A 57,671-nucleotide genomic window follows, 5' to 3' on the forward strand; every position below is an offset into this window, starting at 1 on the left:
AAAAGTTTCAGGGGCAGATTTGACTTATACGAGTCAAATCTGCCCCTGTTTGGAACTATCTATTTCCCGACAGCCCCTTTCAGAATTGAATTGTAAATAAAACACCTCTTTCAGTGTTTATTATACTATATTCTGCTTGATGTTGTTCTAAAATGGTTTTGACAATGTATAATCCCAAACCACTCCCACCAGTTTTCTTATTGCGAGAATGTTCTACTCTGTAAAATGCATCAAATAGTTTTGGAATTTCTGAATCAGGAATATGAACACCTGTGTTTTCCAACAAAAATTGAACCGCTCCATCTTCCGCAAAGGCAGTCAAATAGATAGTGCTACCCTCCGGTGAGTAGGAAATAGCATTGGAAATCAAGTTATTGATTACTTTTTGTATCAGTGCCTTATCCCCAATAACACTCAAATCGGAAGAAATATTTTCATTCCAATCTATATCTTTTTGGATAATCAAATCTTCAAACAGCGCGTATTCCTGTTTGAGAATATCCGAAAACTGAATAGTTTCTTTTTTAAGTCCAACTTTTGACGATTTCATACGGGAAACCGTGAGAATTTCCTGTACCATATTTTCCATTGTATTGATGATTTCCAGAGAGCGCACCAAGTATTTATTACGATCTTGATAATCCCCAACATTCAAAATCATGCCCTCGGTCTGCCCCTTGATAACTGTAATAGGTGTTTTCAGTTCATGAGAAACTGCGGAAAAAAAGTCTAATTGTGCCTGTTCCAATGCACGTTCACGCTCAATGTCTGCTTGTAGTTTCTCATTGGCACATTTCAAATCTGTTATAGAAGCAGACAGCTTTTGTGACATTTCATTTAAGCTATGAGCCAATGTTCCGAGTTCATCTGTTCGATTTTCCTCACATCTCCAACTAAAATCCAATTCCGCCATTCGTTTTGATACACGACTGATACGCAGAACTGGTCTGGTTACATAATGAGAATATACGATAGAGGCCAGTACAGCAACCAACAGAATTACAAAAAGCAGAATAATAAAAATACTACCCAAAGTATCCTTTAACAAATTAACTTCTTGTGCGCTACCCGCGACTGTTAATGTGTAGACATCATCTGAATCTGCAAATGTAAAGATATAACTGTGCGTTGCCCGATATGCCGCTGAATCGTCACTTTCAATCGCTACACCACCTGTGACGAAAGCAGGGAATGTCGTACTGTTTTGTGACGGAAGTTCAATTTCACGATTTGAGGAATCAAATAATTGAATTAACACACCATTTTGATTTATTACAAATTCATCAATAAGCTTTCCACTTTCCATTGGAGTGAGATTTTCAACTTCTGTGAGAAGTGAATTGACTGCACTATCTAAACTTGCATCAAGTGTTGTGCTATAAGTTTTTGGGATAAGCCATGAGATAACCCCGTAAGTTATCATGCAACAAAGGCTTGTCAACAAAAAAGTGACAATGAATATCTTTGTAAACAAACTGCTCTTATTTTTCTTTATCAATTTTATATCCCACCCCTCTGATTGTCTGGATAAAGTCGATACCAAGTTTTTTTCTCAAATTTTTGATATGTGTATCAACAACACGTTCGTCCCCGTAGAAATCATATTTCCAAAGGCGATCGAGCAAATTTTGGCGGGTAAGAACGCGCCCTTGATTCAAAAGCAATTCCCGCAAGACTTCAAATTCCCGCTGCGTCAATTCGTGAGATTCTCCATTTACCGAAGCGGAGTAGCTGTCTAAATCCATAGTCAGTTTTTTATAGGATATTGTCTGATGTTCCTGATCTGGAATCATCGTACTCCGCCGTAGAACCGCAGCAATTTTACGAATCAAGATTGGCATGGAAAACGGCTTCGTAATATAATCGTCTACTTGCAAATCTAACCCTCTGATTTGTTCTTCCTCTCCGTTTAGAGCAGTCAGCATAATGATGGGAACCTGTGATTGCTTACGGATTAGCTCGCATACTGTAAACCCATCAATTTTAGGTAACATTATATCCAATAATATCAAATCAAAATGAGCGGATGAAAACAGTGCAATAGCCTCCATACCGTCACTTGCAATCGTAATTTCATATCCGACTTCTTGTAAAAAATTTCTTAAAAGATCTTGAATATCTAAATCGTCCTCAACAATTAAAATATGCGACATAAAAACACCTCCACTGGTATAGTAGCATAAAATTTTGTGATTTGTGTGTAGTTCCTGTTTAAATTATAATTGAAGCCATCAAATCTTTCAAATTTCAAATAGTGAAATCACATTCGCAAGACCTTTACCAAGCTAGAAGTTTGATACATCATTTTTATCGAAAAGATAACACTATTTATAATACAAGTATTGTGAAACCAAAACGCTTATACTATAATTTACTTATGCCAAAGTGGAGGAATATGACAATGTCAGAATACGGATTTACTAAAAAGGATTGGGCTTTGTTCAGAGAAAAAATTTCAGATTGGCAAGAAGCCTATATGAATAAATTGAATAAAGAATATATTGAGTTACTGAGTGGCGAAGGAAGACCTTCTGAAAAATTCTGGACTTTAGAAGAGCGAATTCGCAACGATAAAAAAGATACAGGTGTACAGTTAAAAATGAGTCGTTCTAATTGCATTCCTAACATTATTTCGCTTCTAAATGAAGAAGTTATCACGATGGAAGATTTAGATGAATTTAGCGATGAATTGAAGGAAACTATTCTTATGTATTGTTGATAATAAAATTGATGTATAATATTTATAGATTGTAACAAAGTTAAGGAGGGAGCGAATGAATTTAGAAATATATCAGAAATTGTGTTCAGAATCAAAAATTCTTTGGACACAGCATTGTCTGCAACGAATGCAGGAAAGAGATATCAGTCGTGCCGATGTAAAAAATGGAATTGCAACTGGTGAAATTATAGAAGATTACCCTGACGATTATCCTAATCCAAGCTGTCTGATTTTTGGATATAACGTAAATGGACGAATTTTGCATATTGTTGCCGGGTGTGATAATATAAATGTATATATCATAACGGCATATTATCCAGATACAAAGAAATTTGAAGATGATTTAAAAACTCGAAGAAAGAGGTGATGAATATGTGTATGTATTGTAAAAATAGTACAACTATCAATAGTACAACAACACACGTCGTAAATTATAAAAATTGTATTATTGTAATTAAAAATGTTCCATGCCTTGAATGTGATCAGTGTGGAGAAAAATATTATACAGATGAAGTTGCTGAACACCTTGAATTGATTGTTGATATGGCAAAAAAATTAATGCAGGAAATTGCAGTTATCGACTATCCACAGGTAGCTTAATAATTTCGGCGGAAATATCATTGCTGGTATTTCCGCCACTTCTTTTTATATATTCTTCGCACTATTCATCCCATCCACCCAGTTACATAAAATTACAATACTCTCCAAATTTACATTAATATATGTACGCCACCTTTTCGCCCACCAAGTACTTTCTTTCCTTTTAGATCATCCCATGAGAAATCCGGCATTTCTTCCCGTGCGACAAGGAAGTTGCCTGCGCGCTGTGTCAGCTGTGCAAAGTTGACGACATAATCATTTGCCCCTTCGTTGTAAGTGTAGATGGAAGCCTCTGATCCCATAAAGCCGATATCTGCCTCGCCGGAGAGAACGGCGGTCATTGTCTTATCGGCACCAAATCCAGTAATGACAGTGATATCAAGACCCTCATCCTCAAAGTATCCGTTTTCGATTGCCGCATACATCGGTGCATAGAAAATAGAGTGTGCGACTTCGTTTAAAATGACTTTAGTAGGCTCTTTTTCTGTCGGTTGCTTTGTTTGCTTTTCTGTTTTTTCGCTGCCACATCCACTGACGGTAAGTGTGAGAAGGGCAGCGGTAATTAAATACACAATTGGTCGCTTTTTCATAATCTTTTCCTCCAAAAGATTTGTGTGATTTCTATTAGTATATGAAATGGTAGAAAAATGTGTTTCCAAAATAGAACAATCGAAGATTGACTGCCATGTTGCTTTTTTTAGGAAAGTTATGGTATAGTGAATAACCGAAACAGGAAGAGTTTATGAAAATAAAATATTTGGGAGAGATGTTATGGGAGAAATATTGATGCAGGCGTTTTCGTTTGTTGCAATTATTATTCTCGGCTATGTGTTGCGCAGTCGAGGATTTTTTAAGGAAGAGGATTTTTATGTCATTTCAAGGATCGTGCTGAAGATCACACTTCCTGCGGCAATCGTTTCTAACTTTTCGGGGATGAGTTTGGAACCATCCATGCTTCTGATCAGCCTTCTCGGACTTGGGGGTGGTGTGATCCTGATTGGGACTGCATGGTTGATCAGTGCGGGGAAGTCAAAGGAAGAGCGTGCATTTTCTATTTTAAATATGAGTGGGTATAATATTGGAAATTTTACAATGCCGTTTGTGCAGAGTTTTCTTGGACCAGCGGGGATTGTGGCAACAAGTCTGTTTGATTCGGGGAATTCCTTTATCTGTCTTGGAGGTGCATACAGCATTGCTTCTATGGCAAAGGGGGAAGGCGGTGGATTTAAGATCAGGACGATTTTTAAGACACTGTTAAAGTCTGTGCCGTTTGATGCATATCTTCTGATGACTGTGTTATCGTTACTGCATCTTAGCCTTCCGGCTCCGGTTGTATCGTTTACAAAAATCATTGCAAATGGAAATGCCTTTATGGCGATGCTGATGATCGGTGTTGGATTTAAATTGTCCGGAAACCGGGAACAGATTGGGAAAATTGTAAAAATCTTGAGTGCCCGGTATGCGGTATCAATCGTATTGGCGCTTGCCTTTTACTTTTTGCTTCCGTTTCCGTTGGAATATCGCCAGGCGCTTGTGATTCTCTGTTTTAGTCCGATTGCCTCGGCAGCACCGGCATTTACCGGAGATTTGAAAGGAGATGTGGGGTTAGCAAGTGCGGTGAATTCCATCTCAATTGTAGTCAGCATTGTGCTGATCGTGGCAGTATTACTTTTGATTTTGTAAAAATAGAAGATTTTTGAAAGAGAAAAGAAGTGTGGACACTGTTTATAGAAGAAAACTATAAATAGTGTCCATTTATTATAAATAATGATTGGACGAAGACAATATAGAAACCTATACTGATAGTAGAGCGTGTTTCTTGAAATTTGTTGGTAAAATGCAAGAACAGACTCACAGAGAAAAAACCTGTCGGAGAGACAGATTTTGAAGAAACAGAAGAAACTAGGAGGGAATGAGATGAATTTAACAGATTCAAAAGCAAAGCTGGCAGTAGGAGGTGCTATTTGTGGAGTGGTAGCAGTACTGCTAGCAATTTTGGGAAATCCCGGAAATATGGCGATCTGTATCGCATGTTTCATCCGTGATACGGCGGGGGCACTTGGGATGCATCAAGCGGCGGTCGTACAGTATGCAAGACCGGAGATTATAGGGATTGTATTGGGAGCATTTATTATTTCGGTTGTGACAAAAGAGTACCGTTCAACAGCTGGATCTTCTCCGATGATCCGGTTTGTCCTTGGTATTATCATCATGATCGGTGCGTTATTGTTTCTTGGCTGTCCGCTCCGTATGGTACTTCGTATGGCAGCAGGAGATCTGAATGCTTACGTAGGATTGATTGGATTTGTAGCAGGAATCGCAACAGGAATTGTAGCATTAAAGCAGGGATTCAGTCTTGGAAGAGCACACGAGACAAATAAGATGAATGGTGCCGTGCTTCCGGTATTAATGCTTGGCATTCTTGTGATGATTCTGATGGGATCTTCTCTTTTGATCGCAAGTGAGAAAGGACCTGGAAGTATGCATGCACCGGTGTGGTTAGCGCTGATCGGAGGAATTGTATTTGGAGCACTTGCGCAGAAAACGAGAATGTGTTTTGCAGGAAGTATCCGTGATATTATGTTAATGAAAAACTTTGACTTGTTCTCAGTGATTGCAGCTCTGTTTGGAGTGATGCTGATCTACAACATTGCAACTGGAAATTTCCATCTGAGCTTTTCAGGACAGCCGGTTGCACATGCACAACATTTGTGGAATATTCTTGGAATGTATATTGTAGGGCTGGCAGCAACACTTGCAGGCGGATGTCCGCTCCGTCAGCTTGTATTGGCTGGACAGGGATCTTCGGATGCAGCAGTGACAGTTGCAGGAATGTTTGTAGGTTCTGCACTCTGCCATAATCTGAAGCTTGCTTCTGCAGCAGCAGCGGCTGCCACAGCAGAGACGGAGGCAGTTGTCGGAGGACCTGCGATCCAGGGAAAAATTGCAGGGGTAATCTGCATTGTTGTTCTGCTGATTATTGCATTTGCAGGAAATAAGCGAAAATAAAGCAGAAGAAATATCAGAACGAAGAGAGGTCGACAGTATGAAAGAAGTAGATGCAAGAGGACTTTCTTGTCCGGAACCGCTGATGATGACAGCAGATGCATTAAAAAATGAAAAAGGTCCGGTGAAAGTGCTTGTCAGTGAAGTGAATCAGAAGATGAATGTGGAAAAGTATGCAAAGAGCCATGGGAAAACTTACAAATCCAGAGAAATTGGATCAGAATTTGAGATCATTATCGAGTAAGGCGACGGAAGATACATACTAATTAGACAGTACAGAAAAAATATGCTCTGCCTGATGAAATATCATCATTGGGCAGGGCATTTTTTGTACTGGTTTTTGAAAAAGTTTTTCGGTTACATCTATACTTTGAATGACATATCATGTATAATAAATTTATTGTGGTGCAAAAAGAAAGGGAACTTTCCAAGGACACAAAGTGCGGAAGATTCCGCTTTAGGATAGTATCGTTAGCCGTTGATTTGATGGCAAGAGGCGGTTGACAGGAAGGAACGGGGTTGAAGAATGAGTGAAAAAGAACTGAGCGCGGAGGAAATCAAAAGAAATACATTGCCACTTTTACGGCATGCGGAAACCATTTATGTGTTGATGTCTGTATGCACAAAGATGCCGTATGTTGTCTGTGATCCGGAGACATATGACGATGAGGTAATTGTATTTGTCAATGAGCAGGCAGCAAAGCAGGAGGCAGTCCGTCTTCTGCAGCAGGGAGAACCGGTTCAGGTTGTATCAGTAAAGAATGAGTCCTTGCTGGCATTTTACATCAGCCTGCTTCCAATTGGGGCAAATTGTCTGAGGGTGAATAAAGGAACACAGATCGAGACGGTGGTTCAGTTAGATGAACTGATCCGAAGACCAGATGGAGACCATCTTCCAGAGGGACAGATCCGTATTGAGAATCCGGAGTTACATTTGACGGCGCTGTATTTTGCACAGGAATTTCGCAAGAAGAGAGAGGGCGGGATTACTGAAGAAATTAAAGAGTTAAATGAAGAGATGCTGGCACATTTCCGTAGGGGGAAATATATTGTTGCAGTACAGAAAGAAGGGCAGCAGATTCCGATTCTGAGAGAAAAGGATGGACAAATGTATCAGCCATTATTTACAGATATTCAAGAATTTAACAAGTTTAACAAAGAGAAAAACTTAAAGGCAGCGATCATAGAGTTTTCAAATCTGCCAAAATTTCTGGCGCCGGAGGCAAAAGGCGTGATCATTAATCCAAATGCAGTGAATATCAAATTGGATATGGCACGTCCAAAACAACCGTCAGAAGAGCAGAATCAGGCACAGGCAACGGAACAAAAACAGGCAGAAGTGTAGCAGACAGAGTGGTCAGTAAATCAGGAAGCAGTAGAAAATAGAAACAGATATATGGAAAAGAAAAGTACCTTTGGCGGACACAAAATACAGAGTGTCTTCCGAAGGTATTTTTATTGCATGGAAAATCTTCCGACAGACAGAAACAAAAGTGGAGGGTTTGTTTCTTTTTTAGAAAGGGATGTTGATTTTTGAGTCAAATATGCTATATTTGTTACATTCAAAGGAGGAGAAGCGTATGAAAGAACGCGTGTTAAAGGAATATTTTTCCATTCCGAACTTAATGGGATATTTTCGGATTTTGTTGATCCCGGTATATTTATTCCTTTATATTCGGGCGGAGACAACGGAAGAATATTATATGGCTGCAGTTGTGCTGCTTGTTTCTTTCCTGACAGATCTTTTTGATGGAAAGATTGCAAGAAGATTCGATATGGTGACGGAATTTGGGAAGATTTTGGACCCTGTGGCAGATAAGTTGACACAAGGGGCGATGGCGATCAGTTTTTCCTATAAATATCCGGTGATGGGGATTTTGCTGTTCGTGTTTTTAGGAAAAGAGTGCCTGATGGCAATACTTGGCTTATATATGATGAAAAAAAATTACCGGATGGATGGAGCACAGAAGCATGGAAAGGTATGTACAGCGGTACTTGATCTTGTGATGATCCTTGTATTGATTCTTCCGGGCATGTCGATTTTGATCGTCAATGTTCTTGCTGGAATTGCAATCATAGTCATGCTTAGTTCCTTGGCATTATATTTGAAGATGTACTGGAAGGTATGGAAGAGTATTGCAGGAGGAAACCAAAAAAAGGAAATAGAGAATGTTTCTGAGAAAGAGAAGGAGGATAAGAAAAAGCAGGAAGCAAACATTCAGGAGAGAGAGGAAGGGGAATCGAAGAAGAAAGGCAGGAGAGGTCGTATGTGGAAAATCATACTGACAGTATGTATCATTGTTGTAATTATTGCAGTTGTTCTGATTCCTTATTTAAAACAGCCTAAAATTACAGAAGAAACAAAGAAAAATTTCAGTGTAGAAAAATTTTATGGAGAAAGCGCATCGGGAGAGCGGGCGAAAATCATACCGGAAAATGAGGAAGCTTTGGAGGAGCGGATCCGCATGATTTCGCAGGCGAAGGAAGAGATTATTTTATCTACCTATGATATAAAGGCAGATATCAGTGGAAAGCAGGTGCTTGCTGCATTATTGGATGCGGCAGATCGAGGAGTGAAAGTATCCATCGTAACGGATGGGGTTCCTTATGTGACTTCCATCTGGGGAAATCCTTATTTTCTTGCACTTGCAGGACAGGAAAATGTAGAGATCAAAATCTATAATCCACTTCGTTTCTGGCAGCCGTGGAAACTCATGGGACGTCTTCATGACAAATATCTGATCGTAGACCGGTCAATGTACATTTTAGGAGGAAGAAATACATATGACTTCTTCCTCGGAGACCAGCAGGGCTATCAAAACTATGACTGGGATATACTTGTCTGTGTACCAGAAGGAAAGAAAGACACATCTTTAGGGCAGGTAAGAGATTATTTTTCATCTGTGTGGAAGATTTCAGACTGCAAGCTGTATGGAAAGAGCCCGATCTGGAAGTGGAATCCGTCGGTGAAAACGGCAGAAGGAGAATTGCGCAGACGTTACAAGGAGATTGCAAAAGAGCATCCGGACTGGATCATGGAAAAAGATTACACAGAAGAGACAGTAGAAGTGAAAAAGATGACATTGCTTTCAAATCCGACGCATGTCTATGCAAAAGAGCCGGTTGTTTTTTATGAGATGACGGAACTGATGAAGCAGGCAGATCATGAAGTGCTTTTTCATACACCTTATATTATCTGTAATGACTGGATGATGAGACAGCTTGTAGAGGTATGTGAAGGTGAAAAAGAAATCCGGATGATGACGAACTCTGTAGCGAACAATGGGAATCCATTTGGTGCGATGGATTATCGGAGAAATCGGGGGAAAATCATTGACACTGGTGTACAGATCATGGAGTATGACGATGGCGTTTCTTACCATGGAAAATGTTTTACGATCGATGGGCGTCTGACCGGAATCGGCTCCTTTAACTGGGATATGCGAAGTGCCTATCTAGATACAGAACTGATGCTTGTAGCTGACAGTGAGGAACTGACCAGACAGATGAATCAGGCCATGGCAAAGTATGAAGAAAAGGCATTGAAAGTTGTAGATGAGAGTCAGTATGATCTGAAAGAAGGACAAAAGCCAAGGAAACTTAGCGACAAGAAAGCATTTCGGATCAAAGTACTCGATATATTTGGCTCCTGGGCAAGATTTTTAATGTGAATTAATTGACAATAGCAGAAAAATTATGTATACTGGACAAGACATGGAAGAACAGAGCAATCGGGTTCCATGCAAATATTTATTGACCACCCACAGATGTGGGGAAAGGCCATACGGACAGCCGGGTCAACTGCCGATAGGTGATATTATTACCGTTATTGATTGAGTTAGAAGCTCAATTTTATAAGTTGGTTACTTTATAACCAGTGCGTGAATGCGTGCATCAACTTGTGAAATGGTCAATAAGAGTAGTAAAAGTAAAGTATTTGCTATATAGACTCTAAGCTTTGTTATTCTATTAAAAAAATGGAAGAGATTTCGATTACTGATTACAGTAGGAGAAATGTAGATTGAGATAGAATAAAATATAGATTAAAACGCAAGTAATGGAATGGATTCACATTATTTGCGTTTTTTTAGTGTCTGGGAAATTACTTTGGAGTTCTTGCAATCAAAAAGATACTGCGTGTGGGGATAGCGACTCGCAGAGAGCAGATCGGAAAATATGCTGGGGGAAAGGCAAATGGAAAATAAAATCAGATTGTATGGATTTAACAATCTTACAAAGGTATTAAGTTTTAATATTTATGATATCTGCTATGCGAAGACGGCGCGGGAGCAGAAAGATTATGTGGCATATATTGATGAGCAATATAATTCCGAGAGGCTTACGAATATTCTTGTAAATCTGACGGACATGATCGGTGCAAAAATCTTAAATATTGCAAAACAGGATTATGAGCCTCAGGGGGCTTCCGTGACAATTTTAATCTCAGAGGAGAGCAAACTGCCAAGTGGCGAAATACAGCTTGCGCATTTAGATAAGAGTCATGTGACGGTTCATACTTATCCGGAATACCATCCGGAGAGCTGTCTCGCTACGTTCCGGGTAGATATTGAAGTTGGAACATGTGGGGAGATTACACCGCTTTCTACATTGAATTATCTGATTCAGTCGTTTGACTCTGATATTATTACGATGGACTATCGGATCCGGGGATTTACAAGAGACGTGGATGGGAAGAAACTGTTCATGGACCACAAGATTGCATCGATCCAGGAATACATTATGCCGGAGATTTTAAGAAGATACGATGCGATTGACATTAATGTGTACGAGGCAAACCTGTTTCACACGAAGATGATGGTAAAAGAGTTGGATCTTCAGGACTATTTGTTTAAGACAGATGTCTATGAATTACCGCCGACCAAAAGACTGGAGATCATCAATAGTCTGAGGCGGGAAATGATTGAGATTTTCAGTGGAAGAAATATTTTTTAGAGAGTTAGAAATATCTGGTCAGACAGCCGGATCATGGAATCGAAGTTACGAAAACGAATCCATGACAGGAGGATAAAAAATGGAAAAATTATCACAGACAAGAGCGCCGATCTACGAGGCGTTAGAAGCGTTCAGAAAGCAAAGAGTTGTTCCGTTTGACGTGCCGGGACATAAAAGAGGGAGAGGAAATCCCGAGCTTGCAGAGCTTTTAGGAGAAAAATGTGTGGGAATGGATGTCAATTCTATGAAGCCGCTAGACAATCTGTGTCATCCAATCTCGGTGATCCGGGAAGCAGAGGAACTGGCGGCAGAGGCATTTGGAGCAGCACATGCATTTCTGATGGTCGGAGGAACAACCTCGGCGGTACAGAGTATGGTGCTTTCCACTGTGAAGCGAGGGGAGAAGATCATTCTTCCGAGAAATGTACACCGGAGCGTGATGGGAGCAATGGTGTTGTGCGGAGCGATTCCGGTATACGTCAATCCGGAGTGCGATGACAGACTGGGGATTCCGCTTGGGATGAGTGTGAAAGCAGTTGAGAAGGCAATTCTGGAAAATCCGGATGCGAAAGCGGTGCTTGTTAACAATCCGACTTACTATGGGATCTGTTCTGATTTAAGAAGTATCGTAGCGCTTGCACATGCCCATGGGATGCTCTGCCTTGCCGATGAGGCGCATGGCACACATTTTTACTTTGGGGATAATCTTCCGGCATCTGCGATGGCGTGCGGGGCAGACATGGCAGCAGTATCGATGCATAAGTCGGGGGAAGTCTGACGCAGAGCTCTCTTCTTTTGACCGGACCGGAGGTGCATGAAGGGTATGTCAGGCAGATCATTAATCTGACACAGACGACAAGTGGTTCCTACTTGCTGTTGTCAAGCCTTGACATTTCCAGAAGGAATCTGGCGCTTCGCGGGAAAGAAATATTTGAAAAAGTAATCCGGATGGCAGAGTATGCGAGAGAAGAGATCAATCAAATCGGTGGGTACTATGCCTATGGGAAGGAAATTTGCAATGGAGACAGCATCTATGATTTTGATATCACGAAGTTGTCGGTACATACAAGAGAAATCGGGCTTGCGGGGATTGAAGTGTATGATCTCCTGCGGGATGAATATGATATTCAGATCGAGTTTGGTGATCTTGGAAATATTCTTGCATATCTTTCCATCGGAGATCGCCCGAGGGATATCGAGCGTCTTGTCAGTGCGCTTTCGGAAGTGCGGAGAAGATTTGGGGGACTAAGCGTAGGCCTTCTTTCCCAGGAATATATCGAACCGAAGGTGATCGTTTCTCCGCAGACAGCCTTTTATGCGGAGAAGGAATCACTTCCACTAAAGGAAAGTGCAGGGAGAGTGTGCAGTGAATTTGTGATGTGCTATCCTCCGGGAATTCCGATTCTGGCACCGGGGGAGAAAATTACAGAAGAGATTCTGGAATACATTGTTTATGCAAAAGACAAGGGATGCTCTATGACCGGACCGGAAGATCCGGACATTGAGCGGCTGAATGTGCTGAAAGGAGTGTAGGGAAGATGGAACTATGGTTTTCTGAGGTACAGACACCTCATGTAAAATTTTCAGTGAGAGTTGACAGACAGCTTTATAGTGGAAAAAGTGAATTCCAACGGATTGATGTGTTTGAGTCGCCGGAGTTCGGCCGAATGCTTGTGTTGGATGGTTACATTATGCTGACGGAGAAGGATGAATTTATTTATCATGAGATGATGACACATATTCCGATGGCGGTGCATCCATCCGTGAAAAATGTGCTTGTGATCGGCGCGGGAGACGGAGGGATTATCCGAGAGCTGACAAAGTATCCGGAAATTGCACACATTGATATGGTGGAAATCGATGAGCAGGTTGTGGAAGTGTGCAGGAAATATCTTCCACAGACTGCCTGCCGGCTAGATGATCCGAGGGTGGAGATCCATTATGAGGATGGGCTTCGGTTTGTGCGGAGCCGGGAAAATCAGTACGATCTGATCATTGTTGACTCGACGGATCCATTTGGACCGGGCGAAGGACTTTTTACAAGAGAGTTTTATGGAAATTGTAACAAAGCCTTGAAAGAGGACGGAATCATGATCAACCAGCATGAAAGTCCATTTTATGATGAAGATGCTATTTCCTGCCAGAGAATGCACAAACGGATCGTGGAATCTTTCCCGATCAGCAAGGTGTACCATGCGCACATTCCGACCTATCCGTCCGGACACTGGCTGTTTGGATTCGCATCAAAAAAATATCATCCGCTCAGAGACTTAAATGATATTGCATGGAACATGAGAGGAATCTCTTGCAGATATTATACGACGACACTCCACAAGGGAGCGTTTTATTTGCCGTACTACGTAGAGGAGATGTTAGAAAATGTTGAATAAAAATGTAGAAGTATTTATGGCATGTGAAAAGGAAGCACATGAGGCGGACATCGTATTGTTCGGTGCGCCGTTTGATTCGACGACGTCTTACCGGCCCGGCACACGGTTTGGAAGCAGTGCGATCCGCAGAGAATCTTATGGGATCGAGTGCTACAGTCCTTACCAGGACAAAGATTTGGAAGATACGAAGGTGATGGATTGTGGAGATCTGGAGCTTTGCTTTGGAAATACAAAAAAGGCGCTTGCGCAGATTGAAGAACAGGCAAAAGAAATCTTAGATAACTCTGCAATCCCATTTATGCTCGGAGGAGAGCATCTTGTGACGCTTGGTGCATTTAGGGCAGTTTTGGAAAAATATCCGGATATCCATATCATTCATTTTGATGCCCATGCGGACTTGCGGGAAGAATATTTAGGAGAGCAGCTTTCGCATGCTTCGGTGATCCGAAGATGCTGGGATCTTGTCGGAGACGAAAGAATTTACCAATTTGGTATCCGTTCCGGTGACCGGGAAGAATTTTATTGGGCAAAAGAGCATGTGACAATGAAAAAATTTGACTTTGAGGGACTTGAGGAAGTGTTGGAGAAACTGGAAGGAATGCCGATTTATTTCACACTGGATCTGGATGTGTTGGATCCATCTGTCTTTCCGGGAACCGGGACACCGGAGCCGGGAGGAGTTACCTTTGATGCACTGAGAAAAGCGGCTGAGAAAGTGTGCAGCCGGGCAAATGTTGTCGCCTGTGATGTAAATGAATTGAGCCCGCACTATGATCCAAGCGGCATCTCAACAGCAGCGGCATGTAAGATTGTAAGAGAAATGTTGCTTGCGCTGAGTAAGTAGAAAAGTTTCCGAAGAAGTTAAACAAAAAATAAAAGAAAAACAAGAGAAAAGAAACAAGGAGGAACAAAAAATGGGTAAAGTGTTGATTGTAGGATGTGGAGGAGTTGCTTCAGTGGCAGTGCATAAATGCTGTCAGAACAGTGAGGTATTTGAAGAGATTTGTCTTGCGAGCAGAACAAAATCAAAATGCGATGCGCTGAAAGAAAAACTCGAAGGAACGACAAAAACAAAGATCACAACTGCACAGGTAGATGCGGATAACGTGGAAGAACTGATTGCACTGATCGAAAAGGAAAAACCGGATGTTGTCTTAAATCTTGCGCTTCCATACCAGGATCTGACGATCATGGATGCATGTCTTGCGACAAAGACACACTATGTAGATACAGCGAACTACGAGCCGGAAGATACGGCAAAATTTGAGTACAGCTGGCAGTGGGCGTACAGAGAACGTTTTGAAAAGGCAGGGATCACAGCACTTCTTGGAAGCGGATTTGATCCGGGTGTGACAAGTGTTTTCTCCGCATATGCATTAAAACATGAATTTGATGAAATCAACTATATCGATATTTTAGACTGCAACGGCGGAGATCATGGGTACCCGTTTGCGACAAACTTCAATCCGGAAATCAATATTCGCGAAGTATCCGCAAAAGGTTCTTACTGGGAAGATGGAAAATGGGTAGAGACAGAGCCGATGGAGATTAAAAGAGTTTATAATTTTGATGGAGTCGGAGAGAAAGATATGTATCTGCTCCACCATGAGGAGATTGAAAGTCTTGCATTAAATATTCCGGGAATCAAGAGAATTCGTTTCTTCATGACATTTGGCCAGAGTTATCTGACACATTTAAAATGCCTGGAAAATGTGGGAATGACTTCGATCGAGCCGATCATGTATGAAGGAAAAGAGATCATCCCGTTACAGTTCTTAAAAGCAGTCCTTCCGGATCCTTCTTCACTGGGACCGCGTACAAAAGGAAAGACCAATATCGGATGTATTTTCCAGGGAAAGAAAGATGGAAAGGAAAAGACATATCAGTTATATAATATTTGTGATCATCAAGAATGCTACAAAGAAGTTGGATCGCAGGCTGTGGCATATACAACTGGGGTGCCGGCGATGATTGGTGCGATGATGATCATGACTGGAAAATGGAACAAACCGGGTGTACATAACATCGAAGAGTTTGATCCAGATCCGTTTATGGATGCGCTCAATACATGGGGACTTCCATGGATCGAATCTCACAATCCAGTGCTGGTGGACTAATGAGCAGCATGGGGAAGGAAGTAGTCTCTACACCATATTTTGTTGTGGATGAGCGAAGACTGCTTCACAATCTTGAGATTTTAAAGCAGGTGGCAGAAGAAAGTGGATGTAAGATCCTTTTGGCGCAAAAAGCATTCTCGATGTTTTCTGTCTATCCGCTTCTTAGAAAGTATCTTTGCGGGACTACGGCAAGTGGTCTTTATGAGGCAAGACTTGGCAAAGAAGAGTTTGGCGGGGAGACACATGTGTTCTCCCCGGCATATCGGGCGGAGGAATTTGACGAATTGCTCCAGTATGTAGATGATCTTGTATTTAACTCTCCGGCACAGGTAAGAAAATATGGGATTCGCGCAAAGAATGCGGGAAAATCTATCGGACTGCGTGTCAATCCGGAGTGTTCCACACAGGAGGGCCATGCCATTTACGACCCATGCGCACCGGGTTCACGGCTTGGAACAACATTAGAAGCATTTGAGGAGGAGCTCGTACCGCTTCTCGATGGAATTCATATGCACACGCTCTGTGAGCAGAACTCGGATGATTTGGAGAAGACGGTCGAAGCGCTGGAGGATAAGTTTGGAAAGTGGCTTCCGCAGATGAAGTGGTTGAATCTCGGAGGAGGACATCATATCACAAGAGCAGATTATGATCGAGAGCGACTTGTGAGGATTATCCGCCGTCTGAGAGAAAAATACCAATTGGAAGTTTACCTGGAACCGGGAGAGGCAGTCGTATTAAATGCGGGAGATCTTGTTGCAAGTGTGATGGAAATCGTGCATAATAATATGGAGATTGCCATACTGGATACATCGGCAGCATGTCATATGCCGGATGTACTGGAGATGCCGTACCGTCCACCGGTACAGAAGTCAGGCAATCCGGGAGAAAAACAATATACTTATCGATTTGCCGGTCCAACCTGTCTTGCAGGAGATGTGATCGGTGACTATTCTTTTGAAAAACCGCTTACAGAAGGAAGCCGTGTGGTATTTGAAGATATGGCGCTTTATACGATGGTAAAGACAAATACGTTCAACGGAATGGCACTTCCATCGATTGTTTTCCGCGATCAAGAAGGAGAAGAACATCTTGTGCGGACATTCGGTTATGAAGATTTCAAAAATAGACTTTCGTAAGATAGATTGTTTTGTTCCACATAAAAGGAAAAGAAAGCCGGGGATGAGATGAAACGTTCAAAACAGATGTCAGAATCCATTGAACTTGGAATTTTGCTTGCTTTGTCAGGCGGATTGATGGATGCCTATTCTTATATTTACAGAGACCATGTATTTGCCAATGCACAAACAGGAAATATTTTGCTATTTGGAATTCAGTTGGCGGAGAAGAACTGGACGGCAGCGCTGCATTATCTGTTTCCAATCAGTGCTTTTGTGGTTGGAATCGCATTGGCAGATATCGTACGCATGAAGACAGATGAGAAGAATTTTCATTGGCGCCAGATTTGTGTGCTGATAGAGGCATTTGTCCTTATTTGTGTTGCATTTTTTCCACAGAGCATGAACACAGTTGCAAACAGTCTAATTTCGTTTGCGTGTGGAATCCAGGTGGAAAGTTTTCGTAAAATTCACGGGCAGGGAATTGCCACAACGATGTGTATCGGAAATTTGAGGAGTGCTACACAGAACCTTTGTGAATATTGGAGTACAAAAAATCGGAAGGCAGTGGAGAAGGGAATGCTCTATTATGGGATTATTATTTGTTTTGTGATGGGAGCTGTGCTTGGAAATGCTTGTATCAGATATCTGCATGGAAAAGCGATTCTCGTCAGTGCGGGACTTCTTGCAGCAGCATTTCTTCTGATGTTTGTCGACAAAGAGAAAGAAGAAAAGGAAGCGGCTTCGCATAGAAAAGTATATAGAAAATAAAAGTGTGCTTCGCAGGAGAATCCATGAGATTAACCTGTGAGGCACACTTTTTTATTATAGAGAAATACTCTTTTAAAATTATCGCTCAGATGGAATATGACGCTTAATCGCTTCAAAGCTCTCACTGCTGATCACATGTTCAATCCGGCATGCATCTTCGGAAGCGATTTCCTCGGATACACCTAGTTTCACAAGCCAGTCAGTCAGAAATTCATGGCGTTCATAGATCATCTCTGCAATCTCGCGCCCGGAATCTGTCAGGAAAATGAAACCGGCTTCTGACACAGTAATATGCTTCTTCTCACGAAGATTTTTCATAGCGACACTGACACTGGATTTTTTGAATCCCAGTTCGTTTGCGATATCGACAGAGCGTACAACCGGGAGCTTTTTACTTAGAACAAGAATGGTTTCCAAGTAATTTTCTGCAGACTCATTTCCAAAAGTTCTCAAAATCTTCGCCTCCTTTTCCAAATAGAAATTTATTTTTGCTTTAAAAAAATTACATGAAACTGAAAGTAGTATAACATAGTGGCGAAAAAAATACAAATAAATACTGAGGAAGAGCGAAGCTGTCACGGAGATCAATAAAATGAAAAATAAAACAAAAAAGTAATTGACAACTAATAGTAATTAGATTATACTAATCAACAGATGAAAATGTTTATCAATTTCAACAGAGAAAGAAGATGATAGTATGCCGCTGACGATGGTAAGTGTAAATGAACCGAACACGATCATAAGAATCGGGGGAAAAGAAGAAACACGTCGATTTCTTGAAAATCTTGGATTTGTTCCGGGCGGGGTTGTGACAGTCATTTCTACAAATGGAGGAAATATGATTGTTGAGATCAAAGGTGCCCGAATCGCGATTGGGAAAGATATGGCGAATAAAATTATTGTGTAAAACACTGCGAGACAAACAATCGTCATAGAAGCGCAGAATAAAACAGATTTAGAAAATAAGATCTGATAGAAAGGAATGAGAAAAATTATGAACACATTGAACAAGATACCTTGCGGCAAGACGGTGAAGGTAAAAAAGCTGACAGGGGAGGGACCGGTCAAGCGCAGAATTATGGATATGGGAATTACAAAAGGGGTAGATGTTTTTGTGAGAAAGGTAGCGCCTCTTGGAGATCCGATTGAAGTGACGGTCAGAGGATATGAATTGTCGCTGAGAAAAGCAGATGCCCAGATGATAGAAGTAGAATAATTTTTTTTGCCCACTGGTTAGCGAATGCTAACGAAAGAAAGGTGAAACAAACAAAGAAAATTAGTAAAAAAGGAATAAGAAAAAAGGAGAAGTAGTATGTCAGTAAAAATAGCACTTGCAGGGAATCCAAACTGCGGAAAGACAACGTTGTTTAATGCACTGACAGGTTCCAACCAATTTGTCGGGAACTGGCCGGGAGTTACGGTAGAAAAAAAAGAGGGGAAGTTAAAGGGACATAAAGATGTTGTGATCATGGACTTGCCGGGAATTTATTCTTTATCCCCATATACACTGGAAGAAGTTGTGGCAAGAAATTATCTAATCGGGGAGCGTCCGGATGCAATTTTAAATATTGTGGATGGAACGAATATTGAGAGGAATCTGTATCTTTCCACGCAGCTGATGGAACTTGGAATTCCGGTTGTGATGGCAGTCAATATGATTGATGTGTTGGAGAAGAATGGCGATCGTATCCATATTCAGGAGCTCAGCAAAAAACTTGGATGTGAGGTTGTTGAGATTTCTGCATTGAAAGGAACCGGCATCAAGAAAGCAGCAGAGAAAGCGGTGGGACTTGCACGGCAGAACAAAGCGGTGGTGCCTGTACATGAGTTCTCCAAAGAAGCAGAGCTGATCATTAGAAAAGTAGAAGAAAAGCTAACCGGAATTGTAGAAGAACAACAGAAACGTTTCTTTGCAATAAAACTGTTAGAAAGAGATGATAAGATTGGATCTCAGATGGAACGCGTTCCGGATGTCAGTACAGAAATCCAGGAAATGGAGAACGTGTTTGATGATGACACAGAGAGCGTGATCACCAATGAACGATATACGTATATTTCCTCTATCATTGGATCTTGTGTGACGAAAGGATCTAAGGAAAAATTGACAACTTCCGATAAAATTGACCGTATCGTGACAAACAGATGGTTGGCATTGCCGATTTTTGCGGCAGTGATGTTTCTTGTCTACTATGTATCTGTGACGACAGTAGGAACGTGGGCGACAGATTGGGCAAATGACGGTGTATTCGGAGATGGATGGAGCTTTTTTGGAATCTCGGTTCCGGGTGTTCCGGTTCTTGTAGAAAGTGCGTTAAATGCAATCGGTTGTGCAGACTGGCTGCAGGCATTGATTCTGGATGGAATTGTTGCCGGTGTAGGAGCGGTTCTTGGTTTTGTTCCACAGATGCTTGTGCTCTTTATTTTCCTTGCATTTTTAGAAGCGTGTGGATACATGGCGAGAGTTGCATTTATTATGGATAGAATTTTCCGCAAGTTTGGCTTATCCGGAAAATCATTTATCCCGATGCTGATCGGAAGTGGATGCGGAGTTCCCGGGATTATGGCATCCAGGACAATCGAAAACGACAGAGATCGAAAAATGACAATTATGACAACAACTTTTATCCCATGTGGAGCAAAGCTTCCAATTATTGCACTGATTGCAGGGGCGCTCTTTGACGGTGCCTGGTGGGTAGCGCCGAGTGCTTACTTTGTGGGAATTGCGGCGATTATTTGCTCTGGAATTATTCTGAAAAAGACAAAGATGTTTGCGGGTGATCCGGCTCCGTTTGTTATGGAACTTCCTGCATATCATATGCCGACAGTCGGAAATGTGTTGAGAAGCATGTGGGAAAGAGGATCTTCTTTTATCAAAAAAGCGGGAACGATTATTTTGCTATCGACCATCGTACTGTGGTTTTTGATGAATTTTGGATGGAGTGACGGCTCTTTTGGAATGTTGGAAGCAGAACAGCTTGACAGCAGTATCCTTGCGAAGATAGGAAGTGTGATCGCACCAGTATTTGCACCGCTTGGATGGGGAGACTGGAAGATGGCAGTTGCAGCAGTAACGGGTCTGATTGCAAAAGAAAATGTAGTAGGAACCTTTGGTATTTTGTTTGGATTTGCGGAAGTAGCAGAAGATGGAGCAGAGATATGGGGCGCACTTGCAGGAAGCATGACAGCAGTTGCGGCATATTCTTTCCTGGTATTCAATCTGCTTTGCGCTCCTTGCTTTGCAGCGATGGGAGCGATCAAAAGAGAGATGAACAATGCAAAATGGTTTTGGTTTGCAGTCGGTTATCAGACATTGTTGGCGTATGTTGTTTCTCTCTGTGTTTACCAGATTGGAACTTGGATTACTACCGGAACATTTGGTATCGCCACAGCAGTCGCATGTTTACTTGTGATTGGATTTATGTATCTGCTTGTACGTCCATATAAAGAAAGTAAGACACTTCATGTCAATATGAAAGCAATGGCAGGTGCAAAATAGAAATAAGAAAGACTGCCGGTTCGGAGGAGTTCTCTGAGGCAGTCTTTTTTCATAGGAAAGAGATAGATTATAAACTGAAAAATTATTAAAAAGGAGGAAGGAATATGGGAACAATTGTTGCAGGAATGATCGTTGTAGGGTTAGTAGCGCTCGCAGTGAGAAGCATGGTAAAAGATAAGAAAAATGGAAAATCACTTCACTGTGGCGGAGATTGTAAACATTGTGGTGGGCACTGCCATTAGAGAGAAATAGTTTTCATTTTGGAAAGGACGGTATGAGCCAAAACATGACAGGACAGATTAAAAAAGTAAATGAGACAGGCAACTATCGGCGGACAAAGATGAAAAAAGAGATGGTTCTTCAGAAACTTCGGGAGCAAGGTTGCCGGATTACGCAACAGAGGCAGATCCTTTTGGATATTATATTGGAAGAAGACTGTTCTTCCTGCAAGGAAATTTTTTACCGGGCATCTAAGCTTGATCCGGGAATTGGGACGGCAACGGTATATCGTCTTGTCAATAAGCTGGAGGAGATTGGTGCGATCAGCAGGAAGAATATGTATAAAATTGCCTGCGATGAGGAAAATGGCAGCAGAGAAGTATGCAGAATTGAGATGGAGGATCATACTGTACGGTACCTGTCATCAAAAAACTGGAATGAAGTGATTCTTGCAGGGCTGAAAAGCTGTGGATACATCGGAACGCAAAAAGCAAAAGCAGTTGTGATTGAGTCTTGTGTTTGAGACTGATCGTGATAGGACTTTAAAAGATAAAATTTCTCAATAACAGAAAAATAATGGAAATTATCCGCAGGCAGGATTATAATGACAAAAATATTGTAGGAGGGAAGAGGCAGATGAAAAACCATAGATTTTGGGCATGGGCAATGGTCGCATGTCTGTTCATGACACTCTACACAGGCTACAAACATAAATAAATCTAGGAGGGATAAAAATGTTAGATTGTTTTAAATGTATTAACATGAAGAAAACAGGAATCTTTGCGGCAGGAGTTTTGTTTGGTACAGCAGGAGTAAAGCTGCTTGCGAGTAAAGATGCGAAGAAAGTGTATACAAACTGTACCGCAGCAGTACTCAGAGCAAAAGAATGTGTGATGAAGACAGCAACAACAATCCAGGAGAATGCAGAGGATATTTACGAGGAAGCAAAGGAGATTAACGCAAAACGTGCTTCGGAAGAAGAGGCAGACGTATTTGAAGAGGTCGAAGAAGTTGCGTCGGAAGCTTGTACTGATGATGAAACGGAGAGAGAGCTCTAATTGCAGAGAACAGGATGGAATTAACAGAGAGAACACTTGCGGATTTCTTGCCAAAAGGCGAACAGGATCAGCAGGTGTTTCCTTTTAGTTGTTCTACATATGGAAAAGAGGTAAACAGTGAGATTTAAGATAAAACATGAAATAGAGGGACGAATGCGGGTACATTTTCCGGGAAGTACAATGACATACCGACAGGCGGATACATTACTTTATTATCTGGAAAATAAAAGTGAAGTAATCTCTGCGAAAGTATACGAGCGCACTGGGGATGCGGTCATTCGTTACAAGGGAGAGCGACGTAGAATATTGGAAATGCTGCGTAGCTTTTGTTATGATAAGGTAGTTGTTCCGAATGAAGTACTTGAGACATCAGGCAGGGCACTGAATGCAGCATATCAGGAAAAAATTATAGATAAAATTTTATTCCGATGGATGCGTAAGTGGTTTCTGCCTTATCCGATGACGGCACTGTATACGGCTGCAATGTCTGTCAAATATATTTATCAGGGATTAAAAATACTGTGTAAAGGAAAAATAGAAGTTCCGGTTCTTGATGCGACTGCCATCGGCGTTTCGATTCTGAGAAATGACTTTGACACAGCATCTTCCATTATGTTTTTCCTTTCTATCGGAGAATTGCTGGAGGAGTGGACACATAAAAAGTCTGTGGATGACCTTGCGCGTATGATGTCGCTCAATGTAGAAAAAGTATGGATAAAAAAGAATGATCAGGAAATCCTTGTTGCGGCATCAACCGTAAAAAAAGGAGATTTAATCGTTGTACATATGGGAAACGTTATCCCGTTTGACGGTACTGTAATAGAAGGAGAGGCTATGATTAATCAAGCTGCGTTGACTGGAGAGTCTGTTCCAGTAAGAAGAAGCAGTGAAGATTCTGTCTATGCCGGAACGGTATTGGAAGAAGGAGAGATTACCCTGCGTGTGGAGAAGACTGGTGGTTCGAGCAGATTTGAAAAAATCGTGACGATGATTGAAGCATCCGAGAAGTTAAAGTCTTCGCTGGAAGGAAAGGCAGAACATTTGGCGGATCAGTTGGTTCCATATACGTTTGCAGGCACAGGACTAGTATACCTTCTGACAAGAAATGTGACAAAGGCGCTCTCGGTACTGATGGTAGATTTTTCCTGCGCGATGAAACTGTCAATGCCGATCTCAGTACTATCAGCTATTCGTGAGGCGAGCAAATATCATCTGACTGTAAAAGGCGGAAAGTACCTAGAAGCTGTTGCAGAAGCAGACACGATTGTTTTTGATAAGACAGGAACACTCACAAAAGCTCATCCGACGGTTGTGGATGTCATATCGTTTAATGGAGATGATCCGGATGAACTGTTAAGAGTGGCGGCATGTATGGAAGAGCACTTTCCACATTCCATGGCCAAAGCGGTTGTGTATGCGGCCAAGAAGCGGAATCTGGAACATGAAGAAATGCATTCCAAAGTAGAGTATATGGTAGCCCATGGAATCTCAACAGAGATTGAAGGAAAGCGGGCGGTGATAGGAAGCTATCATTTTGTATTTGAAGATGAGAAGTGTCGGATTCCAGAAGGAAAAGAAGAACTTTTTGAGAGTCTTTCCGGGGAATACTCACATCTCTATCTCGCGATGGAACAGGAACTTGCAGCAGTGATCCGCATCGAAGATCCTCTGCGGGACGAAGCAGTGGAAGTGATCCGCCTGCTAAAAGAGGAGGGAATTGCAAATATTGTTATGATGACTGGGGACAGTGAACGGACAGCAGCTTCCATTGCGAAAAGAGTGGGCGTGGATGATTATGATTCGGAGGTGCTTCCGGAAGAGAAAGCGAGATTTGTGGAGAAGGAGAGAGCAAAAGGAAAGAAAGTTATTATGATTGGAGATGGCATCAATGATTCTCCGGCGCTGTCAGCGGCAGATGTCGGCATTGCAATCAGTGACGGCGCAGAGCTTGCAAGGGAGATTGCGGACATTACAATCAGTGCAGATAACTTGTATGAACTTGTTTTGTTGAAGAGACTCAGTGACAGATTGATGCAGCGGATTGGAAGAAATTATCGACTGATTGTTGGAATTAACGCTGCACTCATTGCCCTTGGAGTGGCAGGAATTCTGCAGCCGACATCCTCTGCATTGTTTCATAATACATCAACACTATTCATTGGGCTGGATAGTATGAAAAATTTAATGGAATAGCATATCAAAAAGCGTGTGAGAGATAAGAAGTATCCTTGCTGTCTGTACAGATGGCAGGATACTTCTTCTTTTTTAACGGAAAGATTATTGAGAAAAATAGATCAATAAAAGTATTGACGAATCAACTTGAATTAGATAATATAAACATAAATTAGAAACAACTAACAAGAGAAGGAGGAAACATGAGTCAGGAAATATTTGAACTTGTGAAGGGGATGGATTTCAAAAAGATCGAAACACAGCTTGCTCTGCAATGTGCACCATTGATCATGGGACTGAAAGTTTCTAATCTTTTTATCATTCCAGCGGAGAATGAAACAGCAGTAAAAATGGTTTTGAAGCACTCAGGAATCTCTTATTTCCGGCTACTCCGGACGACAGAAAAGATCACATATCTTCTATATCGCAGAAAAGATCTAGAACAAGTGATAGAACATCCAAAGATGAGGGATTTCTTTCAGAAAGAAGGATATGGGCAGTTGACATTAGGAGCTATTTTGTATACCTTTCAGAAACGTTACGAATCTTATATGACAGCAGGAGGAATGTTTCCGCATGAGATGGGTCTGCTTCTTGGATATCCGCTCGATGATGTCACAGGATTTATAGAGCAGAAAGGCAAAAATTATCTTTATGCAGGATATTGGAAAGTATACACGAATATGGGAGAGAAGATTTGCCTGTTTCAGGCATTTGAAGAGGCAAAAGAAGCATTGATCCAAGCGGTTGCCAGAGGAATTCGGATAGAAGAACTAGTCCGGGGATGTGTGGCATAAAAATACATTGTCGATGAAAAAAGAAGCAGAGACAAGGAAAAGATAAGGAGGAAGATCATGGATAAAATTTATGTAGTATATTGGTCACAGACAGGAAATACAGAGGCGATGGCTGAAGCGGTCGCAAGGGGAATCCGTTCAGAAGGAAAAGAAAGTGCGGTTGTAGAGGTGGGAAGCATCTCACCAGAAGAATTAAAGGAAGAGGCAGTGTTTGCACTTGGCTGCCCGGCGATGGGAGCGGAAGTGCTGGAAGAATCAGAGATGGAGCCTTTTGTGGAAACATTGGAAGCATTTGTGAAAGGAAAGACAGTTGGCTTGTTCGGTTCTTACGGATGGGGAGATGGAGAATGGATGAGAGACTGGGAAGCGCGTATGCAGCAGGCGGGAGCAAATGTCATCGGAGGAGAAGGTGTGATCTGTCAGGAGACACCGGATCAGGAGGCATTGGAAAAGTGTGAAGAGCTCGGGAAAAATCTTGCAGATTTGTAGACAGAAGAGAAAAGAAAGGACAGAAAGATGAGCGTTGTAATTGTAGGAGGCCATGACCGGATGGTTTGTCAGTATAAAAAAATATGTAAAGGGTATAAGTGTAAAGCGAAAGTATTTACACAGATGTCTGCAAATCTAAGTGAACAGATTGGCACTCCGGATCTGCTGATCTTGTTTACGAATACCGTATCTCACAAGATGGTACGCTGTGCAGTTGCAGAAGCAGAGAAATGCAACGCAGACATTGTGCGATGTCATACAAGCAGCAAGAGTGCATTGACAGAGATTCTTGAGAATGTATGTGCTTCTTCTGTTTGCTAAGAGGATGGTAAAAAAAGAAAAAAGTAGTTGTAGGCGGCAGAAGTAACTGCCGCCTTTTGCATTGTGTTTCGTGCCATAGCGGATCAAAACAGAGTTTTGTGCAAGGAAGTCAGCACATAACAATAATCTTCCTCGGGACGATCTGAGCGGGAATGCTTTTCGTGGCATTTGTGTAATAGACGATCAAAAGGCGATCCGCAAGAGAGCAGCGGAATGGCTGCCCATTTGATCCGACGATGTCGGTGGCGGGGGAAACATTTAGTTTTAGTGTATTGTCGTTGTTTGTGAGAGTTTCATCAAAATAGTCTACGGTGATCGTTTCATTTGGCTGCTTCCTCCCAAGGATGACAGCACGGTACTGAGGAGGATAGATAAGTGGAACAGGAACCTGGGCATCGTAAAAAGCCGCGACAGTCATGCCGCGGCGAAGGCGTACTTCACTGATGACATACGTATCACTTGATACGACAACTGTGACAGTACCTTCAGATGTCTGCAAAGTGACAAGGGAGCTGCAACATTCATCGCCGAAAGGACGAATGTTTTGAATCGTTCCTTCCAGCGGGACAAAAGAAAAGTTAGGCATAAAATATTACTCCTGTTTTTCCCCAGTATATGCAGAAGAATATTTTGTGGCACCACTCTCATTCGAATCCAGTTTAGGAGGTTCAAACGGATAGATTGCCTCATAGGATTCCAGTTCAGCAGAGGAGGACGGTGCAGAAGGGATCAGTCCTGTGCAGTCCCATGCAGAAGCTGCAGAAGAAAGATAATCGTAAGAGTCAATGATCTCCTGATTGGTTAGTGTTTGTTCGGAAATTGGCTGAGTATCAGAAGAGATTTTTCCGGCAGGTGCAGCTGTACCGCCTTTTGCAGATTGTTCAGTAATTGGTTTCATAAAAAACTCCTTTCCCGTCTGTAAGTCGTTGATATCCGGTAATAATTTTTTTTAAGATAGAAAAGATATCATAAATAGTATGAGCGGAAAGGAGAAAAATTATGTTTTCAAATGCAGAAAGGCGATGGTATAATAAAAATTGTCAAGAGAGAACTCAGGTAAGAACAATGAGCAAAAATAAAAAAATCGAGATAGAAAAGAGGAAGTATTATGAAGATTGCAATAGATACACATTCACATACGATTGCGAGCGGACATGCATACTGTACGATTCGTGAAATGGCATCGGCAGCTGCAAAGAAGGGATTGCAAGGACTTGCGATTACAGAACATGCTCCAACGATGCCGGGAACCTGTCATCCATTTTATTTTTCTAATTTAAAAGTGATTCCGAGGCAAATGTCGGGAGTGGAGATGCTTTTTGGTGTGGAGTTAAATATTTTAGATGCAGATGGAACAATTGATCTTTCAGAAGCACTGTTAAAAGAGATGGATCTTGTCATTGCAAGTCTGCATCTTCCATGTTTTGCAAAAGGTGCAACTAAGGAAATATATACGGAAGCTTATTTAAAAGTGATGAAAAATCCATATGTGAATATCATCGGGCATCCCGACGACGGAAGGATCCCGGTAGATTATGAAAAAATCGTGGAGGCTGCTGCAAAGTATGGAAAAATCTTAGAGGTGAATAACTCCTCTCTGACACCGGGAGGGTTCCGTCAGAATGCGCGTGAGAATCAACATACGATTTTGGAACTTTGCAAAAAATATAAAGTACCTGTGACACTTGCCAGTGATGCACATGTAGATAGTGATGTGGGAAATGTGCGTTATTCTCTGGAAGTTGTACGAGAATGTGGATTCCCGGAGGAGCTGGTCGTCAATACGTCGATAGAGAAATTGAAAAAGTATATAGGAAGATGTCCAAAGGGATAGGAGTTGTCAGATGAAAAAATCAGTGGACTTTACAAATTTACTGTGATAAAATAGAGGACAGATAAGAGTCTGACAAAGGAGAGAAAAGAATGAGTAAGCAGATTAGGACGGAAGCGACAGATCTATTGTTTGATGCAATTTTGAGTTTGAAAGATAAAGCCGAGTGTTACACTTTCTTTGAAGATATCTGTACGATTAATGAGTTAATGTCATTATCACAGCGTTTTGAGGTGGCCAAGATGCTTCGGGAACAGAAGACATATTTGGAGATCGCCGAGAAGACCGGCGCATCTACAGCGACGATCAGCCGTGTCAATCGGTCATTGAACTATGGAAATGATGGATACGATATGGTATTTGAGCGTATCGGAGAATAGAAAGAGAAAAAAGAACGGAATAAAAGAAGCAAAAGCCTTGCAGGAGAGAATCTTGCAATGGTTTTTGCTTCTTTTTTTGGCTCTATAAGAGGTTTTTTCGAAGATAAATCATATCTTTTAACTGAATGCCACATTCATAGATCGTATGGTCGTAGTTTTTAACAAAAAAATCTTTTACTGCATGGGAGCGGACAAATCCGCAGGCTTCATAAAATGGAATGGTAAGCGGACTGTCTCCGGTACCAACCTGGAGGATGGAATACTGATTGTGGTAGGTTTCCTCTATAAATTTGATCAGCATTCTGCCATAGCCTTTCCGGTGGAAATGTGAATCCGTTGCAATGTTTTTTATCTCCAGAATACCATCACCTTCATCGGTGACAACACAGACCCCTTTGACTCCATTGTCGTCCAGTATGTACATAGTACCACGTTCCAGATAGCGATCGATCATATCCTCCTGCTCATCTGCAAGGAGCAGAAGAGGCAGATATTGTTTCTTGTTTGTAGTGACTTTTTTTATCTCTATCATAAAAAACTCCTTTATTCTACTGTTATTACATGTGCATTACTACATTGCTGTTGGCAATCAGGTAAAACAAAAAGTTTCATGATTCGCTGTTTTGTAGATTGTATCATAAAACGCAGATGAAAGAAATGAAAACCAGATAAAATCTATAAAAAATAAAGGTCGGATTGTATTTTGAATATCCAAAGAAAATCTTTCATTTTTCTTAATAATCCCCTCAAGATAACTTAAATTTATGCTGATATGATAAGGAGTATACAAAAGGGGGTATGTAGATGAGTAAGCAATCAGTGAGATATACGATTCATTTTTTAACAGCAGTCAGCATAACAGCAATGGTATTGTTTGTAATATATGGAATGCAGAACGGACTGTTTACAGACCGGACGAAGATGGAAATGTTGATAGAGCGGGGAGGAATCTTTGGACCACTGTTCTTTATCTTCATTCAGATGGTACAAGTGGTAGTTCCGATTATCCCTGGCGGGATTTCCTGTGCAGCAGGTGTGATTTTGTTTGGACCATGGATGGGACTTCTATACAATTATATCGGGATTGTGATTGGATCGATGATTAATTTTTATCTTGCAAGGCGGTATGGACAGTGTTTTGTAAAAGATTTTGTCAAAGAAGAAACATATGAAAAATATGCACAATGGCTTGAAAAAGGAAAGAAATTTGATAAGTTTTTTGCAGTTGCGATTTTCTTTCCATGTGCGCCGGATGATTTTTTGTGTATGTTGGCGGGACTTACAAAGATGTCATGGAAGCGGTTTTCTGCCATTATTTTACTTGGAAAACCAGGATCGATTGCCATCTATAGTCTGGCACTTGTCTATGCGGGAACGTGGATCAGTGGTTTGCAGTTGATATAGACAGAAGGAGGAGAGCATTATGAAGATACTTATTACAACAGATTTGTTTAGGCCTGCAATCAACGGTGTCGTGACATCTGTCTTGAATTTGGAGAGGGAATTAGAGAAGAACGGACACGAGGTAAAGATTCTTGCAGTGTCAGATACATGCAGTACCTATCAGATGGAAAATGTGTACTATATTCGTTCTGTTCCGGCAAAAATCTATCCGGATGTGCGAATTCCGGTATCGCGGGGCAGGGCATATGTGCAGGAGATTATCGAGTGGAATCCAGATGTCATTCACAGTCAGTGTGAATTTTTTAGTTTTGGCTTTGCAAAACGAATTGCAAGGAAAACAGGAGCAATATTGCTGCATACTTATCATACGTTGTATGAGCAGTATACAGAGTATGTTCCGTTTGGAAAAAACGTAAGTCGAGAGATGCTTGGAAAATGGATGAAAATGCGGCTGTCTTGTGTAGATGCTGTGATTGCTCCAACAAAGAAGGTGGAACGTACGCTCAGAGAATATGGATTGACAGAGAGTGAAATTGCGGTGATTCCATCAGGAATCTGTCTCGATAAATTTCAGCAACCGTGTGAGGAGGAAAAAATCAAACAGCTTCGGATCAAGTATGATATTCCACAGGAGGCGATGGTGTTGTTAAGTCTTGGAAGACTTGGATTTGAAAAACGAGTCGATGAATTAATTTATGGAATGTGTCATTTGGTCAAACATGGGGAAAATGTGCGGCTGCTGATTGTCGGGGATGGACCAGCGAGAGCAAGTCTGGAGGAACTGACAGAGAAACTTCGACTTGGAACTTATGTAAAATTTACTGGGATGGCAGCACCGGAAGATATAGCAAATTATTATCAGTTAGGAGATCTTTTTGTCTGTGCATCGACAAGTGAGACACAGGGACTTACCTATATAGAGGCGATGGCGAGTGGATTACCGCTTGTGTGCAGGAAAGATGCCTGCCTGTACGGGGTACTTGAGGAAGGCGGAAATGGTTATTCTTACGAGAACTTAAACGAATTTTCAGAGATCGTCAGCCGTATCTTAAAGGAGCCTTTATGGATGGAAAAGGCAGTGGAGCATAGCCGGAACAACGCACGGAAATTCGGGACAGAGCAGTTTGGAAATATGGTACTGAATCTGTATCAAAAGGAAGTATGGAGAGGAGAATATGAGAGAAATGAAAGTATTGCTTTATGCGAAAAACGAGAAGATTGTGTCGAGAAGTGGAGTCGGACGTGCAATGTCCATGCAAAAAAATGCTCTTAAGTCGGAGCAGGTAGAACTGACCTGTGATCCTCGGGAAGATTTTGATATTGTGCATCTAAATACGGTATTTCCAAGTGATTATCATATGGCAAAGAAGGCAAAAAGAGAAGGAAAGAAAGTAGTGTATCATGCCCATTCGACAAAGGAAGATTTTCGAAACTCCTTTGTGGGATCCAATCTGACGGCGCCTCTTTTTAAATGGTGGATCATGAAATGTTATCAGATGGCAGATTTGATCCTGACACCGACGGAATATTCAAAATCGCTATTGAACGGATATGGGATCAAGAATCCGATAGAAGTGATTTCAAACGGAGTGGATACTTGTGAATTCCAGAAAAATGTACTGGATCGAGAGTCTTTTCGAAGAAAATATGGATTTCGCAACGAGGACAAGATTGTAATGTCGGTTGGGCTGTACTTTGAACGAAAAGGAATTCTTGACTTTGTGGAACTGGCAGGGAGAATGCCGGAGTATCAGTTTATTTGGTTTGGATATACACCAGAACTTCAGATTCCAAAGAAGGTCAGAGATGCGATTCACACGGATTTGCCGAATCTGACATTTGCAGGATATGTACCAAAGGAAGAGTTAAAGAAGGCGTACAGCAGTTGTGATCTCTTTTTATTTCCATCGTATGAGGAAACAGAAGGAATTGTTGTACTGGAAGCACTCTCCTCGCAGATTCCGGTTATTTTAAGAGATATTCCGGTTTATAAAAACTGGCTTGAGGATGGGCGGGATGTGTATAAATGTAAAAATAACGATGAATTCTGGGTGCGTGTCCATCAGATATTGCAGTGTCAGATACCGCTTTTGATAGATAGTGGTAGAATGAGAGCAAAGGAGAGGGATGTGCTCTGTCAGGCGAAAAAATTGAAATATTATTACAGTGCACTTTGCAAAAAGAATGCATAGTGAATTTTTTAACAAATAAATTGCATAATACTATGTGAGTGCCATGTAAATAAAGGACAAAAACACACGAGATACGATAAAAATGCAGGAAAATAAAAATAATCCTGCATTTTTCTTAGTTTTTCAATAAATTCAACAAAAAAATGAGGTATAAATGAATGATAAAAATTGTAAAATTTCAATAAAAAGATTGACATTTTGAAAACAAAATGAGATAATGAATGCAAATTCGGAATTTAAGGAGGATATCGAATATGTCAACAAAAGCTTATTATCCAATTAACGAAATCGGTGCTGGAAAACCAGGTTTTTCAAAAACACGTTCTATCATCGAAGCTGCATTTTATGGAAACAATGTAGTGAAAGTAAATACTTTAAAAGAAGCTTATGAGTTAGCAAAAAATTCACCAGGAACAATCGTGACAGATATGCCTGTATATAGAGGAGAAGAATTTGGTCTTGAGAAAGATGCAAAAGTTCTTTTATTCAATGACGGAGCAGTAACAGGACGTTACGCAGCAGCTCGCCGGATCAAAGGAGAGCCGGGAGTAGATTCTGCAAAGCTTGACAAAGTAGCGATGGATGCTATCTATGAATCACGTTGGAAAACAATGTACCACGCAGAAGTATTCGTAGGTCTTGACCCAGAATTCATGGTAAAAGCACATCTTCTGATTCCGGAAGGCGAAGAGAATATCATGTACAACTGGATGCTCAACTTCCAGTACATGTCAGATGAATATGTGAAAATGTATAAGAAATCAAAACCAGTCGGAGAGGGAAAAGAACCGGATATTTATATTTTCTCAGATCCACAGTGGATTCCACAGGAAAGACCAGACGTAGATTTCAGCTGTCTGAGTGATCCGCTGACCTTATGCTATTTTGATACTGCAGAGAACTGCGCATGTATCTTAGGTATGAGATATTTCGGAGAGCATAAAAAAGGAACATTGACAATGGCATGGGCAATCGCAAATAGAAACGGATATGCTTCCTGCCATGGTGGACAGAAAGAATACACACTTGCGGATGGTTCTAAGTTCGTAGCATCCGTATTCGGACTTTCTGGATCAGGTAAATCTACACTGACACATGCAAAACATGGTGGAAAATATCCGATTACAGTATTACATGATGATGCATTTATTATCAATACAGACACATGTTCTTCGGTAGCATTAGAACCGACTTATTTTGATAAGACGGCAGATTACCCAACTGGATGCCCGGATAATCAGTATTTATTATCTGCTCAGAACTGTTCTGCTACTATGGACGAAGAAGGACATATCCAGTTAGTGACAGAAGATATCAGAAATGGTAACGGACGTGCAATCAAGTCAAAATTATGGTCACCGAACCGTGTATATAAGATCGATGCTCCGGTAAATGCAATCTTCTGGATCATGAAAGATCCTACTATTCCGCCGGTAGTAAAATTAAAAGGAGCTGCACTTGCATCCGTAATGGGAGCGACACTTGCAACAAAGACATCCACAGCAGAGCGTGTTGCAGCAGGAACAGACTTAAATGCACTCCGTATCGTTCCATATGCAAACCCATTTAGAACATATCCACTGATAAATGATTATGAGAAGTTCAAAAAATTAGTGGAAGAAAAGAATGTAGACTGCTATATCGTCAATACAGGTGACTTCATGGGCAAGAAAGTACAGCCAAAAGATACACTTGGAATCTTAGAAGCAATTGTAGAAGGAAAAGCAGAATTCAAACAGTGGGGAGCTTTTGAAGACATTGAGATCATGGAATGGGAAGGATTTGTTCCGGATCTGAATGACGAAGAGTACAAGGCACAGTTAAAGAATGCAATGCAGAATCGTGTCAATGCAGTAGAAGGATTTGCCGTAAACAAAGACGGATACGACAAACTTCCGGAGGAAGCATTGGAAGCACTGAAAAAACTGGTAGCAGAAATTTAGATATTGCCAGTTGACTGTTCGAAAAAAGAATAAATGATTTCATGAAGATACTCTGGCCATACCTTAGAAAAGAGAGGAGGTCAGGGTATTTTTGCCTATTTTTGGAAAGAGAAGTGAAAGGTAACATTTTTGTCAATGCATCAGGATTTTTTATTGACGGAGAGTGTGGTTCCGGTGATAATAAGTATCAACAGAAAAAATAGAAAAGAAATTTTAAGGAAGAAGGAAATAAGATTGAAGAAATTAGGGATTATAGGATATGGTTTGCGAAGTGAAACGATGATGAAAGCATTTCAAGGAATCCAAGCACCAGTTCAGGTTGCTGCAGTTGCAGATCCACTTTGGTGCCAGAAGCAGGAAGCATTTGCACAGACAGCAGAATTTGCACAGACTGTTTTTTATGAAACAGCGGAAGAGATGTTGGAAAAAGAAAGGTTAGATGGTGTGCTGATCGGAACACGCTGCAATCAACATACGAAATATGCGGAGTTGGTATTTCAGAAAAAGATACCATTGTTTTTAGAAAAACCAGTTTGCATTAATGAAGAACAGTACCAGCGCCTGCTACATGCATCGGAAGGGATGCGCGGACAGACAGTTGTATCCTTTCCGCTTAGGTTTACTTGTATTGTAAAAGAAATGAAAAAATTAGTGGATAGTGGAGAACTGGGAGAAGTTCTGTCCGTACAAGCAACGAATCATGTGCCGTATGGCAGTGTTTACTATCATAGCTGGTATCGGGATGATTCCCTGACGGGAGGACTGTTTTTACAGAAATCAACACATGACATGGATTATATTACTTACATTTTGGGGAAACGTCCGGTGAGTGTTGTGGCAAAGACTGCAAAAATGTATTTCAAAGGAGAAAAAGAGGCAGGGCTTTGCTGTGAGGATTGCAGCGAATATCATACCTGTCCGGAAAGTAGCTTTGTTGTGAAAACAGAGCGGAAAGAGGAACCTACCGGGAAATATTGCTGTTTTGCAAAAGATACTGGAAATGAGGATGTAGGAGCGGCGATTTTCACTTGTGAAGATGGAACGATTATTTCTTATCACCAGACATTTTTTGTCAAAAATAATGCTGGACGACGGGGAGCGCGCTTTATAGGGTCGAAAGCAAGTGCAGAATTTGACTTTTATACAGCGACACTTCGAGTAGACTATTATGATGCAAAACACAGTGCAGAACATAGGTTTACATATCCAGAAGGCTTGGTACATTTTGGGGGAGATGAGCAGCTTGCAAAAGCTTATGTAGATGTTCTGGAAGGGAAGGATAGCAGGTCGGATTTATGTGCAGGGCTTGCAAGTGCAGCTGCTTGTCTTGCTGCGAAGAAAGCAGCGGAGAATGGAAAAGAAGAACACATTTTTTATGGATTTTAGATAAAATTTTGAAATCCAACATTTGGACAAATAATACCGACATCTGCAAATTGAACTGGGGACAGATTCCGATATAATAGAAATCAGTAGATGCAACGATAGGACCGAACAGAGATGGGTGGTGCAGTCCATCAGAGAGGCGGTTGGATGACTTGAGAAGGAGGAGATCAGATGCCAGTAATTTATCATGAGGAAAGTAGAAATTTTCATCTGTTCAACGAAAAAATCAGCTATATTTTTACGATTTTAAAAAACGGACAGCTTGGACAGTTATATTTTGGGAAGCGGCTCAGAGACAGGGAGAGTTTTAATCATCTTTTGGAATTTTGTGACAGACCAATGTCTGTATGTACATTTGAAGATGACAGTACTTTTTCGATGGAACATATCCGTCAAGAGTATCCGGCTTATGGCAGCGGAGATATGAGATATCCGGCCCAGGAGATTTTGCAAAAAAACGGAAGCAGAGTGACAGAATTTGTTTATAAAAGTCATCGACTTTACAATGGAAAGCCAAGGTTAGAAGGTCTTCCGGCCACTTATGTGGAAGAAGAGAAAGAAGCAGTGACACTTGAGGTGACACTGGAAGATTCACTGATTCAGACAGAATTGATCTTGACGTATACAATCTATGAAGAATTTCCGGTCATTGCAAGAAATGCAAAATTTTACCACAAGGGGGAGGAGAGTATTCTTCTTGACCGTGCGATGAGCCTGAGTCTGGATCTGCCGGATAAGCAATATGAGATGATCGAACTGACCGGAGCATGGGGAAGAGAGCGTGCAGTCAAAACAAGGAAGCTGGAGCATGGGATTCAGGCGGTGTACAGCATGAGGGGATCTAGCAGCAGCAATTATAATCCGTTCCTTGCATTAAAGCGCCCGGAGACAACGGAAACTTTCGGGGAAGCGATCGGATTTAGCCTTGTATACAGCGGAAATTTTCTCGCACAGGCAGAGGTGGATACTTATGATGTGACAAGAATTACAATGGGAATCCATCCGGATCGTTTTTCTTGGGAATTAAACAAAGGAGAAACGTTCCAGACACCTGAGGCAGTGATGGTCTATTCTGACGAGGGTCTCAATGGAATGAGCCAGATTTTTCATAAGTTGTACCGGACAAGACTGGTGCGGGGAAAATACAGAGACGAGGTAAGACCGATTCTGATCAATAACTGGGAAGGAACGTATTTTGACTTCAATGAGGAGAAGATTTTAAAGATTGCCGGAAAAGCAAAAGAACTGGGAATTGAACTGTTTGTGCTCGATGATGGATGGTTTGGAGAGCGTAATGACGATTTCACCTCTCTGGGCGACTGGTATCCGAATCTGCAGAAGCTCCCGGGAGGGATTGCTGGACTTGCCAAGAAGATTGAGGCGATGGGATTAAAGTTTGGCCTGTGGTTTGAACCGGAGATGACAAACAAAAAAAGCAGGTTGTATGAGGAACATCCGGACTGGATCTTATCGACACCGGGAAGGAACGTTTCTGTCGGAAGGCATCAGCTTGTGCTTGATTTCTCCAGAGAAGAAGTAGTAGACGGAATTTACGATCAGATGGAGAAACTTTTGAGAGAAGCTCCAATTTCTTATGTGAAATGGGATATGAACCGGAGCATTTCGGAAGTCTATTCACATGGTTCCGAGGCAGAAAAGCAGGGATCTGTTTTCCATAAATATATTCTCGGAGTATATCATTTATATGAAAAATTGACGGAGCAGTTTCCGGAGATTCTATTTGAGTCCTGCGCCAGCGGAGGTGCAAGATTTGATTCGGGACTTCTATATTATGCGCCACAATGCTGGACTTCGGATGACACAGATGCTGTAGAACGTCTGAAGATTCAATATGGCACTTCATTTGTCTATCCGGTAAGCAGTATGGGATCCCATGTATCTGCTGTGCCAAATCATCAGGTATTGAGGAATACTCCGTTAAACACACGGGCAAATGTAGCTTATTTTGGTACATTTGGTTATGAACTTGACGTTACTTCGATGGAGGAAGCGGAGTTGGAGGAAATCAAAGAGCAGATTGTGTTCATGAAGGCGCATAGAGAATTGATTCAGAAGGGAACGTTTTATCGTCTGAAAAGCCCGTTTGAGGGAAATGTGACAGCATGGATGGTTGTATCCGAAGATCAGAGCCAGGCACTGGTTGGTTATTATCGTGTGCTGGAACCTGTGAATGCAGGATTTGAGCGATTGCATCTGGCAGGACTAAAGGAAGGAGCTGCCTATCAGATCAGTGACCGGAAAGAAATTCTTTTCGGTGATGAACTGATGCAGGCAGGGCTTGTTGTCTCTGATGCAGCTGCAGGGCAGAATGGAGAAAAATATAACGGAAGAAATGGAGATTATCAGTCTCGGTTATATTTCCTTCAGGAAGTGTAAGTCTGATGCTCATTTCGATACTGCGAAGGGCTGATCCCGGTCACTTTTTTGAATGCCTTTGAGAAAGAAGATATATTTGCGTAACCACAGGAGCAGGCAATGTGTTCTACACTCAAGTCAGTGTAGGTAAGAAAATCAACCGCCTTTGTAATCCGATATTTCATCAGAAATTGCTGAGGGGACAAATGTAGTGTGCGTACAAACAGCTCTGTCAGATAGCTGCGGTTCAGGGAAAGATAATCTGCAATTTCCTGAACAGACACCGGATTCTGATAGTTTTTATGAATATACGAAATGGCGCGGCTTACATAGAGGCTGTTGCCATTTTCTTCTTTCTGTCTTGGGTGCGAAGACACTTCGATCAGATAGGACAAAATCTTCATTAAGATCCCTTGAATATGGACTTCACAAGAATAACTTAGTGTATGGTGTGCGATCATATCATCGATATCAGATCGGATCAGATCTACATCAGGACAGCGAAAGACCGGAGTTCGGGAAGAAATGCCTGCAAGGTCAAGATAGTGAGATACCTGTTCTCCAGAAAGTCCAATCCATGCGTAGGTCCACGGATGCGCTTCATCCGCCTGATAGAACGTCAGCTCATTTGGGCAGATCAGAAAGCCCTGTCCTTTTTCAAGATGGTAGTGTTGATCATTTGCATAGAAATCTCCGCGGCCGTCGAGACAGAAGTGGAGCAGATAGCATTCCCTCACCGCGGGGCCGAAGGAATAGAGAGAAGGACATTTCTGCCTTCCGCAAAATAGAGTATAAATATCCCGGAACAAACTGTTAGACACCTCCAGATAGGAGTCAGCAGGAATGTATTCCGGGATTTTTTTTGATAGCTTCATAATAAAAATAGGACCTCCTGAATAAATGAGAAACATGTGTACAGTCTGGACAAAATTCCAGTAGAAAAGAATATACTGTGGGTATCTATGATTAGTGAAAGAAGGACTTCTTCTGCAGTGTTTCAAAATCTTTCTTCCATTCTAAACCGGAAACACGAAATCCTAAAAATCCGTGTTTCCCTCCTGGCCTTACGACGTATACTATTTTTAACAAGTCGGATGTCCGAATGATGCGTCGGGAAATACCATACTTTTCGCAAAAAAGCCGGATGGCATGTCTTGGAGAATTTGCTTCGATATAGATGGTATCAAAATGTGCCGGAATGCCAAAGTCACGTTCGATGGCACATAACTTTTCCGCATTTAATTCTACGCCAAAGGTAATTTTATATTGTTGCATGATGGCCTCCTAAGTGCATGATTCTATATAGAGGGATTCAGAGTATTCTCGTACAATCGCTTCTGCTTGAAAAATGGCAGTAATTCAATATTCATAAATTTGATCAGCTCCTTAAAGTTATTATGAAAGCTGGTATGTATAAGTCTCTTCTCCAGTTTTTATAAAACCGATAGACAGAAACATTTTCTGACTCTGAGTGTTAAAAGGATAGATCTCTGCGATAATCTGATCCATTCTTTTTTCTTTTGCAAGTTCAATCATTTTTAGGATACAGCGTCTTCCAATCCGCTTATTTTGAAAGTCTTTGCATACAACAATGCATACTTCCTGATCATTGCGGAGAGTGACATCGCCGACAAGAGTTCCCTGATACTGGATATAGAAGCAGTCTCCGTGGGTACTGAGAAATGAATACATTTTTTGCAGCCGTTCAAGGGAATAGGTACAATCAATGTTGTCAACCTGCCTGCATACATCCAGATCTTGATACCATGGAAGCGCAGTATCATAGTTTGGATAGTAAGGAATTAAAGTGATTTCGGAATCAATTATAAGAGGTTTCATAGTTACCTTCCTTTCTCGGTTATCTAATGTGTCGTAAAACTGCTTGCTTTAGCGATAGGGAGTGTCGATCAGATAGAAAAAAATAGTATGAACCATTTACATTTATCTGTTTATTGCTTTCAGTGTAAGAAACGGATACTGCATGACGCTCCAGCCACCGCGGATAGAGACTTGGAGTTCATAATCGGCATAAAAGTGGGGAGAATTTCAGAATGTCTGCCAGTTTGCACTTTGCCCCGGTGATGCGGTGATGCTTGGGAATTTCAGAAATATAATGTTTGCAGTAGCTGGAAGCCTGCTAGCGTCGATCAATATTTCGGCAGACATAAAAGCCGTACTGATTCAGAAGTGTCAGAACTGTCTTGAACCAGACAATCCCTCCGAAGAGTGCAAGGATCGTTACTCCGATGTTGATTGCACGAGATGCATTCATCATCGGGCGGATTAGTTCGATCAATGCCCAGATCGGAGCCAGAGAGAGGGCAAACAGAAGAAGGAATCCGGTGATCCCATGTTTTTGTGTGATCTTTGGAAATTCAAATCGGATCTTGCAGTTTGTACAGGAGTCCGGAAGACCGAATTTTAAATCAATTTTTCTGCCGCAGTTGGCACAGTAAAGTTCTTTTTTTGTAAACATATTTTCATTCCTCCATTGTGTCCGGTCACGGACAAAATTATATAAAAATATAATACCATTTCCATACAGGAACGTCACGAATTTTATAATAAATTTAGAAATGGCTGGTGAAAGGATCGCTACATTGACAAGTGGAGATAAAAAATTTGAAGAAGAAAAGCGAATGTAAGAAAGCCGTGAGAAGAGCTCATAGTATGAGGGACTGCTCACGGCTTTTGTATGAATGTTAAAGGTGATTTTTGTCAGTATTCTTCTTATTCTTACGATGTTTTTTGATTGCTCTGTTTCTGAGAGGAATACCGATACCTAAAAGCAATCCAATTGCCAGAATAGTCAGATCCATAAACACACCTCACTTTTAAAATTCTTTTTTGTTCAGGATAGATTGGCTGACAAGGCATGAGACAGCCAAAGCAGTGATTGCAAGAAACAAAAAGAATAAAATATAAACACGCGGATCGATTTGTGAAAGTCTTTTTGTAAGTGGATAGAAATCTATTTTCATATATTCAGCTATTTTTGTAAGAAGGATTCCGGCCACAAATAGAAATCCCATCATACCTAAGATAGCGATTCTTCCTTTTTCACCGCCAAATTTTAAAACGAAAGGAAGCATGATTGACAGAAGCAAAAGGATGACAGGAAGCAGAGTACATGTGGTCAGAAACATTTCCCGCAGATTGCCTTTGTCTGTAATGAGGATGGAAAAAAAGCTGATGAGTGTTCCTAAAAATAAAGAAGCGATTCCACAAAGGACTCCAAAAGTATATTTTTCTAACACATACTCTTTGCGTGTGATCGGCAGAGAGAACAGAAAAGCATTTCCGTTGTCAAATTCGTCGTAGCTGATAGAACTCAATGAAAATAGTGAGCCGACAAAACCTAAGAAGCCGATTGCAAACGAAGTTCCCGGCGATAGTGTGATCATTGCCAAAGCAATGGCGACGATAGCCAAAAAGAAATTTTTCTGTCCTTTCATTAATTTAAAATCTTTGATTAATAATCCTTTCATTATGCAGCACCTCTGATCATCATTGTGATTACTTCGTCTATAGTTCCTTTTTCAATTGCGATTTGCGGATAGTTTTCGGCGTAATACTGCTTTTGATTGGTCAGGCAGCTATATCCGTAACTTTCCTTTTTGGAGCGCAGCAGATATTGTTTATCCAGTCCGGCATATGCTTCGTCATCAACTTTAAGCAGTGCATAATCGCTTAACAATACATCGGTGTCCTCATGCAGGATGATCGTCCCCTGATGTATCATATAGAGATCATCGCAGATTGACTCCAGATCGCTGGAAATATGAGAACTGATTAAAATAGAGTTTCCGTCCTCTTTTGCCATAAAATCTCTTAAGAGTTCCAGCAATTCATCTCTGGCTATCACATCCAGTCCTGCCGTTGGCTCATCGAGAATTAACAGTTTTGCATGGTGTGAGATCGCGGTTAAAACTTTTACTTTCGCTTTCATGCCTGTTGAAAAATCCTTGATCTTTTTGTCGCATGGAAGTTGAAATTTTTCTACTTGTTCCAGGAAGAATGATTTGTCAAAATTTTTATATAGGTTTTCCATGATAGGGAGGATGTCGTTGATGGTCAAATATCCGCTGAAACCAGAATCAGAAAGGACTACTCCCAAATCTTGCTTATCTTTTGCTGTAAACTGAGCAAGTGGTTTTCCGAGGATTGTGATATCACCATGTTCATAAGAAATCAATCCTAAAATGGCTTTAAAGGTAGTGCTTTTTCCGGCACCATTTTGACCGATCAGCCCAGTGACATGACCTCGCTTTACTTCCAGAGAGCAGTCTAGTGAAAAGTTTTCATAGCTTTTTTTTAAGTGTTCAATTTTTAACATAGTTATCCCTCCAAAATCAGTTCAAATAAGCTTTTGATATCTTCATCACGGATGCCGTAACGCCTGCCTTTTTGAATGGCCTGCTCTAAGTCAGCCTCTAATTCTTTTTTTTGTTCTTCCAGTAAAAGTTCCGGATTTGTTGCGGCAACGTATGTTCCTTTTCCGTGGACGGTCACTGTAAATCCTTCACTTTCTAAATTGTCGTATGCTTTTTTTACAGTCAAAGCACTTATTTTCAATTCTTTTGCAAGTGAACGGACAGATGGAAGATTATCATTTTCTTTTAGTTTTTCATTTCGAATCAATGTTTTCACTTGTTCTACAATTTGCTCGTAGATAGGTGTCATTGAAGAATGATTTATAATAATTCTCATTTTGTACCCCTTTCTTTACAAACAGTATATAACAGATACAAACTGTTGTCAAGTGTTATACACTGTTTATAAAGAAGAAGTTAAATTTTAAGGTGCAGAAAAGATAAAAGATGCAGAAATAGTGGGGGAATGCTATACTAAAAAGAAAGGTCAGGGGGATGGTCGTATGCAGTATATGGAACTGGCGCAGGAGATAATAAAAGAAGTAAAAAGAGTAGTAATCGGAAAGGATGAGTGTATCTGGAAGGCGCTTGCTGCGATTCTTGCAGGGGGACATATTCTGATTGAAGATATTCCGGGAGTAGGAAAGACGACATTGGCACTTGCGCTTGCAAAAAGTATGGGGCTGGACTGGAAGCGGGTACAGTTTACACCAGATATCCTTCCATCAGATCTTGTCGGATTTTCAATGTACCAGAAGGAGAGGGATCAGTTTGTTTATCAGGCGGGAGCGGTGATGTGTAACTTATTTCTTGCAGATGAACTGAATCGAACATCGCCGAAGACACAGTCGGCGCTTCTTGAAGTGATGGAGGAAGGGACAGTCACAGTAGATCAGGTCACACGGGAAGTTCCGAAGCCATTTTTTGTCATTGCGACGGAGAACCCGATGGGTTCCACCGGCACACAGATGTTGCCGGAGTCACAGTTGGATCGCTTTATGATCTGTATGACGATGGGATACCCGGATATTCGCCATGAGATTGAAATTGTAAAAGGGAATCAGAAACGGCAATCGGAACGGTTGGTGCATTCCGTGATCTCTGCATCAATGCTTCAGCAGATGCAGGAATATGTGGAGGAAATTTACGTCCATGACCGTGTCTATCAGTATATCGGAAGTCTGATACAGATGACGAGGGAACATCCTATGATTGCATATGGTGTCAGCCCCAGAGGAACGATCGCTCTTGCGAAGATGGCGAAAGCGACCGCATTTTTACATGGGCGGGAATACTGTACTCCGAAAGATGTGCAAGATGTGTTTTTGGCGGTGACGGCGCATAGGATCTCTCTGAATGCAAAAGCGAGAGCGCAGAGAGTGGACAAGGAAGAGGTGCTTTGGGAAATTCTCCGTCAGGTTTCGGCTCCGCTGCCGAATCGAGGATAAAAGACCAAAGGCAGTGCGTGGAAAGGAGATACGGCAGATGAGAGGAAAAATAGTCTATGCGGGAATACTGGCAGTGACGGTATATTTGAATATGCTGTACCATTGGGAACTTGGGAATTTTGTCCTGGCATTTGAAGGAATGTTTCTGCTTCTTTTGCTTTGTAGTGCAGGAATCTCGTGGAGTGGTGTGTCGGCAGAGTGGAAGCATACGAAACTGTTTGTGGAGGAGGGGGAAGCACTACAAAGTCAGATATTTGTCAGAAATCGTCTGTGTATTCCAGTATGTAAGCTGCGGATAGATCTGAGTTATCAGTATGCGGGAGAGGAAAAGAAGAGGAAAGAAAGACTGTGGGTTGCAGTGCGTGCAAAAGAAAAGAAACAGATTGCTGTCAAACATTTGCAGAAATATTCGGGCAAAGTATGTGCAGAGTTAGTAGACTGCCGTGTATATGATGTGTTGGGAATCTGGTCATTTCGGAAACGAATGAAAAAGAAAGCAGAAATATTGATTTTTCCAAAGACATATCCGATTGTGACGGAGGTAACTGTTCAAACAAGTAATTTTTCTCTGGAAGGTGAGCGATTTTCAGAAGAGGTGAGCGGCGATGATCCGTCGGAACTTTTTGCATTGCGGGACTATCAGCCGGGTGACCGGATGGCACGCATCCATTGGAAACTTAGTGCAAGGAAGGGAGAATGGTATGTGAAAGAATTTGGAAGACCTGTTGGAACAGCGGTGCTGCTTTTATTGGAACCTGTGTGGAAAGAAGGGGGACAAAGCGCCGCAGAGATCAGCAGGTATCTGCAGACAGCGGTATCACTTGTAAGAAGTCTTTTGGATGCGGGATGCAGCCATGTAGTGAGCTGGATCATGGAGAATGGGGAACTAGAGCGGGCGAGGATTTTTACAGAAGAAGATGTTTATTTGTTTGCAATCCGATTTCTTGAAACATGGGGAGCAGGAAAATCGTCACAAGAGAGCCTTACAGAAAGTTACAGGAGCATTTATCCACAGGAGTTGTATCATACGATACTTTCTTGGCGAGGAGAAGGCGGTTTTTTCAAAAATGAGGAACAGATTTTTGCAGATCATCTGATAGAAAGTCAGGAGTGGCTAAGACAGTGTGTGTTGGAAGTATGAGGGAGGGGTGCAAGATGGAAACAGCGTGGAGTGTGTTCTATGGAGCAGTAGGGACGCTTGGCATGTTGCATGGAATCGCAGATGCGTTTCAGATTCCATATGATCAAAAAATGATTTTCATCTGGATTGTACTCTCCTCTGTGATCTGGGGCATTGCGTTTGGCTGGAAACGGCACAGAAAATATCTGTTTCCAGCGGCAGTGGGACTGTTTGTATGGATCGGACTTTGGAGAAGGAAGGAAATCTGTGAGGGGATTTGTCGCAGTATGGAGCGAATGACGGAGGCGGTCAATGCGTATTATCAGTTCTCATGGGACGCTGTGAAGTATGTGAAGACAGGGGGAATTTCTACCGAGCAGACAGCAATCCTTGCGGCGGGGGTCCTTGTGAGTGGTCTTCTTGTTGGAGGATTTTTACAAAAGAAGGGCAGAATACTTTTGGCAGTGTTGTTTGCATTTGGTTTTCTCGCGCCATTCCTGGTTGGAAGAGTTCCAGAAAATCGTACGGTGTGGGAGTTGCTGATAGGAATCATGGGACTTCTGGCAATGCAGACTGCGCTGCCGGGAAAACAAAGGAAGATAAAATTTTTCGGAACGGCAAACGGAATGCTGATCGGAATCGCAGCGATTGCATTTGTGGGAGGTGCGTGTATTCTGGAACTGTTGTTACAAACAATTTTTCTGCCGGACAGTCCAAAACAAAAACTCGTATTAGAAGAACTGTGGCAGGATATCCGAAGAAGTACCAGAGAGAATGTGAGGACAGATATTGCAGCAGGAGGTATTGGAAATGGAGACTTATCTGCGGCGGATCGGCTGGAACCGGGAAAAGAGCCCCAGCTGAAAGTGACAGTCGGGGAAAAACCACAGACGGATCTGTATTTGTATGGATATATTGGAGCAGATTACAATAGAAAACAGTGGGAAAGACTGGAGAGCAGTGCGAGAGATCAGCTTGGAAGGCGAGAGGCACTGGAAGAGAGAAAAGGGGATGTCTATCGCTGGCTGAAGGAAAAGAAGGATGAAAAAAAGCTGTCTGTGGAGTATGAGGATACAGAGAAGGCATATGAATATCTTCCGTATGGGAGCAAGATCAGAAATGAGCAGGAAGTATGGGGGGATACCTATGTGAAAGGAACCGGGAAAACGACGTATACGACTTCTTTTTGCGAACTATCAGAGGCTGACTGGCAGGAACGCACCGGAAAAAAGTGTGAGGAGATTCTTAGAAAAACGTCAGAGTATGATTTGTTTGTCAGCAAACAGTATCTTAAGATTGATGCAGAACAAAAGAAAAAACTGCAGCAGATCCCACTGGAGGGTGAAACTCTCTTTGAAATTTCAGCAGCGATGGAGCAATGGCTGGGCGCGCATACAAGTTATAGTCTGTCACCGGGAAAGGTTCCGTGGGGAAAAGAATATGTAGAATATTTTCTGTTTGAGAACAAAAAAGGATATTGTGCGCATTATGCGACGGCGGCAACATTACTCTTCCGCAGTCATGATATTCCGGCGCGATTTGTTTCCGGATACCTGATAGGTAAGGAGCAGTGGAAAACTTCCGATGATGGAACTTATCAGGTGACTGTAACCGGGGCAGATGCCCATGCATGGACAGAAATTTACACGGGTGACGGAATCTGGATTCCAGTGGAGCTGACACCAACTTACGGAAGAGACGATACATCAAAAGCGCATGGGACAGATTTGGAAAATGTTTCCCCGGAAGTATCTGGTGAGGATTCGCAGAGAGTCAGTTCTGACAGCCAGATGGCAGAATCCAATATTCCAAAAGAACATGAGACCGGGACAAAAGAAGCGAATGATAAAAATGTGGAAAATCAGCAGCAAGGTACAGAAAAAAATGCTGCAACAAATGTGGATGTAGAAAAAGAAGACAATGGAACGAAGAGTAATTTGTTGATAAAACGAATAAAACAGCTTCTGTTGTTTATGCTGATGAGTATCATAAGTTTTGGCGCATGGCGCTTTTACAAGGTGCAGCAGCGCCAGGGGATATTTGCAAAGAACAGAAATGAGAAAGCACAGACGATCTTTTCCAGTCTCTATGAAGTACTCCGGTTTGCCGGGATGGCAGAGAATGACTGCCTCGGGGATGAATTCGGGCAGGAGGCGAAAAAAGTCTGTGATAAAATGGAAGTGCAGATAAAAGCGGCACAGCAGACAGCGCTTAAAGCGTGGTATAGCGGGGACACCATTTCTGCTAAAGAAGAAAGAGAACTCTGCAGAACATATCGGAACGTGTGCAGATTGATTGCGGAAAAATTGACTTTCCGGGAAAAGATTTTGTTTTATTTTACAAAATGTTTTTTGTAAAAGGTACTTTTTGTAAAAACAAAATGAAAACTGAAAAAAATCTAAGTAAGAAGCAGTTGAAATCTTGAAAGACATCATGTATAATGTACCTAGAACAAAAGAGAAATACCTGGGATGTTCGACAATTCTGTTATTTTGAACCTACAATACTTTAAACGGGATTCTTATATCTCTGTAATATGTCAGGCCACCGATCGAAGCAGTGGAAGACAGAAAAGCAGATGCGGTTGCCCACCTAGCGGAATGCTAGGAGTCAAAAGACAGAAAACGGCACCTCCGGGGAAAGCTTACAAAAGAGAAAGGCAGTCGTGAAAGCGGCTGCCATTTTTGTATGAGAAAGAGTGAAAATAAAGATGAAATGGATAGAAAAATATAAATATCATATGTTGGCACTTCTGTTGGGGTTATCTGTTTTTGCCTGTCTGATGAAAAGTATTTCTAACAATCAGCAGAAAGAGGTGAAAAAGGACAGAAATTCAAACGTGACAGAGGAAGAAAAGAAAAGTAAGGGAAAAGGAACCGAAAAAGAAGTGGAAGATTCCGTTGTCCGTGTGGTATTAAAGACAGATGGATTTGCAAATGTGGCACATCCCGAAGCGGGATTTCAGGCAGCAGGCGGTCTGAAAATCCAAAGTGGAGATGAAGTGCGCGAGAGCGCTCCAGGAGAAGTGGTCACAATCTGTCCGGATGATGCAATGTTTGCAAAGGGAACGATACATATTGAGCCGAAAGAAGAAGGAGATTTGATCGCGGTTGTCACATTGAACCGAGGATGCGGTGTTCCAAATTATCGTGGGAAAATCGAATTGTTTCAGACAGCGGAAGGAGTTGTGATCGTCAATGAACTCTCAATGGAACAGTACTTATATGGGGTTGTGCCGTCAGAAATGCCTGCATCCTATGAGCCGGAAGCGTTGAAAGTGCAGGCGGTCTGTGCGCGCAGCTACGCATATAAGCAGACACAGGGGTTTGGCTATCCGGAATATCAGGCACATATTGATGACAGCACTGCCTTCCAGGTATATGGCAATTCTGGAGAGCAGGCGAGCACAAACCGAGCGGTGGATGAGACAAGAGGACAAAAATTATGGTATCAAGATCAAGTGATCACGGCTTATTATTTTTCTACCTCCTGCGGAAAGACGACAACGGCGGAGGCGTGGGGAAATGCTTCGCCGGAGAAAGGGTATCTACAGAGTGCAGAGATCAAAGATGCAGAGCGCGATTACGAAGCAGACCTTCCATGGTATCGATGGCGGGCGGTCATTCCGACAAATGTACTGACAAATATGATCAATCTAAATACACAGACCAATATCGGAAATGTAACTTCGATGGAAGTGACAAAATACGGTCCCGGTGGTGTGGCACAGCAGATTGTGGTGACTGGGGAGTTGGGAAGTGTGACTGTTGATACGGAAAATAAGATACGGACGGCGCTTGGCGGAAATGGGTATACGATTGAGAAGCAGGATGGGACAGTGATAGATAGTATGGCACTGCTTCCGAGTGCATTTTTTACTGTGGAGTATCAGGACGGCAATTATGTACTGGACGGTGGCGGGTTCGGACATGGCATCGGAATGAGCCAGAATGGTGCAAACGAGATGGCAAAAAAAGGAAAGAATTATCTCGAGATTCTGACAACATTTTATCACGATGTAGAAGTACGGTGAAATTTACGAAAAGCAAACCAGCCGGTATTCAGGATACTATATCACAGTGCCATATAAAAATACAGACTGTATAAAAAACAGATTGCATTTTGAGAGAAAAGCATGGTAAGATTGTGTGTTAGAAAAAATAAGGAGAAGTCCGATGAAAGAAACGATAATGAAAAAATACCGGTTATTGAACCGGATTATGAATAGGATTTCAGAGAATCATACAGGTGCATATGCTGCACAGTCAGCCTTTTTTATAGTGCTGTCAATGATTCCTTTTATCATGCTGCTTCTTGCTCTGGTACAGTATACACCAGTGACGAAAGCAGACGTTATACGTGCGGTGACGCATGTACTTCCGAAGACCATCTACCCGATGATTGTTTCTATTGTCAATCAGGTGTACAATCAATCTCAGGCGATGATCTCTCTGACTGGGCTTGTAGCAATCTGGTCTGCAGGAAGAGGAGTTCTTGCAATGAGTGCGGGGCTTAACAGTGTCTATGGAAGTAAGGAAACGAGAAATTATATTTACCTGCGCCTGCGTGCAGCATTTTACACAGTACTATTTATTATTGCGATCGTGCTTTCCCTTGTTATACTTGGTTTTGGTGATCGGTTGAGCATTTTTATTGTCAATCACTATCCTTTTATGAAGGGAATCATAGATCTGATCATCAATATCCGTGCAGTGGCATCGATTGTAGTATTGACGGTGTTTTCTATGACAATCTATCATTTTCTTCCAAATAAGAAAACAAAATTTATCAGACAGTTTCCGGGAGCATTTCTGACTGCAATCGGATGGGCGGCAGCTTCTTATATCTTTTCAGCATACGTCAATATTTTTACCGGATTTTCTACGATGTATGGAAGTATGACGACAATCATGCTGATCATGCTTTGGCTGTATGCATGTATGTATATTATGCTGCTTGGCGGCGAAGTAAACGAGATGCTTGCAGAAGATTTTTTCACATCTATGTAGGAAGATGGCAGATACAGTGGAAAAAAGCCAATACATTTGTTAAATTTTTTTAGAAGAGAGTGATTTTGGAAAAGGGAGATTCAAGATGAAAGAATTAAGCACATTGTGTTACATGGAAAAAGACGGAAAATATCTGATGTTACATCGTACAGTAAAGGAAAATGACGTCAATCGGGATAAGTGGATCGGTGTTGGCGGGCATTTCGAGAAAAATGAAAGTCCAGAAGAGTGCCTTTTAAGAGAAGTCAAAGAAGAAACCGGGTACACACTGACTTCATGGCAGTACCGGGGAATTGTAACTTTTGTATACGGAGAAGACACGATCGAATATATGTCTCTTTTCACGGCAGACGGTTTTGAGGGGACACAGATTTCCTGTGATGAAGGGGAGCTGGAATGGGTAGAAAAAGCAGCGATTTATGACTTGAATTTGTGGGAAGGTGATAAGATTTTCCTACGGCTTCTGGAAGAAAATCGTCCGTTCTTTTCGTTAAAACTAGTCTACGATACGGATGATGTATTACAATATGTAGCTTTAGATGGAAAGCGGCTTTGGCTGTAAATCGGCAGGTATCTTGCATTCTGAGATTCTGTTTTATGAAATACCACTTGACATCACAAAAACCTATGATAAAATAATAAGTGATTCAGACAATCAAATGAGTTATTGATAAATCAAAGGCGTTGAACGTGTCAGTAGAGAACTATTTTCTAACAGAGAGAGGAAATCATCGGCTGGAAGTTTCCTTTAGTTCAGATAGGGATCGAATTTCCCACGGGAGCTGCATTTTGGAAAGGATTCCAGGTGATTGATGCCCGGAACTTAGTAGAAGATGACGTATCTGCACGTTACGCAGTCCGAGAGCCTGACTTTTATGAGCAGGAATTAGGGTGGTACCGCGATAGACCTCGTCCCTTTTTGGGACGGGGATTTTTTTATTTAGGAGGAATCAGAAAAGATGAAGGAAAAATTACAGAGCATCCAAGAAGAAGCAGTCAGACTGATCCAGGCTGCTGATGCACCGGAAAAACTGAATGATGTAAAAGTCAGATTTCTTGGGAAAAAGGGAGAGCTGACAGCAGTTTTAAAAGGGATGAAAGATGTTGCCCCGGAAGACAGACCGAAGGTTGGACAGCTTGTCAATGAGACGAGAGAGGCAATTGAACAGTTATTAGAAGAGACAAAGACAAAGATGGAAAGAGCACTTCGTGAGGAACAGTTAAAATCTGAAGTCATTGACGTGACACTGCCATCGAAGAAAAATATGGTCGGACACCGTCATCCGAATACGATCGCATTAGAAGAAGTGGAACGCATCTTTATTGGAATGGGATATGAGGTTGTGGAAGGACCGGAAGTAGAATACGATGAATACAACTTTGAGAAGTTGAATATTCCGGCAGATCATCCGGCAAAAGATGAGCAGGATACTTTCTATATCAATAAAGATATCGTACTTCGTACACAGACTTCCCCGGTACAGGCGCGTGTGATGGAAAAGGGAGAACTTCCGATCCGTATGATCGCTCCGGGACGTGTGTTCCGTTCAGATGAAGTGGATGCGACACACTCTCCGTCTTTCCACCAGATTGAAGGACTTGTGATCGACAAAAATATTTCTTTTGCAGACTTAAAAGGAACACTGGAAGTATTTGCGAAAGAATTATTCGGACCAGAGACAAAGACAAAATTCAGACCGCATCACTTCCCATTCACAGAGCCGAGCGCTGAGGTGGATGTGACATGCTTCAAATGTGGCGGAAAGGGATGTCGTTTCTGTAAAGGCTCCGGTTGGATTGAGATCTTAGGATGTGGTATGGTTCATCCACATGTATTGGAGATGTGCGGAATTGATCCGGAAGAGTACAATGGATTTGCATTCGGTGTCGGTCTGGAGCGTATCGCGCTGTTAAAATATGAGATTGACGACATGCGTTTGCTCTATGAAAATGACATCCGTTTCTTAAAACAGTTCTAAAACAGATTGGAACTCATCAGAAAAAGGCGGAGAAGCATGTGCAGAGAGGAAGGCACAATTCTCCGGAAAGTCAGTTTTCAGGAAAATGGAAAAGTGAGAAAGACAGAAATATCGAAGTGAGAAAGGAATAGAAACATGAATACATCATTATCATGGATAAAAGCATATGTACCAGATCTGGATGTCACAGCGCAGGAATATACGGATGCGATGACACTTTCCGGAACAAAGGTAGAAGGATATGAAATGCTTGATGCAGATTTGGAAAAAATCGTGATTGGGCAGATTGAGAAGATCGAGAAACACCCGGATGCAGATAAACTTGTTGTATGCCAGGTAAATGTCGGATCAGAAACCGTACAGATTGTAACGGGAGCAAAAAATGTATTTGAAGGAGCAAAAATTCCGGTTGTATTGGACGGCGGACGTGTGGCGGGAAGCCATGACGGAAAGCAGGTTGCAGGTGGAATCAAGATCAAAAAAGGAAAATTGCGTGGGGTAGACAGCTTCGGTATGATGTGTTCTATCGAGGAACTTGGATCTACAAAGGACATGTATCCGGAAGCAGCAGAAAATGGAATCTACATTTTTGAGGAGGATGCTGTTGTAGGAAGCAGTGCAATCGAGGCACTTGGAAGAAATGATGTCGTATTTGAATATGAAGTGACATCAAACCGTGTGGACTGCTTTAGTGTAGTTGGAATTGCAAGAGAAGCAGCAGCTACCTTTGGAAAAGAATTCCATCCACCGGTTGTGACAGAGACTGGAAACAGTGAGGATGTCAATGATTATATTAAAGTAACTGTGGAAGATGCAGATCTCTGCCCGCGTTACTGCGCAAGAGTTGTAAAAAATGTCAAAGTGGGACCGTCTCCGAAATGGATGCAGAGAAGATTGGCATCAGTTGGAATCCGCCCGATCAACAACTTAGTTGATATCACAAACTATGTGATGGAAGAGTACGGACAGCCAATGCATGCTTATGATCTGGAAAAAATCGCAGGAAAAGAAATTGTTGTGAAGACTGCCAAGTCAGGAGAAAAGTTTGTGACATTGGATGGGCAGCAGAGAGAGTTGGATGAATCTGTTCTGATGATCTGTGATGGAGAGAAATCTGTTGGAATCGCCGGAATCATGGGCGGAGAAAATACGATGATCACAGATGATGTGCAGACTATGTTGTTCGAGGCAGCATGTTTTGATGGAACAAATATCCGTAAATCCAGCAAAAAAGTGGGACTTCGTACAGATGCGTCCGGAAAATTTGAAAAGGGATTAGATCCGAACAATGCAAAAGCTGCAATCGACCGTGCATGTCAGCTGATCGAGGAATTAGGAGCAGGAGAAGTTGTCGGAGGAACTGTGGATGTATACGGAAAAGTAAAAGAACCAGTTCGAGTTCCGTTTGATGCAGAGAAAATCAATGTGATGCTTGGAACAGACATTTCTGAGGAAGAAATGTTGGGCTATTTTGCAAAAATCGGTCTGGAATACGATGAGGATACAAAGGAAGTGATCGCACCGACCTTCCGTCATGATTTGTTCCGTCTTGCGGATCTTGCAGAAGAAGTAGCAAGATTCTATGGATATGATAATATCCCAACTACACTTCCGAAAGGAGAGGCGACAACAGGAAAACTGTCCTTCAAGTTACGTATCGAGGAAGTTGCAAGAAACATTGCAGAGTTCTGTGGATTCAGCCAAGGAATGACATATTCCTTCGAGAGCCCGAAAGTATTTGATAAATTATTGATTCCGGCAGATTCGAAACTGCGTGAAGCAGTAGAGATTATGAATCCGCTCGGAGAAGATTACAGCATTATGAGAACTACATCCTTAAATGGAATGTTAACTTCTCTCGCAACAAACTATAACCGAAGAAATAAAGATGTCCGTCTCTATGAGCTTGGAAATATTTATCTTCCGAAACAAGTTCCGGTTACAGAACTTCCGGAAGAGCGTATGCAGTTTACGCTTGGTATGTACGGAGAAGGTGATTTCTTTAGTATGAAAGGTGTTGTGGAAGAATTCTTTGAAAAGATCGGTATGCACAAGAAAGAAACATATGATCCGCATGCAGGAAAACCGTTCTTACATCCAGGACGTCAGGCAAACATCATTTACGATGGAAAAGTTGTTGGATACTTAGGAGAAGTACATCCGGATGTTGCAGATACTTATGGAATCGGAACAAGAGCATATGTGGCAGTCATTGATATGCCGGAAGTGGTAGAGCTTGCTACTTTTGACCGTAAATACGAAGGAATCGCAAAATACCCGGCAGTGACAAGAGATATTAGCATGGTAATGCCAAAAGAAATCTTAGTTGGTCAGGTGGAAGATGTAATTGAGAAAAAAGGTGGCGCTTACTTAGAGAGCTACAAATTATTTGACCTCTACGAAGGTGCGCAGATCAAAGCAGGATTTAAGTCTGTCGCATATTCTATCGTATTCCGTGCAAAAGACAAGACACTGGAAGAAGCAGATGTCACAGCGGCAATGACAAGAATCTTAAAAGCGTTAGAAGAAATGGGAATTGAATTAAGACAGTAGAAATTGGATGTTATTCTGAGAAAGTGTCTTAGAAAAATATTTTCAATAGAAATTTCATAGTGTTTCAATAGAAGGCAGAATCTGTTGCAAAATGTAATGGATTTTGCCTTTTTTTGTGTGTTTCCTGATAGGGATAAAAATTATTATAAATAAAATAAAAATGTAAAAATTGTATAACAAATCATAGTGAAAATGCATAAAAATCAAAAGAAAATATTGTGTAAAATAGCAATGCAAATGTTCTTGCTAAAGAACCTACTTTCATTATAAAATAAAAATAATTAATAAGCACAAAACAGCTAAAAATTACAAAATAGAAGAAAAAACACGTTTTGTTATTTATAAAAAATAAAAAATAACGGATAGGGGATAGCATGAAGCGGTTTTCGATAAGAGGGAAGAAATTAAATAGAAAAAAGCAAGTTGTGATAGGAGGGATTGTACTCCTACTCTTTTTTGGATTTTTTTTAATAAAGAATCTGCTCGCAATGGAATATCCATTGATTGTGGATGGGAAAGGTATTACACAGGAAGAGATACGGTTTCACAATCATGATATAGATAGGGCAATACGGTCAAGGGTCATTTTTAACTGGGCAGCAAAGGAAGGACTGGCTGATGAGTTTTCTTATGAGACGTTTCAAAAGTCTTTGAAAACTGAAAATAAAGAAAGGAAAGAGATAAAGCAGAAAGGAGAACCTTTATATGGTCCGGTAGAGTTTACGCCAATGCAATATTATAAGCGGCAACTCGGAGAGTATGAAAGAAGATTAAAGGACCACATGATGAAACGTGTTGAGAAAAAAGAGTTGTATGAATTTTACAAGACTCATCAGGAAAATTTCAAAGAAGTGGATACGGTTTGTGCGGAATACACAGTGCGGCAGGATGGAAGAGAGATTTATAAAGAATCTGTGATACTGGACAAAAATAATATTCGTGCAAAAATGGAATTCGACGAGGAATTTGTCAACAGGCTTTTGTTGTTGGAGGAAGGAGGAAAAGTTATCTGGAGTACAGCGCAGGGGGAAGAAAAAGAACTGTATTGTACAAGCCGGGAGGATGGAGGGTATCTGTCCTATGAGGAAGTATCAGGAGCAGTGTTGGAACAGTACATTGCAAATAAGTTTGAAGTAGAATTGCAAAAAAGGATTTCAGAGTCTAACGTTTGGAATTTTATGAAAAAATAATTAAGGAGAAAGCAAATGAAACATATGAAAAAGAGAATCTCGTGTATGATTTTGACTGCAACGCTTTTGGCTGGAGGTTCGCTGGAGTATGCGGTTGCGGCAGAAGAACAACAAAATGTGTCGGAGATTGTGACAGAAGAACAGGTTGAAATTCAATCAGAAGAAATAGTACCACAAGAAGAAATGGTACAAACAGAGGAACAGGCGGCAGCGACAGAATGTCAGGTTGTTCTAGAAACTTATACAGACGGAAAATTAGATGAAGAACATATTGGCGGAACATTGACAGCAGATAAATTGTCAGGACATTCCGGAGAGTGGGTGACATTAACTGTAAAAGCAAATCATGGATATGTCTTCCAACGGTATGATACCAATACAGATAATCTGGTAACAATCGATAACAACCGTTTTCAACTAAATGAAAAATTTCCTACGGTAGTTGTAAAGGCGTATTTTACAACAAGAGAGCCAGGGAAAGATGAAGTCTTTTTTGATGATTTTGGAGGAGAACCAGGAGCTACGCTTCCAGGAGGAGTTCACATTTCTAATGGAGAATTGGTGGTAGATATCCCGGAAGGACAAGGAAGCAATTTCTATGAGCCAGCTATTGATTGGAGTCAGGTTTCGGCACAGGAAGGCTATCGGATTTCTGTGGATGTAAGGAGAGTTACGCAAACTCCGGGTACAATGCAGATTACTTTTCGTGGTGGAGAACAAAGTACACAACGTTATGTAGTAGTGATTAATTCTCAGGGAAGCTTGATGTTGAGAAAAATTGACGGAGAGAATGTACCTTTAAAAAAAGCAGCGTTTCAGTTGACGGAGCAATATGCACATATAGAAGTGGTAGTAGTAAAAAACGAAGTCAGAGTTTCTGCAAATGGTCAAGAACTTGTAGCTTATACAGAGCAGAACAACTGGGGTGGGATGACACCAAAAGTTCAGTTATGGAATATGACACAGGGAGCGTCAATGGGATTTGACAATCTGCTCGTAGAGAAAATTTGCGAAAAGAAACCTATTGAAGTTGTAACAATTTATAATGGGCAGGAAGATTCGGAACATCGTGCCGGAACAGCAGTTTCAGATGTTGCGGAAGCAAAAGAAGGTGATACGGTTACACTCCAGACGATTTCGAAAGCGGGCTATCGCTTCAAAGAATATCAGGTGGAGGGAATGGAAAGCCTTTCGATTGTAGATAATAAATTTGTGATGCCGGCGGGAGAGTTTGAAAAACTGAGAGTCAATGCTGTGTTTGAAGATGATACGGTAAGAGAAGCGAAAACATTTTATGTAGACTCTGAAGGTGGAAACGATCAATCTGCCGGGACATCGGAAAAAGAAGCGTGGAGAACATTAGGGAGAATTAAAGAACATAATTTGTTTGTCCCGGGTGATCGTATTTTATTAAAATGTGGAAGTGTATTCCGTGGGGAACAGTTAGCATTTCAGGGAATGGGAAGTGCAGAACAGCCAATCGAAATCAGTTCTTACGGAGAAGGGGAACTGCCAAGACTGGAAGGAAACGGAGAAGTTGAAAATGTAATTTCATTATATAATCAGCAGTATATCCATATTAATCGCTTAGAAATTACAAACTTAGATCAAAAGTATAATCAAAATTTTGAGTTGAATGGAAGCAACAATCAGGAAAAAGCGTTAAGAGCAATTAACGTGTCAATCCGTGATTTTGGAACCGCTTCAGATATTCGAATTGAAGATTGCTATATTCATGATATTAATGGAAATATTAAATCTAAGTGGAATGGTGGAATTTTCTTCGATGTAAAAGCAAATATACAAAATGGAACATTAACAGGAGTTCCAAGCAAATATGATCAGATTTTAATTTCGGGATGTACATTTGAGAGAGTGGACAGATCTGGAATTAAGTTGATCAGTTCACAGTGGTGTAACCAGTGGGAAAAGAATGATCCGGGTGTCCCTGTAAACTGGTATCCATCGACCAACGTAGTTGTAAGAGACAACTATATGGAGAAAATCGGAGGAGATGGAATTACAGTCAGAGATACAGATGGGGCATTGATTGAACATAACCTGGTAAGAGATTGTCGATATCAGAATACAGGATATAATGTTGGTATCTGGCCATTTGAAGCAGCGAATACAGTGTTGCAATATAATGAAGCATATGAGACACATGGAACAACGGATGGTCAGGGATTAGACTGTGACCATGCATCTTCAAACTCGGTTATGCAGTATAATTACAGCCACAATAACGAAGGTGGATTTATGCT

General features: G+C 41.5%; 56 protein-coding genes, 1 other RNA gene, 1 pseudogene and 1 other annotated feature (1 of these 59 running past the window's edge). Of the genes and pseudogenes, 44 read left to right on the forward strand and 14 right to left on the reverse strand.

The annotated features are described in order from the left end of the window. Positions 1-79: 79 nt before the first annotated feature. Complete coding sequence (locus ACESPO_RS07350) at positions 80-1,498, reverse strand: sensor histidine kinase (RefSeq protein ID WP_022037877.1); 1,419 nt, start codon at positions 1,496-1,498, stop codon at positions 80-82. Next, positions 1,482-2,153, reverse strand: a complete 672-nt coding sequence (locus ACESPO_RS07355) for a response regulator transcription factor (RefSeq protein WP_022037876.1) — start codon at positions 2,151-2,153, stop codon at positions 1,482-1,484. Before ACESPO_RS07355 ends, ACESPO_RS07350 begins: the two co-directional genes overlap by 17 nt. A gap of 248 nt (positions 2,154-2,401) precedes the next feature. Between ACESPO_RS07355 and ACESPO_RS07360 the strand changes: the two genes are divergently transcribed. Genes ACESPO_RS07360 through ACESPO_RS07370 form a run of 3 tightly spaced genes read left to right on the forward strand, consistent with a single transcriptional unit; the run spans position 2,402 to position 3,319 of the window. Beyond that, positions 2,402-2,719 carry a hypothetical protein gene (locus ACESPO_RS07360; RefSeq protein ID WP_022037673.1) on the forward strand — a complete coding sequence of 106 codons (318 nt, stop codon included), beginning with the start codon at positions 2,402-2,404 and terminating at the stop codon, positions 2,717-2,719. Between the two features lie 55 nt (positions 2,720-2,774). Continuing rightward, on the forward strand, positions 2,775-3,086 hold the full coding sequence (locus ACESPO_RS07365; RefSeq protein ID WP_016438390.1) for a DUF4258 domain-containing protein: 312 nt from the start codon (positions 2,775-2,777) through the stop codon (positions 3,084-3,086). 5 nt (positions 3,087-3,091) lie between these two features. Further along, complete coding sequence (locus ACESPO_RS07370; protein WP_008974979.1) at positions 3,092-3,319, forward strand: type II toxin-antitoxin system MqsA family antitoxin; 228 nt, start codon at positions 3,092-3,094, stop codon at positions 3,317-3,319. A 110-nt stretch (positions 3,320-3,429) separates the two neighbouring features. Here the strand turns inward: ACESPO_RS07370 and ACESPO_RS07375 are convergent, their stop codons facing one another. Next, on the reverse strand, positions 3,430-3,909 hold the full coding sequence (locus tag ACESPO_RS07375) for an ABC transporter substrate-binding protein (RefSeq protein WP_009262323.1): 480 nt from the start codon (positions 3,907-3,909) through the stop codon (positions 3,430-3,432). A gap of 181 nt (positions 3,910-4,090) precedes the next feature. Between ACESPO_RS07375 and ACESPO_RS07380 the strand changes: the two genes are divergently transcribed. From ACESPO_RS07380 to ACESPO_RS07435, 12 genes and pseudogenes are all read left to right on the forward strand, one after another. Next, the gene (locus ACESPO_RS07380; RefSeq protein WP_008974981.1) at positions 4,091-5,002 is read left to right on the forward strand and encodes an AEC family transporter; all 912 of its coding nucleotides are present in this window, start codon (positions 4,091-4,093) and stop codon (positions 5,000-5,002) included. A gap of 234 nt (positions 5,003-5,236) precedes the next feature. Continuing rightward, positions 5,237-6,328 (forward strand): YedE family putative selenium transporter, encoded by a 1,092-nt coding sequence (gene yedE / locus ACESPO_RS07385; RefSeq protein ID WP_016438391.1) that lies wholly within the window; start codon positions 5,237-5,239, stop codon positions 6,326-6,328. Between the two features lie 37 nt (positions 6,329-6,365). After that, complete coding sequence (locus ACESPO_RS07390) at positions 6,366-6,569, forward strand: sulfurtransferase TusA family protein (protein WP_008974983.1); 204 nt, start codon at positions 6,366-6,368, stop codon at positions 6,567-6,569. Positions 6,570-6,851: 282 nt separating this feature from the next. Continuing rightward, positions 6,852-7,670: an SseB family protein gene (locus ACESPO_RS07395; protein WP_009262322.1), complete on the forward strand. Its 819-nt coding sequence runs from the start codon at positions 6,852-6,854 to the stop codon at positions 7,668-7,670. A gap of 235 nt (positions 7,671-7,905) precedes the next feature. Beyond that, positions 7,906-9,996, forward strand: coding sequence for a phospholipase D-like domain-containing protein (locus ACESPO_RS07400; RefSeq protein WP_120091715.1), 2,091 nt, complete (start codon positions 7,906-7,908; stop codon positions 9,994-9,996). Between the two features lie 523 nt (positions 9,997-10,519). Continuing rightward, entirely contained in the window at positions 10,520-11,278 is a 759-nt protein-coding gene (gene speD, locus ACESPO_RS07405; protein WP_009262320.1) for an adenosylmethionine decarboxylase, read from the forward strand. A gap of 79 nt (positions 11,279-11,357) precedes the next feature. Further along, positions 11,358-12,811 (forward strand): annotated as a pseudogene (locus ACESPO_RS07410) (aminotransferase class I/II-fold pyridoxal phosphate-dependent enzyme). A 5-nt stretch (positions 12,812-12,816) separates the two neighbouring features. Further along, a complete protein-coding gene (gene speE, locus ACESPO_RS07415; RefSeq protein WP_008974988.1) occupies positions 12,817-13,668 on the forward strand; it encodes a polyamine aminopropyltransferase in 852 nt (283 codons plus the stop codon). After that, entirely contained in the window at positions 13,658-14,512 is an 855-nt protein-coding gene (speB, locus tag ACESPO_RS07420) for an agmatinase (RefSeq protein ID WP_120105312.1), read from the forward strand. Before speE ends, speB begins: the two co-directional genes overlap by 11 nt. 70 nt (positions 14,513-14,582) lie before the next feature. Beyond that, the gene (locus ACESPO_RS07425; RefSeq protein WP_009262317.1) at positions 14,583-15,785 is read left to right on the forward strand and encodes a saccharopine dehydrogenase family protein; all 1,203 of its coding nucleotides are present in this window, start codon (positions 14,583-14,585) and stop codon (positions 15,783-15,785) included. Next, positions 15,785-16,921: a carboxynorspermidine decarboxylase gene (gene nspC / locus ACESPO_RS07430; protein WP_008974991.1), complete on the forward strand. Its 1,137-nt coding sequence runs from the start codon at positions 15,785-15,787 to the stop codon at positions 16,919-16,921. Before ACESPO_RS07425 ends, nspC begins: the two co-directional genes overlap by 1 nt. 48 nt (positions 16,922-16,969) lie before the next feature. Continuing rightward, a complete protein-coding gene (locus ACESPO_RS07435; protein WP_008974992.1) occupies positions 16,970-17,671 on the forward strand; it encodes a YoaK family protein in 702 nt (233 codons plus the stop codon). Positions 17,672-17,749: 78 nt separating this feature from the next. Here the strand turns inward: ACESPO_RS07435 and ACESPO_RS07440 are convergent, their stop codons facing one another. After that, a complete protein-coding gene (locus ACESPO_RS07440) occupies positions 17,750-18,124 on the reverse strand; it encodes a metal-dependent transcriptional regulator (RefSeq protein WP_008974993.1) in 375 nt (124 codons plus the stop codon). A gap of 244 nt (positions 18,125-18,368) precedes the next feature. Here ACESPO_RS07440 and ACESPO_RS07445 point away from each other — a divergent pair, with 244 nt between their 5' ends. The 10 genes from ACESPO_RS07445 to ACESPO_RS07490 all read left to right on the forward strand — a co-directional run bounded on the left by ACESPO_RS07445 (position 18,369) and on the right by ACESPO_RS07490 (position 26,223). After that, complete coding sequence (locus ACESPO_RS07445; protein ID WP_009262314.1) at positions 18,369-18,578, forward strand: FeoA family protein; 210 nt, start codon at positions 18,369-18,371, stop codon at positions 18,576-18,578. Between the two features lie 87 nt (positions 18,579-18,665). After that, positions 18,666-18,887, forward strand: a complete 222-nt coding sequence (locus ACESPO_RS07450) for a FeoA family protein (protein WP_008974995.1) — start codon at positions 18,666-18,668, stop codon at positions 18,885-18,887. A gap of 96 nt (positions 18,888-18,983) precedes the next feature. Then, entirely contained in the window at positions 18,984-21,167 is a 2,184-nt protein-coding gene (feoB, locus tag ACESPO_RS07455) for a ferrous iron transport protein B (protein WP_009262313.1), read from the forward strand. Between the two features lie 104 nt (positions 21,168-21,271). Then, positions 21,272-21,409, forward strand: a complete 138-nt coding sequence (locus ACESPO_RS07460; RefSeq protein WP_008974998.1) for a FeoB-associated Cys-rich membrane protein — start codon at positions 21,272-21,274, stop codon at positions 21,407-21,409. Next, entirely contained in the window at positions 21,388-21,909 is a 522-nt protein-coding gene (locus tag ACESPO_RS07465; RefSeq protein WP_499788647.1) for a transcriptional repressor, read from the forward strand. Before ACESPO_RS07460 ends, ACESPO_RS07465 begins: the two co-directional genes overlap by 22 nt. Positions 21,910-22,120: 211 nt before the next feature. After that, positions 22,121-22,444, forward strand: coding sequence for a DUF6110 family protein (locus tag ACESPO_RS07470; protein ID WP_499788648.1), 324 nt, complete (start codon positions 22,121-22,123; stop codon positions 22,442-22,444). A 153-nt stretch (positions 22,445-22,597) separates the two neighbouring features. Then, the gene (locus ACESPO_RS07475; RefSeq protein ID WP_499788685.1) at positions 22,598-24,637 is read left to right on the forward strand and encodes a heavy metal translocating P-type ATPase; all 2,040 of its coding nucleotides are present in this window, start codon (positions 22,598-22,600) and stop codon (positions 24,635-24,637) included. Between the two features lie 182 nt (positions 24,638-24,819). Next, positions 24,820-25,413 carry a DUF3793 family protein gene (locus tag ACESPO_RS07480; RefSeq protein ID WP_009262308.1) on the forward strand — a complete coding sequence of 198 codons (594 nt, stop codon included), beginning with the start codon at positions 24,820-24,822 and terminating at the stop codon, positions 25,411-25,413. Between the two features lie 57 nt (positions 25,414-25,470). Further along, on the forward strand, positions 25,471-25,902 hold the full coding sequence (locus tag ACESPO_RS07485) for a flavodoxin (protein ID WP_336305212.1): 432 nt from the start codon (positions 25,471-25,473) through the stop codon (positions 25,900-25,902). Positions 25,903-25,929: 27 nt separating this feature from the next. Next, positions 25,930-26,223: a DUF2325 domain-containing protein gene (locus tag ACESPO_RS07490; RefSeq protein ID WP_008975002.1), complete on the forward strand. Its 294-nt coding sequence runs from the start codon at positions 25,930-25,932 to the stop codon at positions 26,221-26,223. Between the two features lie 109 nt (positions 26,224-26,332). Here the strand turns inward: ACESPO_RS07490 and ACESPO_RS07495 are convergent, their stop codons facing one another. Both ACESPO_RS07495 and ACESPO_RS07500 read right to left on the reverse strand, forming a co-directional pair. Next, positions 26,333-26,809, reverse strand: coding sequence for a hypothetical protein (locus ACESPO_RS07495; protein WP_009262306.1), 477 nt, complete (start codon positions 26,807-26,809; stop codon positions 26,333-26,335). Positions 26,810-26,815: 6 nt separating this feature from the next. Further along, on the reverse strand, positions 26,816-27,121 hold the full coding sequence (locus ACESPO_RS07500) for a hypothetical protein (RefSeq protein WP_008975004.1): 306 nt from the start codon (positions 27,119-27,121) through the stop codon (positions 26,816-26,818). A gap of 210 nt (positions 27,122-27,331) precedes the next feature. Here ACESPO_RS07500 and ACESPO_RS07505 point away from each other — a divergent pair, with 210 nt between their 5' ends. Further along, the gene (locus tag ACESPO_RS07505; RefSeq protein ID WP_009262304.1) at positions 27,332-28,057 is read left to right on the forward strand and encodes a phosphatase; all 726 of its coding nucleotides are present in this window, start codon (positions 27,332-27,334) and stop codon (positions 28,055-28,057) included. Positions 28,058-28,146: 89 nt separating this feature from the next. Continuing rightward, positions 28,147-28,434: a YerC/YecD family TrpR-related protein gene (locus ACESPO_RS07510; protein ID WP_008975006.1), complete on the forward strand. Its 288-nt coding sequence runs from the start codon at positions 28,147-28,149 to the stop codon at positions 28,432-28,434. Positions 28,435-28,516: 82 nt separating this feature from the next. On the opposite strand, the gene ACESPO_RS07515 is transcribed toward ACESPO_RS07510, so the two are convergent. Next, positions 28,517-28,966 (reverse strand): GNAT family N-acetyltransferase, encoded by a 450-nt coding sequence (locus tag ACESPO_RS07515; protein ID WP_009262303.1) that lies wholly within the window; start codon positions 28,964-28,966, stop codon positions 28,517-28,519. Between the two features lie 272 nt (positions 28,967-29,238). Here ACESPO_RS07515 and ACESPO_RS07520 point away from each other — a divergent pair, with 272 nt between their 5' ends. From ACESPO_RS07520 to ACESPO_RS07545, 6 genes are all read left to right on the forward strand, one after another. Beyond that, complete coding sequence (locus ACESPO_RS07520) at positions 29,239-29,838, forward strand: TVP38/TMEM64 family protein (protein WP_009262302.1); 600 nt, start codon at positions 29,239-29,241, stop codon at positions 29,836-29,838. A 19-nt stretch (positions 29,839-29,857) separates the two neighbouring features. Further along, positions 29,858-31,111: a glycosyltransferase family 4 protein gene (locus ACESPO_RS07525; protein ID WP_120105315.1), complete on the forward strand. Its 1,254-nt coding sequence runs from the start codon at positions 29,858-29,860 to the stop codon at positions 31,109-31,111. Further along, positions 31,014-32,030: an LTA glycolipid anchor biosynthesis glycosyltransferase, IagA/BgsA family gene (locus tag ACESPO_RS07530; RefSeq protein WP_318265147.1), complete on the forward strand. Its 1,017-nt coding sequence runs from the start codon at positions 31,014-31,016 to the stop codon at positions 32,028-32,030. Before ACESPO_RS07525 ends, ACESPO_RS07530 begins: the two co-directional genes overlap by 98 nt. Before the next feature lie 254 nt (positions 32,031-32,284). Next, a complete protein-coding gene (locus ACESPO_RS07535; protein ID WP_009262298.1) occupies positions 32,285-33,973 on the forward strand; it encodes a phosphoenolpyruvate carboxykinase (ATP) in 1,689 nt (562 codons plus the stop codon). Positions 33,974-34,207: 234 nt separating this feature from the next. Further along, positions 34,208-35,359 carry a Gfo/Idh/MocA family protein gene (locus ACESPO_RS07540; protein WP_336305218.1) on the forward strand — a complete coding sequence of 384 codons (1,152 nt, stop codon included), beginning with the start codon at positions 34,208-34,210 and terminating at the stop codon, positions 35,357-35,359. Between the two features lie 171 nt (positions 35,360-35,530). Continuing rightward, on the forward strand, positions 35,531-37,756 hold the full coding sequence (locus tag ACESPO_RS07545) for an alpha-galactosidase (protein ID WP_499788649.1): 2,226 nt from the start codon (positions 35,531-35,533) through the stop codon (positions 37,754-37,756). On the opposite strand, the gene ACESPO_RS07550 is transcribed toward ACESPO_RS07545, so the two are convergent. The 7 genes from ACESPO_RS07550 to ACESPO_RS07580 form a co-directional block, all read right to left on the reverse strand. Beyond that, a complete protein-coding gene (locus tag ACESPO_RS07550; RefSeq protein ID WP_120105317.1) occupies positions 37,744-38,610 on the reverse strand; it encodes an AraC family transcriptional regulator in 867 nt (288 codons plus the stop codon). The genes ACESPO_RS07545 and ACESPO_RS07550 overlap by 13 nt on opposite strands. Positions 38,611-38,701: 91 nt before the next feature. Then, a complete protein-coding gene (locus ACESPO_RS07555; protein WP_116441326.1) occupies positions 38,702-39,010 on the reverse strand; it encodes a hypothetical protein in 309 nt (102 codons plus the stop codon). Between the two features lie 120 nt (positions 39,011-39,130). Beyond that, the gene (locus ACESPO_RS07560) at positions 39,131-39,574 is read right to left on the reverse strand and encodes a GNAT family N-acetyltransferase (protein ID WP_499788650.1); all 444 of its coding nucleotides are present in this window, start codon (positions 39,572-39,574) and stop codon (positions 39,131-39,133) included. A gap of 298 nt (positions 39,575-39,872) precedes the next feature. Beyond that, positions 39,873-40,211, reverse strand: coding sequence for a hypothetical protein (locus tag ACESPO_RS07565; protein WP_009262293.1), 339 nt, complete (start codon positions 40,209-40,211; stop codon positions 39,873-39,875). A 358-nt stretch (positions 40,212-40,569) separates the two neighbouring features. Continuing rightward, a complete protein-coding gene (locus ACESPO_RS07570; protein WP_119987912.1) occupies positions 40,570-41,223 on the reverse strand; it encodes an ABC-2 transporter permease in 654 nt (217 codons plus the stop codon). Continuing rightward, entirely contained in the window at positions 41,223-42,071 is an 849-nt protein-coding gene (locus tag ACESPO_RS07575) for an ATP-binding cassette domain-containing protein (RefSeq protein WP_119987915.1), read from the reverse strand. Before ACESPO_RS07575 ends, ACESPO_RS07570 begins: the two co-directional genes overlap by 1 nt. Positions 42,072-42,073: 2 nt before the next feature. Then, positions 42,074-42,445 carry a GntR family transcriptional regulator gene (locus tag ACESPO_RS07580; RefSeq protein WP_009262289.1) on the reverse strand — a complete coding sequence of 124 codons (372 nt, stop codon included), beginning with the start codon at positions 42,443-42,445 and terminating at the stop codon, positions 42,074-42,076. 166 nt (positions 42,446-42,611) lie between these two features. On the opposite strand from ACESPO_RS07580, the gene ACESPO_RS07585 reads away from it, so the two are divergent. From ACESPO_RS07585 to ACESPO_RS07635, 11 genes are all read left to right on the forward strand, one after another. Then, positions 42,612-43,556, forward strand: a complete 945-nt coding sequence (locus tag ACESPO_RS07585; RefSeq protein WP_499788651.1) for an AAA family ATPase — start codon at positions 42,612-42,614, stop codon at positions 43,554-43,556. 37 nt (positions 43,557-43,593) lie between these two features. Continuing rightward, entirely contained in the window at positions 43,594-44,697 is a 1,104-nt protein-coding gene (locus tag ACESPO_RS07590) for a DUF58 domain-containing protein (protein WP_499788652.1), read from the forward strand. Positions 44,698-44,711: 14 nt separating this feature from the next. Continuing rightward, on the forward strand, positions 44,712-47,033 hold the full coding sequence (locus ACESPO_RS07595) for a transglutaminaseTgpA domain-containing protein (RefSeq protein WP_499788653.1): 2,322 nt from the start codon (positions 44,712-44,714) through the stop codon (positions 47,031-47,033). Positions 47,034-47,136: 103 nt separating this feature from the next. Next, positions 47,137-47,320, forward strand: a non-coding RNA gene (gene ssrS / locus ACESPO_RS07600) — 6S RNA. 66 nt (positions 47,321-47,386) lie between these two features. Then, entirely contained in the window at positions 47,387-48,709 is a 1,323-nt protein-coding gene (locus tag ACESPO_RS07605) for a SpoIID/LytB domain-containing protein (RefSeq protein WP_336305224.1), read from the forward strand. Between the two features lie 142 nt (positions 48,710-48,851). Beyond that, positions 48,852-49,685 carry a YihY/virulence factor BrkB family protein gene (locus ACESPO_RS07610; protein WP_116441338.1) on the forward strand — a complete coding sequence of 278 codons (834 nt, stop codon included), beginning with the start codon at positions 48,852-48,854 and terminating at the stop codon, positions 49,683-49,685. An 85-nt stretch (positions 49,686-49,770) separates the two neighbouring features. Further along, positions 49,771-50,247 (forward strand): NUDIX hydrolase, encoded by a 477-nt coding sequence (locus ACESPO_RS07615; protein ID WP_336305225.1) that lies wholly within the window; start codon positions 49,771-49,773, stop codon positions 50,245-50,247. 113 nt (positions 50,248-50,360) lie between these two features. Further along, positions 50,361-50,605 (forward strand) — a binding site (T-box leader). Between the two features lie 39 nt (positions 50,606-50,644). Continuing rightward, a complete protein-coding gene (pheS, locus tag ACESPO_RS07620) occupies positions 50,645-51,664 on the forward strand; it encodes a phenylalanine--tRNA ligase subunit alpha (protein WP_008975052.1) in 1,020 nt (339 codons plus the stop codon). Positions 51,665-51,799: 135 nt separating this feature from the next. Continuing rightward, on the forward strand, positions 51,800-54,217 hold the full coding sequence (pheT, locus tag ACESPO_RS07625) for a phenylalanine--tRNA ligase subunit beta (RefSeq protein ID WP_499788654.1): 2,418 nt from the start codon (positions 51,800-51,802) through the stop codon (positions 54,215-54,217). A gap of 488 nt (positions 54,218-54,705) precedes the next feature. After that, positions 54,706-55,407 (forward strand): hypothetical protein, encoded by a 702-nt coding sequence (locus ACESPO_RS07630; RefSeq protein ID WP_499788655.1) that lies wholly within the window; start codon positions 54,706-54,708, stop codon positions 55,405-55,407. A gap of 15 nt (positions 55,408-55,422) precedes the next feature. Next, a protein-coding gene (locus ACESPO_RS07635) for an InlB B-repeat-containing protein (protein ID WP_336305229.1) crosses the window boundary here: on the forward strand, positions 55,423-57,671 show its 5' portion. The gene runs 1,093 nt beyond the window's last position; 2,249 of the gene's 3,342 nt are visible here — the first part of the coding sequence; its start codon is at positions 55,423-55,425; its stop codon lies beyond the right edge, outside the window.

The sequence above is a fragment of the Coprococcus sp. HPP0074 genome (assembly GCF_964238105.1).
GTDB classification, from domain to species: domain Bacteria; phylum Bacillota; class Clostridia; order Lachnospirales; family Lachnospiraceae; genus Faecalimonas; species Faecalimonas umbilicata.

What these genes read in the sequence shown, in the direction of transcription:
- ACESPO_RS07355 (WP_022037876.1), bottom strand. Translation starts at nt 2,153, where the DNA reads ATGTCGCATATTTTAATTGTTGAGGACGATTTAGATATTCAAGATCTT.
- ACESPO_RS07360 (WP_022037673.1), top strand. Translation starts at nt 2,402, where the DNA reads ATGTCAGAATACGGATTTACTAAAAAGGATTGGGCTTTGTTCAGAGAA.
- ACESPO_RS07365 (WP_016438390.1), top strand. Translation starts at nt 2,775, where the DNA reads ATGAATTTAGAAATATATCAGAAATTGTGTTCAGAATCAAAAATTCTT.
- ACESPO_RS07370 (WP_008974979.1), top strand. Translation starts at nt 3,092, where the DNA reads ATGTGTATGTATTGTAAAAATAGTACAACTATCAATAGTACAACAACA.
- ACESPO_RS07375 (WP_009262323.1), bottom strand. Translation starts at nt 3,909, where the DNA reads ATGAAAAAGCGACCAATTGTGTATTTAATTACCGCTGCCCTTCTCACA.
- ACESPO_RS07380 (WP_008974981.1), top strand. Translation starts at nt 4,091, where the DNA reads ATGGGAGAAATATTGATGCAGGCGTTTTCGTTTGTTGCAATTATTATT.
- yedE (WP_016438391.1), top strand. Translation starts at nt 5,237, where the DNA reads ATGAATTTAACAGATTCAAAAGCAAAGCTGGCAGTAGGAGGTGCTATT.
- ACESPO_RS07390 (WP_008974983.1), top strand. Translation starts at nt 6,366, where the DNA reads ATGAAAGAAGTAGATGCAAGAGGACTTTCTTGTCCGGAACCGCTGATG.
- ACESPO_RS07395 (WP_009262322.1), top strand. Translation starts at nt 6,852, where the DNA reads ATGAGTGAAAAAGAACTGAGCGCGGAGGAAATCAAAAGAAATACATTG.
- ACESPO_RS07400 (WP_120091715.1), top strand. Translation starts at nt 7,906, where the DNA reads ATGAAAGAACGCGTGTTAAAGGAATATTTTTCCATTCCGAACTTAATG.
- speD (WP_009262320.1), top strand. Translation starts at nt 10,520, where the DNA reads ATGGAAAATAAAATCAGATTGTATGGATTTAACAATCTTACAAAGGTA.
- speE (WP_008974988.1), top strand. Translation starts at nt 12,817, where the DNA reads ATGGAACTATGGTTTTCTGAGGTACAGACACCTCATGTAAAATTTTCA.
- speB (WP_120105312.1), top strand. Translation starts at nt 13,658, where the DNA reads ATGTTGAATAAAAATGTAGAAGTATTTATGGCATGTGAAAAGGAAGCA.
- ACESPO_RS07425 (WP_009262317.1), top strand. Translation starts at nt 14,583, where the DNA reads ATGGGTAAAGTGTTGATTGTAGGATGTGGAGGAGTTGCTTCAGTGGCA.
- nspC (WP_008974991.1), top strand. Translation starts at nt 15,785, where the DNA reads ATGAGCAGCATGGGGAAGGAAGTAGTCTCTACACCATATTTTGTTGTG.
- ACESPO_RS07435 (WP_008974992.1), top strand. Translation starts at nt 16,970, where the DNA reads ATGAAACGTTCAAAACAGATGTCAGAATCCATTGAACTTGGAATTTTG.
- ACESPO_RS07445 (WP_009262314.1), top strand. Translation starts at nt 18,369, where the DNA reads ATGCCGCTGACGATGGTAAGTGTAAATGAACCGAACACGATCATAAGA.
- ACESPO_RS07450 (WP_008974995.1), top strand. Translation starts at nt 18,666, where the DNA reads ATGAACACATTGAACAAGATACCTTGCGGCAAGACGGTGAAGGTAAAA.
- feoB (WP_009262313.1), top strand. Translation starts at nt 18,984, where the DNA reads ATGTCAGTAAAAATAGCACTTGCAGGGAATCCAAACTGCGGAAAGACA.
- ACESPO_RS07460 (WP_008974998.1), top strand. Translation starts at nt 21,272, where the DNA reads ATGGGAACAATTGTTGCAGGAATGATCGTTGTAGGGTTAGTAGCGCTC.
- ACESPO_RS07470 (WP_499788648.1), top strand. Translation starts at nt 22,121, where the DNA reads ATGTTAGATTGTTTTAAATGTATTAACATGAAGAAAACAGGAATCTTT.
- ACESPO_RS07475 (WP_499788685.1), top strand. Translation starts at nt 22,598, where the DNA reads ATGCGGGTACATTTTCCGGGAAGTACAATGACATACCGACAGGCGGAT.
- ACESPO_RS07480 (WP_009262308.1), top strand. Translation starts at nt 24,820, where the DNA reads ATGAGTCAGGAAATATTTGAACTTGTGAAGGGGATGGATTTCAAAAAG.
- ACESPO_RS07485 (WP_336305212.1), top strand. Translation starts at nt 25,471, where the DNA reads ATGGATAAAATTTATGTAGTATATTGGTCACAGACAGGAAATACAGAG.
- ACESPO_RS07490 (WP_008975002.1), top strand. Translation starts at nt 25,930, where the DNA reads ATGAGCGTTGTAATTGTAGGAGGCCATGACCGGATGGTTTGTCAGTAT.
- ACESPO_RS07495 (WP_009262306.1), bottom strand. Translation starts at nt 26,809, where the DNA reads ATGCCTAACTTTTCTTTTGTCCCGCTGGAAGGAACGATTCAAAACATT.
- ACESPO_RS07500 (WP_008975004.1), bottom strand. Translation starts at nt 27,121, where the DNA reads ATGAAACCAATTACTGAACAATCTGCAAAAGGCGGTACAGCTGCACCT.
- ACESPO_RS07505 (WP_009262304.1), top strand. Translation starts at nt 27,332, where the DNA reads ATGAAGATTGCAATAGATACACATTCACATACGATTGCGAGCGGACAT.
- ACESPO_RS07510 (WP_008975006.1), top strand. Translation starts at nt 28,147, where the DNA reads ATGAGTAAGCAGATTAGGACGGAAGCGACAGATCTATTGTTTGATGCA.
- ACESPO_RS07515 (WP_009262303.1), bottom strand. Translation starts at nt 28,966, where the DNA reads ATGATAGAGATAAAAAAAGTCACTACAAACAAGAAACAATATCTGCCT.
- ACESPO_RS07520 (WP_009262302.1), top strand. Translation starts at nt 29,239, where the DNA reads ATGAGTAAGCAATCAGTGAGATATACGATTCATTTTTTAACAGCAGTC.
- ACESPO_RS07525 (WP_120105315.1), top strand. Translation starts at nt 29,858, where the DNA reads ATGAAGATACTTATTACAACAGATTTGTTTAGGCCTGCAATCAACGGT.
- ACESPO_RS07530 (WP_318265147.1), top strand. Translation starts at nt 31,014, where the DNA reads ATGAGAGAAATGAAAGTATTGCTTTATGCGAAAAACGAGAAGATTGTG.
- ACESPO_RS07535 (WP_009262298.1), top strand. Translation starts at nt 32,285, where the DNA reads ATGTCAACAAAAGCTTATTATCCAATTAACGAAATCGGTGCTGGAAAA.
- ACESPO_RS07545 (WP_499788649.1), top strand. Translation starts at nt 35,531, where the DNA reads ATGCCAGTAATTTATCATGAGGAAAGTAGAAATTTTCATCTGTTCAAC.
- ACESPO_RS07550 (WP_120105317.1), bottom strand. Translation starts at nt 38,610, where the DNA reads ATGAAGCTATCAAAAAAAATCCCGGAATACATTCCTGCTGACTCCTAT.
- ACESPO_RS07555 (WP_116441326.1), bottom strand. Translation starts at nt 39,010, where the DNA reads ATGCAACAATATAAAATTACCTTTGGCGTAGAATTAAATGCGGAAAAG.
- ACESPO_RS07560 (WP_499788650.1), bottom strand. Translation starts at nt 39,574, where the DNA reads ATGAAACCTCTTATAATTGATTCCGAAATCACTTTAATTCCTTACTAT.
- ACESPO_RS07565 (WP_009262293.1), bottom strand. Translation starts at nt 40,211, where the DNA reads ATGTTTACAAAAAAAGAACTTTACTGTGCCAACTGCGGCAGAAAAATT.
- ACESPO_RS07570 (WP_119987912.1), bottom strand. Translation starts at nt 41,223, where the DNA reads ATGAAAGGATTATTAATCAAAGATTTTAAATTAATGAAAGGACAGAAA.
- ACESPO_RS07575 (WP_119987915.1), bottom strand. Translation starts at nt 42,071, where the DNA reads ATGTTAAAAATTGAACACTTAAAAAAAAGCTATGAAAACTTTTCACTA.
- ACESPO_RS07580 (WP_009262289.1), bottom strand. Translation starts at nt 42,445, where the DNA reads ATGAGAATTATTATAAATCATTCTTCAATGACACCTATCTACGAGCAA.
- ACESPO_RS07585 (WP_499788651.1), top strand. Translation starts at nt 42,612, where the DNA reads ATGCAGTATATGGAACTGGCGCAGGAGATAATAAAAGAAGTAAAAAGA.
- ACESPO_RS07590 (WP_499788652.1), top strand. Translation starts at nt 43,594, where the DNA reads ATGAGAGGAAAAATAGTCTATGCGGGAATACTGGCAGTGACGGTATAT.
- ACESPO_RS07595 (WP_499788653.1), top strand. Translation starts at nt 44,712, where the DNA reads ATGGAAACAGCGTGGAGTGTGTTCTATGGAGCAGTAGGGACGCTTGGC.
- ACESPO_RS07605 (WP_336305224.1), top strand. Translation starts at nt 47,387, where the DNA reads ATGAAATGGATAGAAAAATATAAATATCATATGTTGGCACTTCTGTTG.
- ACESPO_RS07610 (WP_116441338.1), top strand. Translation starts at nt 48,852, where the DNA reads ATGAAAGAAACGATAATGAAAAAATACCGGTTATTGAACCGGATTATG.
- ACESPO_RS07615 (WP_336305225.1), top strand. Translation starts at nt 49,771, where the DNA reads ATGAAAGAATTAAGCACATTGTGTTACATGGAAAAAGACGGAAAATAT.
- pheS (WP_008975052.1), top strand. Translation starts at nt 50,645, where the DNA reads ATGAAGGAAAAATTACAGAGCATCCAAGAAGAAGCAGTCAGACTGATC.
- pheT (WP_499788654.1), top strand. Translation starts at nt 51,800, where the DNA reads ATGAATACATCATTATCATGGATAAAAGCATATGTACCAGATCTGGAT.
- ACESPO_RS07630 (WP_499788655.1), top strand. Translation starts at nt 54,706, where the DNA reads ATGGAATATCCATTGATTGTGGATGGGAAAGGTATTACACAGGAAGAG.